Annotated in this window: 47 protein-coding genes, 2 tRNA genes and 1 pseudogene (1 of these 50 running past the window's edge); 29 read left to right on the forward strand and 21 right to left on the reverse strand. The window is 68.7% G+C overall.

From position 1 onward, the window contains the following. Nucleotides 1-448 precede the first annotated feature (448 nt). Nucleotides 449-709, reverse strand: a complete 261-nt coding sequence (locus PV762_RS02320; protein WP_421033411.1) for a hypothetical protein — start codon at nt 707-709, stop codon at nt 449-451. 168 nt (nt 710-877) lie between these two features. Next, on the reverse strand, nt 878-1,138 hold the full coding sequence (locus tag PV762_RS02325; RefSeq protein ID WP_421033412.1) for a hypothetical protein: 261 nt from the start codon (nt 1,136-1,138) through the stop codon (nt 878-880). Between the two features lie 199 nt (nt 1,139-1,337). On the opposite strand from PV762_RS02325, the gene nhaA reads away from it, so the two are divergent. After that, the gene (gene nhaA, locus PV762_RS02330) at nt 1,338-2,504 is read left to right on the forward strand and encodes a Na+/H+ antiporter NhaA (RefSeq protein WP_421033413.1); all 1,167 of its coding nucleotides are present in this window, start codon (nt 1,338-1,340) and stop codon (nt 2,502-2,504) included. Nucleotides 2,505-2,604: 100 nt separating this feature from the next. Here nhaA and PV762_RS02335 read toward each other — a convergent pair whose 3' ends face one another. Further along, the gene (locus tag PV762_RS02335) at nt 2,605-3,204 is read right to left on the reverse strand and encodes a TIGR00645 family protein (RefSeq protein WP_421033414.1); all 600 of its coding nucleotides are present in this window, start codon (nt 3,202-3,204) and stop codon (nt 2,605-2,607) included. A 173-nt stretch (nt 3,205-3,377) separates the two neighbouring features. Here PV762_RS02335 and acs point away from each other — a divergent pair, with 173 nt between their 5' ends. Next, entirely contained in the window at nt 3,378-5,348 is a 1,971-nt protein-coding gene (gene acs, locus PV762_RS02340) for an acetate--CoA ligase (protein ID WP_421033415.1), read from the forward strand. A gap of 336 nt (nt 5,349-5,684) precedes the next feature. After that, complete coding sequence (locus PV762_RS02345) at nt 5,685-6,212, forward strand: helix-turn-helix transcriptional regulator (RefSeq protein ID WP_421033416.1); 528 nt, start codon at nt 5,685-5,687, stop codon at nt 6,210-6,212. Between the two features lie 103 nt (nt 6,213-6,315). On the opposite strand, the gene PV762_RS02350 is transcribed toward PV762_RS02345, so the two are convergent. After that, entirely contained in the window at nt 6,316-6,627 is a 312-nt protein-coding gene (locus PV762_RS02350; RefSeq protein ID WP_421033417.1) for a c-type cytochrome, read from the reverse strand. 184 nt (nt 6,628-6,811) lie between these two features. Here PV762_RS02350 and PV762_RS02355 point away from each other — a divergent pair, with 184 nt between their 5' ends. After that, nucleotides 6,812-7,060, forward strand: a complete 249-nt coding sequence (locus PV762_RS02355; protein ID WP_421033418.1) for a TIGR04438 family Trp-rich protein — start codon at nt 6,812-6,814, stop codon at nt 7,058-7,060. 22 nt (nt 7,061-7,082) lie between these two features. Here the strand turns inward: PV762_RS02355 and ilvD are convergent, their stop codons facing one another. After that, the gene (gene ilvD / locus PV762_RS02360; RefSeq protein ID WP_421033419.1) at nt 7,083-8,816 is read right to left on the reverse strand and encodes a dihydroxy-acid dehydratase; all 1,734 of its coding nucleotides are present in this window, start codon (nt 8,814-8,816) and stop codon (nt 7,083-7,085) included. Nucleotides 8,817-8,919: 103 nt separating this feature from the next. Here ilvD and PV762_RS02365 point away from each other — a divergent pair, with 103 nt between their 5' ends. The 6 genes from PV762_RS02365 (at nt 8,920) to PV762_RS02390 (ending at nt 12,991) form a co-directional block, all read left to right on the forward strand. After that, nucleotides 8,920-9,819, forward strand: a complete 900-nt coding sequence (locus tag PV762_RS02365; protein WP_421033420.1) for a LysR family transcriptional regulator — start codon at nt 8,920-8,922, stop codon at nt 9,817-9,819. 146 nt (nt 9,820-9,965) lie between these two features. Then, complete coding sequence (locus tag PV762_RS02370) at nt 9,966-11,018, forward strand: tetratricopeptide repeat protein (protein ID WP_421033421.1); 1,053 nt, start codon at nt 9,966-9,968, stop codon at nt 11,016-11,018. A gap of 47 nt (nt 11,019-11,065) precedes the next feature. Then, a complete protein-coding gene (gene lgt, locus PV762_RS02375; protein ID WP_421033422.1) occupies nt 11,066-11,902 on the forward strand; it encodes a prolipoprotein diacylglyceryl transferase in 837 nt (278 codons plus the stop codon). A gap of 7 nt (nt 11,903-11,909) precedes the next feature. Continuing rightward, a complete protein-coding gene (gene dnaQ / locus PV762_RS02380) occupies nt 11,910-12,629 on the forward strand; it encodes a DNA polymerase III subunit epsilon (RefSeq protein ID WP_421033423.1) in 720 nt (239 codons plus the stop codon). A gap of 136 nt (nt 12,630-12,765) precedes the next feature. Then, nucleotides 12,766-12,840, forward strand: a tRNA-Val gene (locus tag PV762_RS02385). Between the two features lie 76 nt (nt 12,841-12,916). After that, nucleotides 12,917-12,991 (forward strand) — tRNA-Val (locus tag PV762_RS02390). A gap of 50 nt (nt 12,992-13,041) precedes the next feature. Here the strand turns inward: PV762_RS02390 and PV762_RS02395 are convergent. Further along, complete coding sequence (locus PV762_RS02395) at nt 13,042-13,269, reverse strand: hypothetical protein (RefSeq protein WP_421033424.1); 228 nt, start codon at nt 13,267-13,269, stop codon at nt 13,042-13,044. Nucleotides 13,270-13,397: 128 nt separating this feature from the next. Here PV762_RS02395 and PV762_RS02400 point away from each other — a divergent pair, with 128 nt between their 5' ends. Both PV762_RS02400 and PV762_RS02405 read left to right on the forward strand, forming a co-directional pair. Further along, nucleotides 13,398-14,246, forward strand: a complete 849-nt coding sequence (locus PV762_RS02400) for a DUF4743 domain-containing protein (RefSeq protein WP_421033425.1) — start codon at nt 13,398-13,400, stop codon at nt 14,244-14,246. A 50-nt stretch (nt 14,247-14,296) separates the two neighbouring features. Then, the gene (locus PV762_RS02405) at nt 14,297-15,403 is read left to right on the forward strand and encodes an NAD(P)/FAD-dependent oxidoreductase (RefSeq protein WP_421033426.1); all 1,107 of its coding nucleotides are present in this window, start codon (nt 14,297-14,299) and stop codon (nt 15,401-15,403) included. Nucleotides 15,404-15,511: 108 nt separating this feature from the next. Here PV762_RS02405 and PV762_RS02410 read toward each other — a convergent pair whose 3' ends face one another. Both PV762_RS02410 and PV762_RS02415 read right to left on the reverse strand, forming a co-directional pair. After that, on the reverse strand, nt 15,512-16,492 hold the full coding sequence (locus PV762_RS02410) for a Bug family tripartite tricarboxylate transporter substrate binding protein (protein ID WP_421033427.1): 981 nt from the start codon (nt 16,490-16,492) through the stop codon (nt 15,512-15,514). Then, the gene (locus PV762_RS02415) at nt 16,485-17,405 is read right to left on the reverse strand and encodes a LysR family transcriptional regulator (RefSeq protein ID WP_421033428.1); all 921 of its coding nucleotides are present in this window, start codon (nt 17,403-17,405) and stop codon (nt 16,485-16,487) included. Before PV762_RS02415 ends, PV762_RS02410 begins: the two co-directional genes overlap by 8 nt. Nucleotides 17,406-17,576: 171 nt before the next feature. Between PV762_RS02415 and PV762_RS02420 the strand changes: the two genes are divergently transcribed. The 3 genes from PV762_RS02420 to PV762_RS02430 are packed head-to-tail and all read left to right on the forward strand — an operon-like array spanning nt 17,577 to nt 21,422. Beyond that, a complete protein-coding gene (locus PV762_RS02420; protein WP_421033429.1) occupies nt 17,577-18,686 on the forward strand; it encodes a porin in 1,110 nt (369 codons plus the stop codon). Between the two features lie 37 nt (nt 18,687-18,723). Next, on the forward strand, nt 18,724-20,043 hold the full coding sequence (locus PV762_RS02425) for a PEP-CTERM sorting domain-containing protein (RefSeq protein WP_421033430.1): 1,320 nt from the start codon (nt 18,724-18,726) through the stop codon (nt 20,041-20,043). Continuing rightward, entirely contained in the window at nt 20,040-21,422 is a 1,383-nt protein-coding gene (locus tag PV762_RS02430) for a hypothetical protein (protein ID WP_421033431.1), read from the forward strand. The genes PV762_RS02425 and PV762_RS02430 overlap by 4 nt, the downstream gene beginning before the upstream one ends. 75 nt (nt 21,423-21,497) lie before the next feature. Here PV762_RS02430 and PV762_RS02435 read toward each other — a convergent pair whose 3' ends face one another. Then, nucleotides 21,498-22,622 (reverse strand): AIR synthase-related protein, encoded by a 1,125-nt coding sequence (locus PV762_RS02435; protein WP_421033432.1) that lies wholly within the window; start codon nt 22,620-22,622, stop codon nt 21,498-21,500. A gap of 93 nt (nt 22,623-22,715) precedes the next feature. Here PV762_RS02435 and dnaX point away from each other — a divergent pair, with 93 nt between their 5' ends. From dnaX to PV762_RS02455, 4 genes are all read left to right on the forward strand, one after another. Next, nucleotides 22,716-24,902 carry a DNA polymerase III subunit gamma/tau gene (gene dnaX / locus PV762_RS02440; RefSeq protein WP_421033433.1) on the forward strand — a complete coding sequence of 729 codons (2,187 nt, stop codon included), beginning with the start codon at nt 22,716-22,718 and terminating at the stop codon, nt 24,900-24,902. Nucleotides 24,903-25,052: 150 nt separating this feature from the next. After that, nucleotides 25,053-25,379: a YbaB/EbfC family nucleoid-associated protein gene (locus PV762_RS02445; protein ID WP_377153060.1), complete on the forward strand. Its 327-nt coding sequence runs from the start codon at nt 25,053-25,055 to the stop codon at nt 25,377-25,379. A 22-nt stretch (nt 25,380-25,401) separates the two neighbouring features. Then, nucleotides 25,402-25,989, forward strand: coding sequence for a recombination mediator RecR (recR, locus tag PV762_RS02450; protein ID WP_421033434.1), 588 nt, complete (start codon nt 25,402-25,404; stop codon nt 25,987-25,989). 67 nt (nt 25,990-26,056) lie between these two features. Continuing rightward, complete coding sequence (locus PV762_RS02455) at nt 26,057-26,446, forward strand: MAPEG family protein (protein ID WP_421033435.1); 390 nt, start codon at nt 26,057-26,059, stop codon at nt 26,444-26,446. A 36-nt stretch (nt 26,447-26,482) separates the two neighbouring features. Here PV762_RS02455 and PV762_RS02460 read toward each other — a convergent pair whose 3' ends face one another. Continuing rightward, nucleotides 26,483-28,180, reverse strand: coding sequence for a transglycosylase SLT domain-containing protein (locus PV762_RS02460; protein WP_421033436.1), 1,698 nt, complete (start codon nt 28,178-28,180; stop codon nt 26,483-26,485). A gap of 6 nt (nt 28,181-28,186) precedes the next feature. After that, the gene (gene gloB / locus PV762_RS02465) at nt 28,187-28,972 is read right to left on the reverse strand and encodes a hydroxyacylglutathione hydrolase (protein WP_421033437.1); all 786 of its coding nucleotides are present in this window, start codon (nt 28,970-28,972) and stop codon (nt 28,187-28,189) included. A gap of 26 nt (nt 28,973-28,998) precedes the next feature. On the opposite strand from gloB, the gene PV762_RS02470 reads away from it, so the two are divergent. From PV762_RS02470 to PV762_RS02485, 4 genes are all read left to right on the forward strand, one after another. After that, the gene (locus PV762_RS02470) at nt 28,999-29,961 is read left to right on the forward strand and encodes a class I SAM-dependent methyltransferase (RefSeq protein ID WP_421033438.1); all 963 of its coding nucleotides are present in this window, start codon (nt 28,999-29,001) and stop codon (nt 29,959-29,961) included. Between the two features lie 31 nt (nt 29,962-29,992). Continuing rightward, nucleotides 29,993-30,475, forward strand: a complete 483-nt coding sequence (gene rnhA, locus PV762_RS02475) for a ribonuclease HI (protein ID WP_421033439.1) — start codon at nt 29,993-29,995, stop codon at nt 30,473-30,475. A gap of 67 nt (nt 30,476-30,542) precedes the next feature. Further along, nucleotides 30,543-31,064: a deoxycytidylate deaminase gene (locus tag PV762_RS02480; RefSeq protein ID WP_421033440.1), complete on the forward strand. Its 522-nt coding sequence runs from the start codon at nt 30,543-30,545 to the stop codon at nt 31,062-31,064. Nucleotides 31,065-31,218: 154 nt separating this feature from the next. After that, nucleotides 31,219-31,545 carry a hypothetical protein gene (locus PV762_RS02485; protein ID WP_421033441.1) on the forward strand — a complete coding sequence of 109 codons (327 nt, stop codon included), beginning with the start codon at nt 31,219-31,221 and terminating at the stop codon, nt 31,543-31,545. Nucleotides 31,546-31,560: 15 nt separating this feature from the next. Here PV762_RS02485 and PV762_RS02490 read toward each other — a convergent pair whose 3' ends face one another. The 8 genes and pseudogenes from PV762_RS02490 to PV762_RS02525 form a co-directional block, all read right to left on the reverse strand. Then, nucleotides 31,561-31,734: a hypothetical protein gene (locus PV762_RS02490; protein WP_421033442.1), complete on the reverse strand. Its 174-nt coding sequence runs from the start codon at nt 31,732-31,734 to the stop codon at nt 31,561-31,563. A 27-nt stretch (nt 31,735-31,761) separates the two neighbouring features. Beyond that, nucleotides 31,762-32,715: a 2OG-Fe(II) oxygenase gene (locus PV762_RS02495; RefSeq protein ID WP_421033443.1), complete on the reverse strand. Its 954-nt coding sequence runs from the start codon at nt 32,713-32,715 to the stop codon at nt 31,762-31,764. A 595-nt stretch (nt 32,716-33,310) separates the two neighbouring features. Continuing rightward, nucleotides 33,311-34,669: pseudogene (locus PV762_RS02500) on the reverse strand (cytochrome-c peroxidase); the annotation flags it as partial. Next, nucleotides 34,666-36,957 carry a phosphoesterase gene (locus tag PV762_RS02505; protein WP_421033444.1) on the reverse strand — a complete coding sequence of 764 codons (2,292 nt, stop codon included), beginning with the start codon at nt 36,955-36,957 and terminating at the stop codon, nt 34,666-34,668. The pseudogene PV762_RS02500 and the gene PV762_RS02505, both read right to left, overlap by 4 nt. A gap of 276 nt (nt 36,958-37,233) precedes the next feature. Further along, a complete protein-coding gene (malG, locus tag PV762_RS02510) occupies nt 37,234-38,124 on the reverse strand; it encodes a maltose ABC transporter permease MalG (protein WP_421033445.1) in 891 nt (296 codons plus the stop codon). A gap of 31 nt (nt 38,125-38,155) precedes the next feature. After that, nucleotides 38,156-39,865 carry a maltose ABC transporter permease MalF gene (gene malF, locus PV762_RS02515; protein ID WP_421033446.1) on the reverse strand — a complete coding sequence of 570 codons (1,710 nt, stop codon included), beginning with the start codon at nt 39,863-39,865 and terminating at the stop codon, nt 38,156-38,158. After that, nucleotides 39,862-41,091 (reverse strand): maltose/maltodextrin ABC transporter substrate-binding protein MalE, encoded by a 1,230-nt coding sequence (gene malE, locus PV762_RS02520; protein WP_421033447.1) that lies wholly within the window; start codon nt 41,089-41,091, stop codon nt 39,862-39,864. The genes malF and malE overlap by 4 nt, the downstream gene beginning before the upstream one ends. Continuing rightward, nucleotides 41,088-42,188, reverse strand: coding sequence for an ABC transporter ATP-binding protein (locus PV762_RS02525; protein WP_421033448.1), 1,101 nt, complete (start codon nt 42,186-42,188; stop codon nt 41,088-41,090). The genes malE and PV762_RS02525 overlap by 4 nt, the downstream gene beginning before the upstream one ends. Nucleotides 42,189-42,362: 174 nt before the next feature. On the opposite strand from PV762_RS02525, the gene PV762_RS02530 reads away from it, so the two are divergent. The 6 genes from PV762_RS02530 to PV762_RS02555 all read left to right on the forward strand — a co-directional run bounded on the left by PV762_RS02530 (nt 42,363) and on the right by PV762_RS02555 (nt 52,562). Then, nucleotides 42,363-44,873 carry a glycogen/starch/alpha-glucan phosphorylase gene (locus PV762_RS02530; RefSeq protein WP_421033449.1) on the forward strand — a complete coding sequence of 837 codons (2,511 nt, stop codon included), beginning with the start codon at nt 42,363-42,365 and terminating at the stop codon, nt 44,871-44,873. Nucleotides 44,874-44,897: 24 nt separating this feature from the next. Then, nucleotides 44,898-46,772 carry a 1,4-alpha-glucan branching protein GlgB gene (glgB, locus tag PV762_RS02535; RefSeq protein ID WP_421033450.1) on the forward strand — a complete coding sequence of 625 codons (1,875 nt, stop codon included), beginning with the start codon at nt 44,898-44,900 and terminating at the stop codon, nt 46,770-46,772. Between the two features lie 105 nt (nt 46,773-46,877). Then, the gene (gene glgX, locus PV762_RS02540) at nt 46,878-49,049 is read left to right on the forward strand and encodes a glycogen debranching protein GlgX (RefSeq protein ID WP_421033451.1); all 2,172 of its coding nucleotides are present in this window, start codon (nt 46,878-46,880) and stop codon (nt 49,047-49,049) included. Nucleotides 49,050-49,080: 31 nt separating this feature from the next. Continuing rightward, nucleotides 49,081-50,604, forward strand: coding sequence for a 4-alpha-glucanotransferase (gene malQ, locus PV762_RS02545; RefSeq protein WP_421033452.1), 1,524 nt, complete (start codon nt 49,081-49,083; stop codon nt 50,602-50,604). A 176-nt stretch (nt 50,605-50,780) separates the two neighbouring features. Further along, nucleotides 50,781-51,983 (forward strand): cation:proton antiporter, encoded by a 1,203-nt coding sequence (locus PV762_RS02550; RefSeq protein WP_421033453.1) that lies wholly within the window; start codon nt 50,781-50,783, stop codon nt 51,981-51,983. 177 nt (nt 51,984-52,160) lie between these two features. Next, on the forward strand, nt 52,161-52,562 hold the full coding sequence (locus tag PV762_RS02555; RefSeq protein ID WP_421033454.1) for a VOC family protein: 402 nt from the start codon (nt 52,161-52,163) through the stop codon (nt 52,560-52,562). On the opposite strand, the gene PV762_RS02560 is transcribed toward PV762_RS02555, so the two are convergent. Together PV762_RS02560 and PV762_RS02565 are read right to left on the reverse strand one after the other, a co-directional pair. Then, the gene (locus PV762_RS02560) at nt 52,559-53,068 is read right to left on the reverse strand and encodes a hypothetical protein (protein ID WP_421033455.1); all 510 of its coding nucleotides are present in this window, start codon (nt 53,066-53,068) and stop codon (nt 52,559-52,561) included. The two genes, PV762_RS02555 and PV762_RS02560, sit on opposite strands and share 4 nt — an antisense overlap. A 117-nt stretch (nt 53,069-53,185) precedes the next feature. Beyond that, nucleotides 53,186-57,506 carry the 3' portion of an autotransporter-associated beta strand repeat-containing protein gene (locus tag PV762_RS02565; RefSeq protein WP_421033456.1) on the reverse strand. The gene runs 257 nt beyond the window's last position, so the window shows 4,321 of its 4,578 coding nt (coding positions 258-4,578); its start codon lies off the right edge, out of view — the gene reads right to left on this strand; its stop codon occupies nt 53,186-53,188.

Here is a 57,506-nt window from a genome sequence, read left to right on the forward strand (position 1 = left end):
CCGACTGCAAGCTCCCCAGCGAGCATCTTGTCGTGCTGTATCGGCTTCTCCCTCTGGTCCCAGCTGATTATGCCGAGCGCGTCGGTGCGTAGTTCCGCTAGGTTGAGGGGGTTGCGGCAGCTCGTAAACCCAGCCGCGCTGTCCTAGACAACCGCCGACTTCCTCCCTGAAGCGGTGACAGCTTCAAGGCGCTGGCTTGCCCAGCGCCTTTTCTTTTGCGAGCTTCCAGAATGCGTCGCTGATCGCTTCGTCTCGCGCGTCTTCGATGCGAAAAGCAACGTTCGATGGGGCCATTCCTCGCGCCATACAGCGGGCACACACGGCTTTCGATTTGTTCTTGTGTCACGGGACACCTCCATGGTTGTTGTGTCCCGTATTTATGGAACTGCAAGCGCTTAAGCCCATGAGAAAGGGGCCTTGCGGCCCCTTGGTGTCGAGCTTTGATCGACTACTTGCAGCGGGTCACTTGCGTCACCGGCTCTGTCTGACAGGTGATCGTCCGCGGTTGCTGGGTCTGGTTGATGGTGTTGCCTTGCTGCTGGTAGATCGCAGCGCGTTGGTTGGCGTTGTTGGTGACGCCGGTCAGAAAGATCATTGCCGCTTCGGCACGTCGTTGCTCAGCAGCGAAGCACTGTTGATCACCAGGGGCGCATGAACTTGCGCAAGCCGACAGCAGGGCAGCGAGCAGCAGCACAGACAGGTAGCGCATGGGGTTCCTCCTTGAATGTTATTGGGGACAACCAGCCTGTAGTCGTGGCCCCTTAGGGTCAAGAACTCCTTTGCTATGCTCGTTGAACAAGACGGGAGTGACGATGCCAGCGCCTGGTACCTCGGGACGCGCATCAGCGTCTGACGCCGACGTCCGGTCGCCCAGTCGTCAGCTGCCCGGCGCCGTGATGCCGCGCGGCTTGACCATGGTGCCCACCTCGTTGGCCAGGCGGCGGCGGTCCTCGTCGCTCATCGTGGCCGGCGTGCACTCCCGCTTGCCGAGCATCGAACCGGTGCGCTGTTCGCGTTCGCAGACCATCTTCTGCGCTGGCTCGGCCTGTGCGGTCTGCGTCGTCTGCGCGGTGACACCGTCGCTGGCGCAGGCGGCAAGCGCGAGCAGGGGAACGGCGGCGAACAACAGTCGGATCATGATGGGTCCCTGATGGCGGGTCCGGGTCTGTGCCTCGGACGGCTGATGAAGCCGGCGATGCTAGCAACGCCCATTTCGCGATAGCCTTGGGGAGAACGCGACCCACCCCCTTTCGAGGGAACGCGTGGCGCACCGGCGATGATGCCGTCTTCACGCGCCCCAGGCTTACCTCTGCATCCGCATTTCGGGAGGACTTTTCTTGACCCCAGGACTCAAACGATTCTTCGCCAGCGAATCGGCCGGCGGCATCGTGCTCGCCATCGCCGCGGTCGCCGCGCTGATCCTTTCCAACTCCCCGTGGCGGGAGCTCTATGCCGCCTTCACCCGCATCGAAGGCGAGGTCCGCATCGGCGGCGACTGGCTGGTGCTGGCCAAGCCGCTGCTGGTCTGGGTCAACGACCTGTGGATGGCCGTGTTCTTCTTCCTCGTCGGCCTGGAGATCAAGCGCGAGTTCGTCGGCGGCGAACTGTCAGACCGGTCGCAGGCCGTGCTGCCCATCGTCGCGGCCTTCGGCGGCATGGCCGTGCCGGCGTTGATCTACGCGGGCTTCAACCTCGGCGACCCCGTCGCGCTGCACGGCTGGGCCATTCCGGCGGCGACCGACATCGCGTTCGCCATCGGCATCGTGATGCTGCTGGGCAGCCGCGTGCCGGCTTCTCTGAAGGTCTTCCTCACCGCGGTCGCGATCATCGACGACCTCGGCGCCATCGTCGTCATCGCGCTCTTCTACACGAGCCAGCTGTCGCTCACGATGCTCGCCTGCGCCGCGGCCTGCCTGGTCGTGCTCTTCGCGCTGAACCGCGCGAAGGTCCGGCGCGCCGACGTCTACATCGTCGTGGGCCTGGTCCTGTGGACCTGCGTGCTGAAGTCCGGCGTGCACGCGACGCTGGCGGGCGTCGCCACGGCGCTCTTCATCCCGTCCGACAACGACGGCCACGGCCACTCGCCGTCCGAGGACCTCGAACACGCCCTGCATCCCTGGGTCGCGTTCCTGGTCCTGCCGATGTTCGCCTTCGCCAATGCGGGCGTGTCGCTGCTCGGGCTGCACGCGGGCGATCTGCTCCATCCGGTCTCGCTCGGCATCGCGTTCGGACTCGTGGTCGGCAAGGCGATCGGCGTGTTCGGCAGCTCCTGGCTGATGATCCGCGCCGGCCTGGCGCAGAAGCCGGGTGGCGCCGACTGGGTCCAGTTCTTCGGCGTCTGCGTGCTCTGCGGCATCGGCTTCACGATGAGCCTGTTCATCGGCGGGCTCGCGTTCGAGGGCCACGGCCCCGACTGGGAAACCCGCGTGAAACTCGGCGTGCTCGGCGGGTCCATCCTCTCAGGCATCGCGGGCACGCTGATCCTGCTGCGCAAGCGCGCTTGAGCTGATCGAACCGACCGCGCGCGGCGGAACGCAACGACAAAGGGGCCCGTGGGCCCCTTTGTCCGTTTCACGCCGACCGTCGATGACGGCCAACGGTCGCTCAGTGCTTGTCGGCGTGGTTGTGCGACAGCAGCTTGTCGGTATATGCGATCGCCAGCGCGGAAAGCAGGAAGGCCAGGTGGATGACGGTCTGCCAGATCAGCGTCTGCTCCTGCAGGTTCTGGACGTTGATGAAGGTCTTGAGCAGATGGATCGACGAGATGCCGATGATGGCGGTCGCCAGCTTGACCTTCAGCACCGAGGCGTTCACATGGTCGAGCCACTCCGGTTGGTCCGGGTGTCCTTCAAGGTGCAGGCGCGACACGAAAGTCTCGTAGCCGCCGACGATCACCATGATCAGGAGGTTGGAGATCATGACCACGTCGATCAGCGCCAGCACGGCCAGCATGATGATGGTCTCGTTGAGCTTGGGGACCGTGGCGTCGGCCTTGTAGCCGACGCTGTCGACCAGCAGCTTCAACGCTTCCTGGTTGCCGAAGGCGGCTTCGACCAGATGCACGAGTTCGGTCCAGAACTGGAAGACGTAGACGCCTTGCGCGACGATCAGGCCGAGATACAGCGGCAGCTGCAACCAGCGGCTGCCGAACATGATGGTGGCCATCGGGTTGCGGCGGGGCTTCGGCGTCGGGCTGTCGGTCATCGGGGTAAGTCCTTCAAGTCGTAACTGGCGGGAACCGCCAAACCGGGCGATTTTAGTGAGAGCATGAGCCGTGCTCTTCTACAAGAGTAAGCACATCGTCAGTGTGAAAGCGGAGAGTTCGGCCGAGTCTGAACCCGACTTCGAAGATCCCTGCCTGTACGGAGACATAGGCCATGAGTGACAAGATCAGCGACAAGATCTACAACCCCCCCGCATCCGCCGTCCAGGGTGCCCACGTGTCCGGAATGGCCGCCTATGAGGCGCTGTGCAAGGAAGCGGACAGCGACTACGAGGGCTTCTGGGCCCGCCAGGCGCGCGAGCTGCTGAGCTGGAAGCAGCCCTTCACGACGGTGCTGAACGCGTCCGACGCGCCTTTCTTCAAGTGGTTCGAGGACGGCAAGCTCAACGTCTCCTACAACTGCCTGGACAGACACGTCGACGCCGGCCGCGGCGACCGCGTCGCGATCATCTTCGAGGCCGACGACGGCACCGTGACCCGCGTCACCTACGCCGAGCTGCTCGCCAAGACCGCGCAGCTGGCCAACGCGCTGAAGGCGCGCGGCGTGAAGAAGGGCGACCGCGTCGTCATCTACATGCCGATGTCGGTCGAGGGCGTGGTCGCCATGCAGGCCTGCGCCCGCATCGGCGCGACGCACTCGGTGGTGTTCGGCGGCTTCTCGGCGCAATCGCTGCGCGACCGCGTCCAGGACGCCGGCGCCGTGATGATCCTGACCGCCGACGAGCAGGCCCGCGGCGGCAAGTCGCTGCCGCTGAAGTCCATCGTCGACGAGGCCCTCGCCGACAACAACTGCCCCACGATCAAGCACGTCATCGTCTACAAGCGCACAGGCGGCAACATCGCCTGGGTCGCCGGGCGCGACGAATGGCTGCACGACGCCGTCTCCGGGCTGGCCGCGAGCTGCGAGCCCGAATGGGTCGACGCCGAGCACCCGCTGTTCCTGCTCTACACCTCGGGCTCCACCGGCAAGCCCAAGGGCGTGCAGCACAGCACCGGCGGTTATCTGCTGCATGCCGCGCTGACCACGAAGTGGACCTTCGACCTGAAGGACTCCGACGTCTTCTGGTGCACCGCCGACATCGGCTGGGTGACCGGCCACACCTACATCACCTACGGCCCGCTCGCGCTCGGCGGCACCGAGGTCGTCTTCGAAGGCATCCCGACCTTCCCCGACGCCGGCCGCTTCTGGCAGATGATCGAGAAGCACAAGGTCACCATCTTCTACACGGCGCCGACGGCGATCCGCTCGCTGATCAAGGCCGCCGAGGCGAACGAGGCCGTGCACCCGAAGCGCTACGACCTCACGTCGCTGCGCATCCTGGGCTCGGTCGGCGAGCCGATCAACCCCGCCGCGTGGGAGTGGTACCACCAGCACGTCGGCGGCGGCCGCTGCCCCATCGTCGACACCTTCTGGCAGACGGAGACCGGCGGCCACATGATCACGCCGCTGCCGGGTGCCACGCCGCTGGTGCCGGGCTCGTGCACGCTGCCGTTCCCCGGCATCACCGCCGCCATCGTCGACGAGACCGGCAACGACGTGCCCAACGGGCAGGGCGGCATCCTGGTCGTCAAGAAGCCGTGGCCGTCGATGATCCGCACCATCTACGGCGATCCGGAGCGCTTCAAGAAGAGCTACTACCCGCCCGAGCTCAAGGGCTACTACCTGGCCGGCGACGGCGCCATCCGCGACGCCGAGACGGGCTACTTCACCATCACCGGCCGCATCGACGACGTGCTGAACGTGTCGGGCCACCGCATGGGCACGATGGAGATCGAGTCCGCGCTGGTGAGCTGCACCGAGCTCGTGGCCGAGGCCGCGGTCGTCGGCCGTCCGGACGACACCACCGGCGAGGCGATCTGCGCCTTCGTCGTGCTCAAGCGCCCGCGTCCGAGCGGCGACGAGGCCAAGGCCATCGCCAAGCAGCTGCGCGACTGGGTCGCCAAGGAGATCGGCCCGATCGCCAAGCCCAAGGACATCCGCTTCGGCGACAACCTGCCCAAGACCCGCAGCGGCAAGATCATGCGCCGCCTGCTGCGCTCGGTCGCGAAGGGGGAGAGCGTCACGCAGGACACCTCGACGCTGGAGAACCCGGCGATCCTGGAACAGCTCGGACAAGCCTATTGAGGATCCCGCGCGGTGCCGCGCGAGGGATGCGCGTGGCACCCGCGGCGGCATCGGTTCATCGGCTGTCTCTCCTCTGAAACACGGCCTGCTTCCCCCTTTTGGGGGGCGGTTTTTGCGCTTGCGCAAGTCGACAACCCGGTCGCCTTCCCGGAAGTGCGGGAGCGGCTGGCCTTCTCATGGCAACAGGCGACGCATGCCCACAAGTTCGGGTTGTGGAGCTTGTCCGCGCCTGGACGAAGAATGCCGGCTCCGTTCCTTCAGGAGCGGTGCCCGCGTTCACGGCGGCGCACGGGCGACACGGCGCGCCGGCTGCCGCCCTCATAGAAGGAGTCGTTTGTGGAATATTCGTTCACGCTCAAGTACCAGATGCCGCCGCAGGACTGCGACGAGGAGCCGTTGAAGCAGCGGCTGGCCTCGGTCGGCTGCAAGGACGCGCGGGTCGCCGTGGGCCTGCGCGGCAGGATGATGCTGAGCTTCGCCCGAGCCGCGGAGCGCGCCGACCAGGCCCTGCTGAGCGCCTTGCGCGACGTGCGCAAGGCCATCCCCGGCGCGCGGCTGATCGAGGCGGGGCCGGATATGGTCGGCCTGACCGACGTGGCGACGCTGGTGGGGGTGTCGCGCCAGAACATGCGCAAGCTGATGCTGACGCACCCGATGAGCTTCCCGTCGCCCATCCACGAGGGCAACTCATCCTCTGTCTGGCATCTGTGGGACGTGCTGCGCTGGATGCAGGGACGCGGCGGCTACAAGATCGACGAGGCCATCGTCGAGCTCGCAACCGTCGCCAAGGCCGTCAACCTCGCCCGCGAGAGCCGTCACCTGGACGAGCGGCGGCGCGAGGAGCTGTTCAAGCTCGTGGCCTGACACGTGGCCTGAATCGTGGCCTGAAAAACGAACAGGCCCCGAAGGGCCTGGTACGGGTGCAGGCCCCCGCAAGGCCTGCGCAGACGCTGGCGCCTGCCGACGGTCACTTCGTCGACAGGATCCACTTGGCGAGCGTCTCGGCCTCGGCCGGACTCACCTGCGTGTTGGCCGGCATCGGGACCGGGCCCCAGACGCCGGAACCGCCCTTGATGATCTTCTCGGCCAGCTTCTTCACGGCGTCCTTGTCGCTGGCGTACTTGGCGGCCACGTCCTTGTAGGCGGGGCCGACCAGCTTCTTGTCGACCGCATGGCAGGCCATGCAGTTCTTCTTCTGCGCCAGCTCGGGGCTGGCGAAGGCGCTGGTCGCGCTCAGCGAGGCGGCGAGGGCCGCGGAGATGAACAAGGCGTTTCTCATGGCATCCTTTCAGGTGGCGTCCGGCTTCCGATCGGCGTCACAATCGACGCCACAATCGCTGCCGCGACAGGCAGTGTCGCGACGCGGTCGACGCGGTCGACGAATGGGCCTGGGGAATCCGGGCTCGCGCGGATTGTAGTGGTGAGGGATGCGGCGCCAATGGGCGCTCACGAGGAGAACGACGATGTGGTTGATGGTGATCGGTGTCTTGTTGATTCTTCTCAAGCTGGGCGATGTCGGCCCGTTCGAAACGCTGAGCTGGTGGTGGGTCCTGTCGCCGTTCCCGGTGGCCGTCGTGTGGTGGGAATTCGCCGACAAGACGGGTTACACCAAGCGGCGGGAGATGGACAAGATGGATGCGAAGAAGGAAACGCGCCGACAGCGTCAGCTCGACGCCATCGGCATGGGCGACAAGACGCGCAAGAAGCGCTGAGCGCGCTTCAGGCGCTCTCCATTCACTCGAACTTGTCGAGCACCGCGCCGGAGCTCGCGCTCGACGCATTCTTAGCGAACTTCGCCAGGACGCCGCGCGTGTAGCGCGGTGCCGGTTGTTGCCAGGCGGCCTTGCGGCGTGCGAGTTCCGCATCGTCGACGTTGAGCTGCAGCAGCAGCTGCACGGCATCGATGGTGATCGAGTCGCCCTCCTGCACCAGCGCGATGGTGCCGCCCGCGTAGGCCTCAGGCGCGACATGGCCGACCACCATGCCCCAGGTGCCGCCCGAGAAGCGGCCGTCGGTGATCAGGCCGACGCTTTCGCCCAGGCCCTGGCCGATCAGCGCGCCGGTCGGCGCCAGCATCTCCGGCATGCCCGGACCGCCCTTGGGGCCCAGGTAGCGCAGCACCATCACGTCGCCGGCCTTGATCTGGTTGGCCATGATGGCCGCGAGCGCCGACTGCTCGTCGTCGAAGACGCGCGCCGGGCCGGTGATGACCGGGTTCTTGAGGCCGGTGATCTTGGCGACGCAGCCCTCGGGCGACAGGTTGCCCTTCAGGATGGCCAGGTGTCCCTGCGCGTAGATCGGATCGGCGACGGCGCGGACGACCTCCTGCGCCGGCGACAGGTCCGGCACGTCGGCCAGGTTCTCGGCGACGGTCTTGCCGGTGATCGTGATGCAGTCGCCGTGCAGCAGGCCGGCCTTCAGCAGCTGCTTCATCACGGCGGGGATGCCGCCGGCCTTGTGCAGGTCCACGGCCAGGAAACGGCCGCTGGGCTTGAGGTCGCACAGCACCGGGATCCTGGTGCGCATGCGCTCGAAATCGTCGATGGTCCAGTCCACCTCGGCCGCGTGCGCGATCGCCAGGAAGTGCAGCACCGCGTTGGTCGAGCCGCCGGTGGCCATGATCACCGCGACGGCGTTCTCGATGGCCTTCTTCGTCACGATGTCGCGCGGTTTGAGGTCGGCCTTGACGGCGGCGACCAGGTAGTCGGCGGCGCGCTTGGTGTTCTCGACGACCTCGTCCTCGACGTTGGACATGCTCGACGAATAGGGCAGCGACATGCCCAGCGCCTCGAAGGCCGAGCTCATCGTGTTGGCGGTGTACATGCCGCCGCAGGAGCCGCTGCCGGGGATCGCGCGCTTCTCGATCTGGCAGAAGTCCTCTTCGCTCATCTTGCCGGCGCTGAACTGGCCGACGGCCTCGAAGACGCTGACGATGTTGAGGTCCTGGCCCTTGTAGTGGCCCGGCTTGATGGTGCCGCCATAGATGTAGATCGCCGGCACGTTGGCGCGCAGCATGCCCATCATGCCGCCGGGCATGTTCTTGTCGCAGCCGCCGATGACCATCACGCCGTCCAGCCACTGGCCGCCGACGCAGGTCTCGACGCAGTCGGCGATGACCTCGCGCGAGACCAGCGAGTACTTCATGCCTTCGGTGCCCATGGCCATGCCGTCGGAGATCGTCGGCGTGCCGAAGAGCTGCGCGTTGGCGCCGGCGGCCTTCAGGCCGACGACGGCGGCATCGGCCAGCTTCTGCAGGCCGGAGTTGCACGGCGTGATCGTCGAGTGGCCGTTGGCCACGCCGATCATCGGCTTGCCGAAGTCGCCTTCCTGGTAGCCCATGCCGTAGTACATCGAGCGGTTGGGCGCGCGCGCGACGCCTTCGGTGATGTTCTTCGAGCGGCGGTTGGGCGCGTCGTCGTGGGGCGCCGCGGCGGCGCTGCTGGAGGCGTTCTTCTTCGGATCGGTCATGGTGTCGTCCTGGCGAGCGGGGCTTGGAGCGGCTGAGTATGCGTCTCGCGTTCCTGCGGGTCCAATATATAGTTGACGTCGTTTTGATTCATGCGATGTATCGATGATCGAGCTCCGTCCCTTGCGTCAGTTCCTGGTGCTGGCCGAGGAACTGCACTTCGGCCGCGCGGCGGAGCGGCTGCACATGACGCAGCCGCCGCTGAGCCTGGCCGTGCAGAAGCTGGAGGCGCAACTGGGCGTCCAGCTGCTGGAGCGTGGCCGGCGGACCGTCGCGCTGACGGCGGCCGGCGCCGCGCTCGTGGAGGCGTCGACGCGGCTGGTCGAACAGGCGGATCAGCTGCCCGCCCGCGTCCGCGCGGCGGCCAGCGGCGAGGCCGGCCGGCTGAGCCTGGGGTTCGTGTCGACCGTCGGGTACGGCGACATGCCGCGCTGGCTGCGGCTGTTCCGCGAAGCCTTGCCGGACGTGCAGCTCGCGCTGCGGGAGGCGACGCTCGATGTCCAGCTGCGCGGCTTCGAGACGGGCGAACTGGATGCCGGATTCGCGATCCACGCGCCGGGTGCCGAGCCGCCCGGCTTCGAATGCCTGACCGTGTCGACCGAGCCGCTGGTGCTCGCGCATGCCGAGGACTGGAGCTTGGCGCGCCGCCGCGGTCCGACGCTCGAGGACGTGCTGCGGGAGCCGCTGGTCGTGTTCCCGCGCGAGATCGCGCCGTCGCTCTTCGACGCCTTGCTGGGCTTCTACCGCGCGCACGGCGCGACGCCGCACATCGCGCAGGAGGCCATCCAGATGCAGACCATCGTCAACCTGGTGTCGGCGGGCATGGGCGTGGCCTGGGTGCCGCAGTCCGTCTGCGCGCTGCAGCGGCCGGGCGTGCGCTACCGGCCGTGGCCGTCGGCCCGCGTGCCCGCCTGCGACACCAGCCTGATCTGGCGCCGGGACGCCTCGCCGGTGGTGCGCCGCTTCGTCGACCATGTCCGCGGACAGGTGAAAGTCAAGGCGTGACCCCGCCTGGAACGGCCTCGAAGGGACAGGTCCGGCCTGCAGGTTGCCGAAGGTGAACACGAAGGTGAAGTTCCGTGTCCGGCAGGCAGGAGGCATGCACGCCCCGCGGACTTCTGCGACCATGCGCCGATGAAAGGACGAACCCCGTGACAGCCCCCCGCAACAACGACGATGACCGCCGCCGCGGCACCTGGCGACGCCTGATCGGGGCGATCTGCGTCATCACCGGGTTCTCGATGGTCCTGAGCGTGGCCTTCGCGACGCCGGCGCGGGCGGCCGTGCTGAAGGACGCCGAACTGCAGGCGCTGCTCGATGCGGGTCGTGCGGACGATCTGGAGAAGCTCGCCACGCAGCGCGTGAAGGCCGATCCGGACGATCCGCAGGCCGCGGCCGCGCTCGCACTGGCGCAACTGGACCTGGCCGACGGCGCGGTGCTGAAGCAGAACACGCAACGGCTGGAGCAATGCGTGCAGCGCACGCCGAACGAAGGCGCCTGCCACTACGCGCTGGCGCTGGCGCTGGTGATGCAGGCGCGGGGCGGCAGCAAGCTGAAGGCGCTGGGCTCGCTGGGTCGGGTGAGCGAGCTGGCGCAGCGCGCCATGACGCTGCTGCCGGATGCCCCCGAGCCGCGCAGCGCGCTGCAGCAGTACTACCTGGCGCTGCCGAGTTTCGTCGGCGGCGGGGAGTCGAAGGCGCGCGCGCTCGAGCAGGACGTGAAGGACCCGGCGCAGTTGAACCTGATGCGCGCGCGGGTGGCGGCGTCGAAGAAGGACTGGCCGGCGATGGAGAAGGCGCTGCGCGCCGTGAAGACGCAGCGGCCTGAGCTGCTGCTGGAGCTGCGCGTGCTGTGGAGCGACTACGGACGCAACCTGTTCTTCAGCGATCAGAAGGAGCGGGCGGTGCCGTGGTTCGAGGAGCTGCTCAAGAGCCAGCCCCACCAGGCGATGGGCGCGTATGGACTGGGTCGTGCCTACGACGCGCTGGGCCAGTACGACAAGGCGGTGGCCGCGTTCGAGCGGGCCCGCGGCATGACGGGCGCCGAACAGCTGGGTCTGGACCGGCGCCTGGGCAGCGCGCTGGCGGGCAAGGGCGACAAGGCGGGGGCGCGCGTCGCGCTGCAGCGCTGCATCGACAACCGTCGCGGCAGCCACGGCGACATGGAGGACTGCCGCAAGCAACTGGCCGCGCTGGGGAACTGACGGCCAGCTTTATGATTCGCGCCTTCTCGACGCGGTAAAGCTCCCTCATGTTGGTCCATCCCCAGTTCGACCCTGTCGCCATCAACATCTTCGGATGGCCGATCCATTGGTACGGGCTGATGTACCTGGCGGCGTTCGGCCTGTTCCTGTGGCTGGGCAACCGCATGGTCCGCAAGCCCTGGAACGCGGCGCGCGGCTGGACCCGGCGCGACATCGACGACCTGCTGTTCTACGGCGTGCTCGGCGTGGTGGTGGGCGGCCGGCTGGGTTACGTGCTCTTCTACAAGCCGGCCTACTACTTCAGCCACCCGGGCGAGATCCTGGCGGTGTGGCAGGGCGGCATGGCCTTCCACGGCGGCCTGCTGGGCGTGATCGTCGCGTTGGGCTTCTTCGCGTGGCGGCGCGGCTTCCACTTCCTCGAAGTCGGCGACATCGTGGCGCCGTGCGTCCCGACCGGCCTGGCCGCAGGGCGCCTGGGCAACTTCATCAATGGCGAGCTGTGGGGCCGTCCTGCCGATGCCGACCTGCCGTGGGCCATGGTCTTCCCTCAGGCGCACGATGCGGTGCTGACGCCGCGTCATCCCTCGCAGCTCTACCAGTTCCTGGGCGAGGGCGTGCTGCTGTTCATCGTGCTGTGGCTGTTCGCGCGCAAGCCGCGGCCGATGGCGGCGGTGTCGGGGCTGTTCCTGGCCGGCTACGGCGTGGCACGTTTCGTCGTCGAGTTCTTCCGCGAGCCCGACAGCTTCCTCACGCTGGACAAGCAGCCCCTGCACCTGAGCCAGGGCCAGTGGCTGAGCGCGCCGATGATCGTCGTCGGCCTCCTCATGATGCTGTGGGCCTACCGGCGCGCGGCACGACTGCAGGCGTCCCCCGCGACCCGTTGAGACCCCCATGCGTCAGATCTTCTTCGATACCGAAACCACCGGCCTGAATCCTGAATCGGGCGACCGCGTCGTCGACATCGGCTGCGTGGAGATGGTGAACCGTCAGTTGACGGGCCGCCATCTGCACTTTTACCTGAACCCCGAGCGCGACATGCCCGAGGAGGCGTTCCGCGTCCACGGGCTGAGCGCGGAGTTCCTGTCGGACAAGCCCAAGTTCGCGCAGATCGTCGACGAGTTCCTCGAGTTCATCCGCGACGCGGAGCTGATCGCGCACAACGCGGCCTTCGACGTCGGCTTCATCAACGCCGAGCTCAAGCGCTGCGGCAAGGCGCCGCTGCACGAGTGCGTGGAGAGCGTGCGCGACACGCTGCTGATGGCGCGGGACATGTTCCCGGGCAAGGCGAACTCGCTGGACGCGCTGTGCCGCCGGCTGGAGGTCGACAACAGCAACCGCGGCCTGCACGGCGCGGTGAAGGACGCGGAGCTGCTGGCGGAGGTCTTCATCCGCCTGACGCGGGGTCAGGACTCGCTGGTCATCGACGACAGCGCGTCCTCGTCGTCGGGGGAGGGCGGTCAGCTGGAAGTCGTGACCATCGACTTCAGTGCCTTCGACCTGCCGGTGATCGCCGCCACGGCCGAGGAACTGGCGTTGCACGACAAGGCGTTGGTGGACCTCGACAAGGCCAGCGGCGGCAAGCGCATCTGGCAGGTGCCGGCGGCCGCCTGAGAGACGAGAACTCAAAGAGTTCTTGAATCGGGTCAAATTCTCATGGCATAATCTTCGACTTTCCCGGACATCCAAAACCGCAGTGCAAGCAACGACACAAGCCGTTGTGCAAGCGGTGGTTGAGGACGACAAGACCGGGCGGTTAGCTCAGCGGTAGAGCACTGCCTTCACACGGCAGGGGTCGCAGGTTCGAACCCTGCACCGCCCACCAAAGTCTTCTGAAAAGGTGCTTTGGATTCTTGTTGAAAGTCGGAGAAAAGTTCGGCGATGAGCCCGGTCCAGATACCGGGCGGTTAGCTCAGCGGTAGAGCACTGCCTTCACACGGCAGGGGTCGCAGGTTCGAACCCTGCACCGCCCACCAGATCAACCCCGTCAACGCAAGTTGGCGGGGTTTTTTCTTTGGTGCCCATCTCAAGGATGGATGAACTTGATCATGCCGAACATGAGCGTGATTGAAGCGATTTGCCCACCAACGATCCAAAGGACCAGCGAGTTCCGCATCTGCGCCATCTCGCCTCGCCAGTCGGCGATGTCGCCGCGCAGCCCCGCGATCTCTTGCTTCAGCTCGGTGCGAAGCAGGCCAATCTCGCTTCGGACGCCAGCAAACTCTGATTTCAAATCCGTCAATTCCACTGTCATTGAGCGGCTCCTTGGCGTTGTGTACTGCGGGTTCGTGGATGGGTGAGCAACGATCATCCTGCGATCAAGGGGTCTCGTCTCTCGCGCATTTCAGTCATTGACGGGGGAGGCGAGGAGAGAATCAGCGCATGCCTTCGCTGCTGCCGCCATCGCTTGTCGCCGTCATTCCACGCTGTCTGCAACTCGCGAGCCAGCCGGTGCCGGACGGACTCATTCCGCTGAGATTGGGTGACATCACGATCGGTCGCGTGCATCCGATGCGGCAGGTCTTGCTAGGCGAACTCTGGCCTGAACTTGAGCGTCGTGATGCCGCGTTGTTCTGGAACGCGGAGGCGCTCGACGTCGAGGCCCGTTCCCAGCGCATCGGCGAGATTGCACTCGCGCTGAAGGAGCGCGGCGCCATCACCGGCTGGCGCGGCGAGCGCTACGCCTGCGAGCGCCCCGTCGAGGATCCCTGCGTCGAGCGCGGCGAGGTGCTGTTCCGCCTGGAGCGCGCCGCCTTCCGCTTCTTCGGGCTCATGAGCCGCGCGGTGCACATCAACGGTTTCCTGCCGGGCGCGCGGCTCGTGTGCGGTCGGCGCGCGCTGTCGAAGGCGACCGACCCGGGCAAGCTCGACAACCTCGCGGCCGGCGGTCTGACCGCGGATGAAGACCTGGTCGACTGCGCGCGCCGCGAGCTGCTCGAGGAGGCGGGCGCGCCGATGGCCATCAGCGCCGCGGTGCAGGCGCGCGGCGCGCTGCGCAGCACGCGCATGGAGGTCGAGGGACTGCACGACGAGGTCCTGCACGTGTTCAGCCTTCAACTGCCCGCCGGCTTCTCGCCGCGCAACGGCGACGGTGAGGTCAGCGAGTTCCTGACGCTGGATCTGGAGACCCTCGCGCAACGGCTAGCCGCCGGCGAGTTCAGCCACGACGCCGCCGCGGTGAGCGCCTTCGGGCTCCGGCATTCGCACGCGCTGGCGGACCTGCGCGCCTGATCGACCGCCGGGACCGGACGGCTCGGTCGAGGGTCGTCACAATCGCTCGCATGGAACAAGTCGATGCGGTGGTGATCGGGGCCGGCGTCGTCGGCCTCGCGGTCGGCCGGGCGCTGGCGATGCGCGGTCTGGAAACGCTGGTGCTCGAACGCGAGTTCGCCATCGGCACCGGCGTGAGTTCGCGCAACAGCGAGGTCATCCATGCCGGGCTCTATTACCCGGCGGGGTCGCTGAAGGCGCGCCTGTGCGTGCGCGGCAAACAGCTGCTCTACGCGCACTGCGAATCGCATGGCGTGCCGCATCGCCGTTGTGGAAAGCTCGTTGTCGCGACGTCGGCGGACCAATTGCCGGGCCTGCGCGCGCTGCAGGCAAAGGCCGCCGTCAATGGCGTCGACGATCTGCGCTGGCTCACGCGCGAGGAGGCCCTCGCGCTTGAACCCGAATTGCAATGCGAGGCCGCGCTGCTCTCGCCGTCGACCGGCATCGTCGACAGCCACGGGCTGATGCTCTCGCTGCAGGGCGATCTGGAGCGCCACGGCGGCGCGGTCGCCTTCGGGTCTGCAGTGACCGCAGTGCGTCGCGACGGCGAGTCGCACGTCGTCCATACCGCCGACATGACGCTCAGCGCCCGCATCGTCGTCAACGCGACCGGGCTTCACGCGCCGCTGCTCGCCGCCGCGATCGACGGCCTGCCCAGGCCGCCCACCGCGCGCTTCAGCAAGGGCTGCTACTTCGCGCTGCAGGGGCGGGCGCCGTTCTCGCGGCTCGTGTATCCGATGCCGCAGGACGCCTGGTTGGGCGTGCACCTGACCTTGGACCTCGGCGGCCAGGCCCGCTTCGGTCCGGATGCGCAGTGGCTGGACGTCGAGCGCCCCGAGGACATCGACTACGCCGTCGATCCTGCGCGCGCCGACGTTTTCTACGACGACGTGCGCCGCTACTGGCCGGCGTTGCCGGCCGGCGCGCTGCAGCCTGCGTACAGCGGCGTGAGGCCGAAGATCCACGCACAGCACGAGCCCGCGCCGGACTTCCGCATCGATGGCCCTGCCGAGCATGGCGTGCCGGGACTCGTGAACCTGATGGGCATGGAGTCGCCCGGCCTCACGAGTGCGCTGGCGATTGCCGAGGAGGTCATCGCACGCTGCGGTCTCGAGTGAGTTCGCGGTCGTTCAGGGACGGCAGTGCGTGAGGTTTCGGCGCTTGCCGCCGGGGCTCATGCACTGGCGGCCAAGCGCTGGGAGTCTGCAGGTGGAACAGGCCCCGGCTCAATCCGCCGGCACGCGCAGCGCGCGGTCCCGCTCTTTCGCGATGCGTGCGGCGAAGTCCGCCGCCGAGCCGCCTGTCGGCAGGTTGCTGACGTCGAGGATCTTGGAGCGGATCTCGGGCAGCCGCAGCGCTTCGTTGATGACGCCGTTGATCAGGCGCAACCGGTCTTCGGGCACGCCGCGCGGCGCGAAGAGACCGAAGGTGGAGACCAGGTTCGCGTCGGGAAATCCGAGTTCGGCCAGGGTCGGTACGTCGGGCAGCACCGGCAGCCGCACCGGCGAACCGATCGCCAGTGCTTTCAACCTGCCTTGTCGCACGAACTGCAACTGCTGGGACGCGACGTTCGAGGACAGCAGCTCGAACTGTCCGCCGATCGCGTCGGTCAACTGCTGGCCGCCGCCCTTGTAGGGCACGTGGATGATGTCGACGCGCGCGGCGGCGCGCACCTGCGCCAGCACCATGTGGCCGACCGTCGCGTTGCCCGACGTTGCCCAGCGCAGGCGGCCCGGCGCGCGACGTGCGGCGGCGATCATCGCGGCGAAGTCGTTCGGCTTGAACGACGGGTGCGCGAGCACGAGGACCGGCGTGTCCATGATGCTGACGACCGGTGCCACCTCGGGTGTCGGCACGGTGGTCGAGGCCGGCACGAACACCAGCGGCGAGATCGCGCAGTAGGCCAGCGTGTGGCCGTCGGGCGCGGCGCGCGCGAGCGATTCCAGCGCGGTCAGCCCGCCCGCGCCGGCCCGGTTCTCGACGACCACCGGCACCTTGAGCCGCGTGCCCATGTGCTGCGCGAGCGCGCGTGCGGTCTCATCGCTGACGCCGCCCGGCGGATAGGCGACGAGGAGGTGGATGGTCCGCGTGGGCCAGGCGTCGCTGACGACGGGCGGGTTGCCCGTCTGCGCCTGCGCCTGCGCCAGCGTCGCAACACCTGGCACCGCGACACCTGCGGCGGCATGAAGCAACGTGCGCCTACGCACCGCGGTGCTCCATCGCGATCCGGCGCGCCAGGGCGAGGAAGGTCGCGGTGGGGCCCTCCTGGTCATGCGAGCGATACGCGATCGTCAACGGTGCCTCCAGCCGCGCATGCTTCTCCAATGGCCGGAACACGATCGAATGCGCATGCACCCCGCGCATCGACGCCGGCACCACCGTGATGCCCGCGCCGGCCGCCACCAGGTTCAGGTTCATCATCATCCGGTCGACCTCGACGAAGCTGCGCGGCTTGACGCCGTCGCGATCGCACAGCGCCAGCAGGTTGGCGTACAGGCCGGGCGCGCCGGGGCGGCGGACGAGGATCAGGTCCTCGTCCTCGAGTTCCCCCAGCGGCACCGGCGTCGACGCCGCGCGCGGCACCGTCGCGAGCCGGTGGTCCAGCGGCAGCGCCAGCAGCGCCGGTTCGGTCAGCAGCGTCTCGAAGCTGACGCCTTCGGGTTGCGCCACCGGCACGCGCAGAAAGGCGCAGTGCAGCCGCGATTTGACGATCGACTCGATCAGCCCCGCGGCGTGGTTCTCGGTCATGGTCAACGCGATGCCCGGATGCTCGCCGCGACATTCGCGCAGCACCGCCGGCGTGAACGCGTGCGCCGCCGCCGAACTCGTGAACCCGATCGCCAGCAGCCCGTGCTGGCCGCCGGCCAGGCGGTCCATGCGGTCGCGCATGTCGTTGTAATCGCGCAGCAGCCGCTTCGCCTCGTCCAGGAACTGCCGGCCGCCGTCGGTCAGGCTCACGCCCTTCGGATGGCGGTGCAGCAGGGCGATGCCCAGCTCCTGCTCCAGCGTCTTGATCTGCTGGCTCAAGGGCGGCTGTTGCATGCCCAGCAACGCCGCGGCGCGCGTCATGTGGCCGGTCTCCGCGACCGTCACGAAATAGCGCAGATGTCGGAGGTCCATGTCTGCGTTGTCTCCAGGTCCTCGGGCTCGACGCGGCTTTCCTTTGCGGAAGCTACGTACGTCCCATATTCAAAACGTCTCGGACTCAGCGGATCAGTGTATTTGACGCTATGGAGGGCGGTCACTAAGGTCCGGCCCGGATACCTACAACAACCGACGGAGACAACGTTGATGAAGACGACACGACATTCGAGGGGCGTGCGCAACGCCTGGAACGCGCGCACGGCATTGGTTCTCGCCGCCGCTGCGGCATCGGCCGGCGCGGCGCACGCGCAGAGCGGCAGCAGCGTGCAGGTGTTCGGCCTGCTCGACATCGGCGTGCAGGCGCTGAAGGCCAGCGGCAGCGACACGCGCTACTTCGTGAACAGCGACGGCAACACCTCCAGCCGCTTCGGCGTGCGCGGGACCGAGGACCTGGGCGGCGGGCTCAAGGTCGGCTTCTGGCTGGAGTCGGCGGTCGCCGTCGACGACGGCACCAGCGGCGCGACCAGCACCAACAACAAGGACTCGGTGAGCGGCGGCCTGACCTGGGGCCGGCGCGCGACGGTGCAGATCTCGTCGGCCGACTGGGGCGAACTGCGCCTGGGTCGCGACTACGTGCCGTCCTTCGGCAACCTGACCACGTCCATGCATCCGTTCGGGACCAATGGCGTGGGCAGCTCGGGTCTGCTGTTCTACCCGGTGCCGGCCGGCGGCACGACCGCGCGCACCGGCGTGCGGGCGTCCAACGCCATCGGCTACTTCACGCCCTCGGGCCTCAACGGCTTCTACGGCCACGCCATGCTGGCGCTGGGCGAGCAGGGCGCGGGACCGACGCGCAAGGACGGCCAACTCACCGGCGTGCGCATCGGCTGGCGCAACGAGGTCTTCAACACCTCGGCGGCCATCTCCAAGACCCGCTACGCCACCGGCGACTACACGCAGAGCAACGTCGGCGTGGCCTACACCTGGGGCCCGGCCAAGCTGATGGCGCTGTGGGGCCGCAACGAGATCGGCATCAGCAGCACCACCGCCACCATGCTGGGCACGCAGTGGCAGGTCTGGCCGCAGGGCGAGATCCGTTTCGCCTACACCTGGCTGAAGGCCAAGAACGTCGCCAGCGACGCCAACCAGATCGCGATCGGCTACGTGCACGACCTGTCCAAGCGGACGGCGCTCTACACCAACCTGTCGAAGATCGACAACAAGGGCCGCGGCGTGCGCTTCAACGTGGGGCTCGCGACGACGCAGCCCGGCGGCGACAGCGGCGGCTTCGAGGCCGGCGTGCGCCACAACTTCTGACCTCGGCTTCAATCAGCAGCAACGAAGGAGCACGACCATGTCGATCACCATGCTCTCCCGACCCCGGAGCCGGACCCGCGCGGTCGTGCTCGCCTTCACCGCCCTGGCGGGCCATGCGGCGTTCGGGGCGTTCGGGGCGTTCGCGCCGACGCCCGCCCACGCCGAAGCGACGAAGATCCTCTTCGTCGGCAACAGCTACACCTTTGGACGCGTCGATCCGGTGATGAGCTACAACGCCGCCAACGTCCACGACCTCACGGCGGGGATGTATGCGAGCAACCCCGGCGGCGCCAACAGCTTCGAGCCTCATCCCTGGGGCGGCGTCGCCGGCATCTTCAAGCAGTTCACCGTGCAGGTCGGGCTGGACTACGAGGTCTCGATCTCGGCGCGCAACGCGGCCTCGCTGCGCGGGCAGTTCCTCAACACCAACAACGCCGGCTGGGACCTGCGCGGCAACATCGGCTCGCAGGCCTGGGACAAGGTGGTGCTGCAGGAGCAGAGCGACGAGCCGCTGACCAAACAGCCCGGGCTGGCGTCCAACCCGGCCTACTTCAACACCTACACCAACCTGGTCGAGAACTGGATCCACCAGGGCAACGCGCTGAGCTACCGCGAGCGCGACCTGATCGGCGGCACGAACGCGAAGTGCGCGGAGATCACCGGCGCGTCCACCGGCACCTGCTCGCTGCTGCGCCACGTGCCTGCGAACGTCAACGCCAATGCGGACGCCGATGTCTACCTCTACCAGACCTGGGCGAGGCCCAACCTGGTCAACGCGCCCAGCACGACGGTCACCGACGAGAACACCGGCGCGGTGACGCCGACGGGGCAGCCGGCGACTTCGTTCTATCCGACGCTGCAGGCGATGACCGACGATCTGAAGCAGGCCTACGCCGGCGCGGCCCTGATGGCGGGTGCGGACGGCTCGGGCGGCATCGCCGGCATCGCGCCGGTGGGCGAGGCCTTCATGCGCGCGATCGCTTCGGGCGTGGCGACGCCCGACATGTACGCGGCGACGGCGGCGACCGACGGGCTGCTCGACCTGTGGTTCGACGATGGCACCCATGCGAGCAAGTACGGCTCGTACCTGAGCGCGCTGACGCTGTTCGGCACGATCACCGGCCTGGACCCGGCCGTGCTGGGCCTGAACGAGATTGCCGCCCGCGACCTCGGCATCAGCGCGGCGCAGGCGCTGCTGCTGCAACGCGTGGCGAGCGACCAGCTCGGCTTCGCCGCGGCGGTGCCCGAGCCGGCCTCGATCGCGCTGGCGGGCCTGGGTTTGGGCTTGCTGGGAGTCCTGCGCCGCCGTCGCGGTCCGCCGCGGGGCAAGACGATGCTTGAAGGGAGACAAGGATGAAGATGAAGGCAATGATGACGCCTGCGGGCATCGCCGTAGCCATGGGCATCGGTGCACTGAGCCTCACGGCTTGCGCGCCGGTGGCCGTGGCGAAGAAGCCGAGCAGCACGATGGTCGACATCGCGGCCGAGACCGCGCCGGCGCCGACCGCGTGTCCGGCCGGCGTGGGCGAGGGCGCCAGCTGCCTGTCGGGCCAGGACAGCGCCGGCGCGCTCTACGTGATCGTGATGCCGAAACAGTGGAACGGCGACCTCGTGCTGCACGCGCACGGCGGTCCCTTCCTCGGCGCGCCGACCGTCAAGCGCGTGACGGAGGACGTCGAGCGCTGGACCATCATGCCGCGCCTGGGCTACGCCTTCGCGTCGTCGAGCTACCGCCAGGGCGGCGTCGCGGTCACCGCCGCGGCCGAGGACAACGAGCGCCTGCGGCGCCTGTTCATCGCCAAGGTCGCGAAGCCGAAACACGTCTACCTGCACGGCCAGTCCTGGGGCGCGAGCGTTGCGGCCAAGGGCGCGGAGCTGTTCGCCGACGGCAAGCCCTACGACGCGGTGCTGCTGACCTCGGGCGTGCTGGGCGGCGGGACGCGGAGCTACGACTTCCGGCTGGACCTGCGCGTCGTCTACCAATACCTCTGCCGCAACCACCCGCTGCCGAGCGAGCCGCAATACCCGCTCAACATCGGGCTGCCGGCAGACTCGCCGATGAAACAGGCCGACCTGGCGAAGCGCGTCGACGACTGTCTGGCCCTGAACAAACCGGCGGCGGAACGGTCGGCGGAACAGGCCGCGAAGATCAAGACCATCGTCGACGTGATCCACATCCCGGAGCGCAGCATCCAGGCGCATCTGAACTGGGCGACCTGGCACTTCCAGGACATCGTGCAGAAGCGCACCGGCGGCGCGAGCCCGTTCGGCAACGTCGGCGCGGTGTATGCCGGCTCCAGCGACGACGCGGCGCTGAACGCCGGCGTGCTGCGCTACAAGGCGGATCCGAAGGCGGTGGCGACCTTGTCCGCCGATGCGGACCTGGGCGGGAAGATTCCCGTGCCGGTGCTGACGGTGCACGCGATCCACGACCCGACGGCGATGGTCGAGCTGCAGGAGCGCTTCGGCCGCACGATGGCCGCGGCTGGCCGGGGTGATGCGTTGGTCCAGACCTTCACCGGCGACAAGGACCACAGCTATCTCAGCGACCCGACCTACGCGGCACTGATGGACGCGCTGACGACCTGGACCGCGCAAGGGAAGAAGCCCACGCCCGAGTCCATCGCCGCCGGCTGTGAGAAGGCGAAGGCGACGCTGGGTCAGACCTGCCGTTTCGAGCCGAAGTATCAGGTGAAGGCGATCGAGACGCGGGTGCCCAAGCGCGATCGACCCTGACGTCCCGAGCCCGATGAGGGCAACAACGACGAAGGGCGCCGCGGCGCCCTTCGTTCCGTTCAGACCTGACGCTGCTCAGCGCAGTTGCAGGTCGTCGTCCCCGAAGCGGATGTCCAGGGGCTCGATCAGCAGCTGCTTCTCGCCGTCCTCGACGCGGCCCGCGTCCCAGGCCTCGATGCCGCAGGACTTGGCGATCTCCACGACCTTCGCGGCCTGGTCCGCCTTCACGAAGATCGCGAACCCGGCGCCCATGTTCAGCGTCGAATAGGCCTCGCGGTCGTCCTGCTGCGCGTGGTCCTGGATGAACTTCAGCACCGGCGTCACCGGCGGCACCGTGTGGATGCGGTACGTGAACCTGGCTGGGTGACGCAGCAGCTTGCGCCAGCCGTGGCCCGTGATGTTGGCGCAGTAGTGCGGCGTGATGCCGGCCTTGTACAGCGCCTCGGTCACCGGCGAGTACAGGGCGGTCGGCGCCAGCAGCGCGTCGCCGTAGGTCAGACCCGGTTGGACTTCGGTCAGGTAACCCTGGGGCAGGCGCTCGGTCAGCTTGCGCGCCAGGCTCAGGCCGTTGGCGTGGATGCCCGACGAGGCCAGCAGCACGATCGCGTCGCCGGCGCCCAGCTTGTCGCCGACCGACAGGCGTTCCTTCGGATTGATCAGGCCGGTGCAGGACGCGGCCAGGTCGATGCGGCCGCCTTCGACGATGCCGGCCAGCGCCGGCGTCTCGCCGCCGCCCCAGGCGACCTGGCAGACGTCGCAGGCCTTCTTCCAGCCCGCCACCAGCGCCTGCGCGCGCTGCGCGTCGCCGAACCAGTCCGATCCGCCCGCGGCCCAGTAGGCCTGCACCACCAGCGGCGTCGCGCCGACGGTGATGAGGTCGTTCACCGCCATCGCGATCGTGTCCTGCGCGATGCCGTCGTAGTAGCTCTTGCCGGTCAGCGTGGCCATCTCGTCGGCCACCAGCGTCTTCGTGCCCAGGCACTCGACGATCGACGCGATGTAGAACGGACCCACGTCGACGACGTACGCCGATTCGCCGCGCGATGCCTTCACCTCGGTGAAGCCGTGGGCGCTCATGTGCACGGCGGTCGCGGCCGCGGCGCGCTGGGCGCTGATCTTCAGCGGGTCGATCAGGTCGTAGTTGACGCCGGCCTGTTCGTAGCTCAGCGTGCCGGAGGAGGGGTCGTGCGGGGTGCTCATGGGCGCGGATTATCGCCTCTCCTGACAAACCCGGACGCCGTCCGCCCGTCACGGGTCCGGGAGCGCGGAGCCGCCCCCGTAGAATGCCCCGCCATGAGTTACCAGGTCCTCGCACGCAAGTACCGCTCCCGCACGTTCGAGGAGCTGATGGGTCAGGAACACGTCGTCCAGGCCCTGGCCAACGCGCTGACGCAGCAGCGCCTGCACCACGCCTACCTGTTCACCGGCACGCGGGGCGTGGGCAAGACCTCGGTGTCGCGCATCCTGGCCAAGTCGCTGAACTGCGTCGGACCGGACGGCACCGGCGGCATCACCGCCCAGCCCTGCAACGTCTGCGACGCCTGCCGCGACATCGACGCCGGCCGCTTCGTCGATTACGTCGAGCTGGACGCCGCGTCCAACCGCGGCGTGGAAGAGATTTCCCAGCTGCTGGACCAGGCCGTCTACAAGCCGGTCATCGGGCGCTTCAAGGTCTACATGATCGACGAAGTGCACATGCTCTCGAACACCGCCTTCAACGCGATGCTGAAGACGCTGGAGGAGCCGCCCGAATACCTGAAGTTCGTGCTGGCGACCACCGATCCGCAGAAGGTGCCGGTGACGGTGCTGTCGCGCTGCCTGCAGTTCAATCTGCGGCCGATGTCGCCGCAGACGGTGCTGGAGCACCTGACGCGCGTGCTCTCCAACGAAAGCGTCCCGAACGAGCCCGGCGCGCTGCGCCTGCTGGCGCGCGCGGCGCGGGGCTCGATGCGCGACGCGCTGTCGCTGACCGACCAGGCGATCGCCTTCGGCTCCGGCCAGCTCCAGGAAGCCGGCGTGCGGCAGATGCTGGGCAGCGTCGACCGCGGCCATGTGCTGGGCATCCTGAACGCGCTGATCGCGGGCGACGGCGCCGCGCTGGTCGGCGCGTCGGACCGCTTGCGCGACATGGGGCTGTCGGCGGGCGGCACGCTCGAAGACCTGGCGGTCGCGCTGCAGCAGCTGGCCGTCGCGCAGGCCGCACCGGGCGCGCTCGATGCCGGCGATCCCGACCTCGCCGAGTTGCTGCCGCTGGCTGGTCAGTTGCCCGCGGACGAGGTCCAGCTGATGTACAGCATGGCGCTGCATGGGCGTCAGGAACTGCCGCTGGCGCCGGACGAGTACGCCGGGCTGACGATGGTGCTGCTGCGCATGATGGCGTTCCGGCCGAACGGGCAGGGCGCGCGTCAGCCGTCGGTGCCTGAAGGCGCGGCGCGGACCGCGCCGACGCCCGCCGTGAGTGCCGCGACCGCCGCCGGCGCCGCGCCGGTCGCGCGTCCGCAGTCCGCGCCGCAAGCCGCTGCGCCGCAAGCCGCTGCGTCACAAGCCGCTGCGCCAGAAGCCTCTGCGCCACAAGCCGCAGCGCCGGCGGTGGCCGAGCCCGTGCCGGCACCGGCGCCTGCCGTCCCGCGTGTGGCCGAGGCGGCCCCGCCTGAACCCGAACCTGAGCCTGCGGAAGCGCCCGCAGCGGCGCCGGTGGTCGCAGCGCCCGCGCCTGTCGTGGCTCCTGAACCTGCGCCCGTGCCGCCGGCGCAGGCTCCGCGTCCGTCCTCCGGCCCCTTGCGAGCGGCCCAGGCGGGCGCGCCGGCGACTCGTTTCAGCGAACGACTGCGCCCGCGTGGTGCGCCGCCGTCGGACGCGAAAGCCGATGCCGAGAACGACGAGCCGGAAGACCTGTCCCCGCCGCACGACGACGACGGCCCACCGCCCTGGATGGATGTGCCGCCGCCCTCTGACGAGGATGCTTCCGTGGGCATGTCCATGCCGGACATGGACGATCCGATGCCATCGTCCGCCGACTCGGGCGGCGGCGGTGGGAACGGCGGCGGGATCTACGTCTCGACCGCCATCGAGGAGGTCGAGCTCGTGCCCACGCTGCTGGGCGAGCGCTGGCATGCCGTCGTGCCGCAACTGGGCCTGAACGCGCTGTCGCGCGAGCTGGCGCTGCAGGCGGAATGCATCGGGATCGACGAGTCCGCGGATCCGCAGCTCTGGCGCTTCCGCGTCGAGCGCGAATCCCTGCGCCAGCCCGGCCTGCTGGAGAAGCTCCAGTCGGCCCTCGCGGCATTCGCCGGCAACCCGGTGCGGGTCGACGTGGAGGTCGGCCGAGCCTCCGATTCGCCGGCGCTGCGCGACACGCAGGCGACGCGCGCCCGTCAGCGGCAGGCCGAGTCCATCATCCTGGAGGATCCGGAAGTCCGGCAACTGCTCGCGCAGTTCAAGACGGCGCGGATCCTGCCGGGCTCGATCAAGCCGATCTGAGGATCCGCTCCAGCCGTTCTTCTGCCGTCCTCCGGCGCCAGCGCAGGCGCGCGCCGTGGGCGACAATCCCGCCCATCGCATCGACCTCCGGGTCATCTCCGGGTCGGCCTCGCGCCGGCCCATCGAATCTCTGAACAAGGAATCACGATCATGATGAAGGGTCAACTCGCAGGCCTGATGAAGCAGGCGCAGGCGATGCAGGACAACCTGAAGAAGGCGCAGGACGAGCTCGCCAACATCGAGGTCGAAGGCCAGTCCGGCGCCGGCCTGGTGAAGGTCACGATGACCTGCAAGCATGACGTCAAGCGCGTCGCCATCGATCCCAGCCTGCTGGCCGATGACAAGGACATGCTGGAGGACCTGGTCGCCGCCGCGTTCAACGACGCCGTGCGCCGCGCCGAGGAAGTCAGCTCGGAGAAGATGGGCAAGCTGACCGCCGGCATGCCCATGCCTCCCGGCATGAAGTTCCCGTTCTGATCCCCGTTCTGATCGGACCGCGGTGACCGCGCTCGAGCAATTGATCGAGGCCCTGCGGCGCCTGCCCGGCGTGGGCCAGAAGTCGGCCCAGCGCATGGCCTACCACCTGCTGCAGCACGACCGTGCCGGCGCCGACGCGTTGGCCCGTGCGCTGCAGTCGGCGGCCAGCAACGTGCGCCATTGCGAGCGTTGCCACACCTTCAGCGAAGCGCCGCTGTGCCCGATCTGCTCGGACCGCCACCGCGACGCGCGCCTGCTGTGCGTCGTCGAGTCGCCGGCCGACCAGGCCGCGATGGAACGCACGGCGTCCTACTTCGGCTACTACTTCGTGCTGCAGGGCCGCATCAGCCCGCTGGACGGCGTGTCGACGCGCGAGATCGGCGTGGACCAGCTGCTGGCGCGGGCGGCGGACGGCCAGGTGGAGGAGGTGATCCTCGCCACCAGCTTCACCGCCGAAGGCGAGGCGACCGCGCATGTGCTGGCCGAGGCGCTGCGCGCGCGCGGCCTGCGCAGCACGCGCCTGGCGCGCGGGGTGCCGGTGGGCAGCGAATTGGAGTACGTCGACCTGGGCACCATCGCGCACGCGCTGGTGGACCGGAGGTCGACCTGATCAGCGGCCGCCTGCGGGCGGCCGTTCCGCCATCCTCGACGACGCGCGGGAGCGCCCGGGAGAGTCCATGACCATCGCCAATTACTGCCTGATCGCCGTCTGCCTGATGCCGCTGCTGTGCGCGTGGATCGCCAAGTCGCGCGGCATGGGGAAGCGCCGTCGCGACGGGGGCTTCGACAACCATGATCCGCGCGGCTGGCTGAGCCGGCAGACCGGCTGGCAGGCGCGCGCCCACGCGGCGCAGCAGAACAGCTTCGAAGCGCTGCCGCTGTTCATCGCCGGCGTGCTGGCGGCGCAGCAGATGCAGCATGCGCAGGCGCGCATCGATCTGCTGGCGGTTGCCTTCGTCGTCACGCGCGTCGTCTACGTCGCGCTCTACATCGCCGATTGGCCGAACCTGCGCAGCCTCGCCTGGGCCGTGGTGGCGGGACTGTCGATCGCGCTGTTCTTCGGCTGAAGCAGTCTCGTACTTCCACCGTCGCTGGCCCTCCGATCAGCGCAGGGCCGTCTTCGTCGCCACCGTGCGGGCGCCTTTGCCCTCGCTGGCGGCGACCTTGGCGCTGCGTGTCTTCGCGCCGCCCTTGGCGGGCTTGTTCGCCGCGCTGGACGCGACCTTGGTGACCTTACCCGACGTCGCCGACTTCGCCGACTTCGTGCTCCTGGAGGAGGACTTCGACGTCGCCGACGACGGTTCCACCGCGGCCAGCTGCTGGCCTTCGCGCACATACGCGACCACCTGCTGCCCCGGCTTGAAGGTCGCCTTGGTGCTCACGCGGTTCCACTGCGCCAGCTGCGTCGTCCCGAGCCGATAGCGACGCGCGACGCTGGCCACCGTGTCGCCCTTGTTGGCCTTGAGCGTGACGCGGCGCATCGGCGGCACGTCCGGCGCGAAGCCGATGCTGGCGTTGTCCGCCAGATGCTCCGACACGTCGCGATCGCGTTCCGCCGTGCGCGGCACCAGCAGCGTCGAGCCCTTGGTCACGAGCATCCGGGCCGGGATGCGGTTGATCTCGCGCAGGCCGGTCTCGTTCATGCCGACCTGCCTGGCGGCGTCGGCGGGTTTCATCGTGCGGGGCACCACCCACGCCGTCCACGACGCCAACGGTCCGCGGTACTTCTCGAGGTTGGCGACGAAGGTGCTGGCGTTGTCGTAGGGCAGCAGCAGCTGGCCGCTGCTGGCCGCCAGGATGACCGGCTTGTTCATCGACGGGTTGAACTGGCGGAAGGTCTCCTCGTCCAGCTCGGCCAGTTGCGCGGCGCGCGCGACGTCCATGTCGCGGTCGATGTTGACCGAGAGGAAGTAGGGATGGTTCGCCACCGCCGGCAGCTCGATGCCGAAGGCCTCGGGGCGCATCAGGATGTTCTTCACCGCCTGCAGCTTGGGCAGGTAGTAGCGCGTCTCGTCGGGCATGCGCAGGCTGTCGTAGTCGATCGGCAGGCCGGCCTTCTGGTTGCGCGCGACCGCCTTGCTGACGTTGCCCTGGCCCCAGTTGTAGGCGGCCAGCGCCAGTTGCCAGTCGCCGTCGAACATCTTGTTCAGGCGCTGCAGGTAGTCCAGCGCCGCCTTGGTCGAGGCCAGCACATCGCGGCGGTCGTCGCGGAAGATGTTCTGCTTGAGGTCGAAGTCGCGGCCGGTGGCGGGCATGAACTGCCACATGCCGACCGCCTTCGCGCTGGACTGCGCGTCGTTGCGGAACGCGCTCTCGACGAAGGGCAGCAGCGCCAGTTCCATCGGCATGCCGCGCTTCTGGACCTCCTCGACCACATGGTAGAGATAGAGGCTGCCGCGGCCGGTCATACGCGCCACGTAGTCGGGCCGGCTGCTGTACCAGCCCTCGGCCTTGCGGACCAGGTCGTTGTCGAGCTCGGGCATCGCCATGCCGGCGCGCATCCGCGTCCACAGGTCGACGTGCGTCTTCGGGGCGTCGAGGTCGACCTTCTCGCCGGGATTGAGGTTGTCCTCGAGCAGCACGTCGAGCTTCTCTTCCGGCGCCGTGGCGGCGCGCGCCACCGGCGTGGCCGGCGAGGGCACGGCGGAGGCGGCGGCCTCGACGGCCTGCACCGTCTGCTGCGCGACGGCCCGGGCTTCCTGGTTGTCGGCTTGCGGCTTGTTCGTCGCGCAGGCGGCCAGCACCAGCGGCAGCAGCGCGGCGATCAGGGTCAGGCGGGTCGGGTTCGGGTGTCGGTGCATCGGGATTCAGCGGAATTCGTTCTTCCATGAGCGCAGCGCGGCCAGGACAGAGACCGGCTGCGAGGTGACGCTCGGATCGCGGTGCTGGGCGGCGGCGCGGACGTCGGCGTGCTCGCAGCGCAGGAAGGGGTTGATCTGGAGCTCCACGGCGATGGTGGAGGGCAGGGTGGGCAGCGACGTCTCGCGCCGGGCCAGACACCAGGCCTCGTGGCGCGCGACCGCCTCGTTCCGGGGCTCGACTGTGCGAGCAAATCGCAGATTCGACAAGGTGTACTCGTGCGCACAGCAGACACGGGTTTCCCCGGGGAGCGCCGCCAGCTTGGACAGCGAGTCGAACATCTGCGCCGGGGTGCCCTCGAAGAGCCGGCCGCAGCCGGCCGAGAACAGCGTGTCGCCGCAGAACAGGATCGGTGTGCCGCCGTCGGTGGGATGCTTCAGCACGAAAGCGATGTGACCGGCGGTATGTCCGGGGACGTCCAGCACGTCGAAGGTCTGGCCCAGCACCTCGAAGCGGTCGCCTTCGCCCAGCGGCTCGACGTCCACCGGCATGACTTCGCCAGCGGGCCCCCAGACCTTGGCGCCAGGCGCCAGCAGAGGCAGCAATTCCCGCACCCCGCCGACATGATCGGCATGATGATGGGTCACTAGAATGCCTCGCAGGTCCAGCCCGAGCGAGCGCAGCGCGTCCTTCACCGGTGCGGCGTCGCCCGGATCGACCACGAGCGCCGACCGGCCGTCATGCAGCAGCCAGAGATAGTTGTCTGAGAAGGCGGGAACGGCGACCAGGTTCATGCAGGCAAGGGGATCAGGTCCCAGCGATGAAGACTCCGGGCCAGGACAACGACATCAGCGACGACAGCGACGAGAAGCCGCCGATTGTAGAGGCGCACGTCCGGCCGGACGCCGCCGCGGCGGCGTTCGCGCACTGGTTGCGCACGCCTGCGGGTCGCTACCTGCTCGCGTGGGAACAGCGCTTCATCGATGCCGCGGTGATCGACTGGTTCGGGTATCACGCGCTGCAGCTCGGCTTCCCGCAGCTGCACGGCCTGCGCACCAACCGCATGACCAACCGCTGGCTGGCGTTGAACCACCATCCCCTGGAGGATGGCGTCGCCGGCCCGCCGCGGCAGGGGATGGGCGCGCATCCGCTGGAATACCAGCCCGAGCCGCAGGCCGAACTGGCGCCAGGTTTGAACGGCGCGGGCCGCGCGGCGGTCTATTGCGAGTTCGATGCCTTGCCGTTTGAAGCCAACAGCCTGGACCTGGTGCTGCTGCCGCACACGCTGGAACAGGCCGCCGATCCGCACCGCTGCCTGCGCGAGGTCGAGCGGGTGCTGCGGCCCGAAGGGCGGGTCGTGATCCTCGGCATGAACCCGGCCAGCCTCTGGGCGGTGAGGCAGAATCTGGCCCGCGTCAATGGCCGCATGCTGGGCCGTCCGCCGCGGCTCTACCTGCCTGAGGAGCGCGAGTACCTGGGTTACTGGCGGCTGCGCGACTGGTTGCGGCTGTTGTCGTTCGAGGTCGAGCGCGCGCAGTTCGGCTGCTACCGGCCGCCGCTGCTGAGCGATGCCTGGCTGGCGCGCTGGCAGTGGATCGAGAAGCCGGGCGGCAAGTGGTGGACGGTGCTGGGCGCGCTGTACGGCGTCATCGCGGTCAAGCGCGTGCACGGCATGCGGCTGATCGGCATGGCGCGCGGCAGGAAGCGCGCCGCCAAGACTGCTCCGGCGGTGGCGGCGGTCCATCATCACCATCATCATCGCGACGACGTCGAGGTCGATTGATCCGACGTTCCCTGTTCCTTCCAGACTGCTCATGACCGATACCTCCGCTTCTCCTGCTCCCGCCGCGCCGAAGATCGCCAAGCCGCCCGTCGTCATCTACACCGACGGCGCCTGCAAGGGCAATCCGGGTCCGGGCGGCTGGGGGGCGTGGCTCAAGAGCGGCGACCACGAGAAGGAGCTGTTCGGCGGCGAGCGCAACACCACGAACAACCGCATGGAGCTGACGGCGGTGATAGAAGCGCTGACCTCGCTCAAGCGCAGCTGCAACATCGTGATCTACACCGACAGCGAATACGTGCGCAAGGGCATGACCGAATGGATCTCCGGCTGGCAGCGCCGCGGCTGGAAGACGGCAGACGGCAAGCCGGTGAAGAACGCCGACCTGTGGCAGCGCCTGGACGCGCTGCGCAAGCTGCACACGGTGGACTGGCGCTGGGTCAAGGGGCACGCCGGCGATCCGGGCAACGAGCGCGCGGATGCTCTGGCGAACAGGGGGGTGTCGGTGGCGAAGTGAGTGGGGGCTTGATGCCACCCCCTCCACTACACTTCTCCGCCTTCCTGACCCTTCGTGTTCCCTCGTCATGGACAACCAACCGCTGATCGACTGGCATTCGATGTTCATGGGCGTGGCCCTGCTGGCCAGCGCCCGTTCCAAGGACAGCCGCAAGCGCAACGGCGCCTGCATCGCGAGCCCGGACTACAAGATCGTCGGCGTGGGCTACAACGGCCTGCCGCGCGGCTGCGACGACCACGACCCCGCCTACTGGTCCGACGACGACGCTGATCCGGCCAACTCGCGCCACAGCTACATCGTCCATGCCGAGGTCAACGCGATCCTCAACTGCGTCGTGCTGCCGCTGACCGGCAGCACCATCTACACGACCCAATACCCGTGCCCGCGCTGCGTCCAGTCCATCATCCAGGTCGGCATCCAGCGCGTGGTCTATCTGGAGAAGAAGGACCACCAGATCGGCCTGAACACGGCCTCGGCCAAGATGCTGACCGACGCACGCGTCGACGTGCTCGCGCTCAACGAGCTCGACGTCCCGGCCGCCGTCTGGTGCACCGACCTGTCGGGCTTCATCGCCAAGCCGCGGCCTTGAGCCTGGCGAGCCTGGCGAGTCGGGCGAGTCCGACGGGCGGCAGGTGAGGGCGTCGGAACGCGTCGGCGGGTGATCCGTTGAACTGGGCTGGAAATGCCCCGCTTTTCCCGCTCAAGTTTCTGGCGGCTCGATTCATGATCCCTCCCACGCCGACATGAATCGTTCCGAGGCCGCCATGCACACCACCGCCATCCCGCCGCACCTGATGCCTGAAACCGCCCACGCGCCGTGGGGACTGGTGCCGGATCTGGGCTTGACGGTGGCCGGCTCGGCCGGCATGGACGAGCTGTACGCGCTGCAGGACCTGATGGCCGGACAAGGCCTGACCCTGCAACCGACCCGCATGCTGTACGACCGCCTCTACGCGCTGGAGCGCCTCAACACCGCGTACGCACGCGGCGACGCGCAACTGCAGGCGGCGGCGCAGGCGCTGTTCGACGCCTACCAGCGTCGCGGCGAATGGATCGGCCTGGTGCACTGAGCCGACGTCCCGTTTCTACAGCTCCCTTTCCAAATCGAAGGCGCCCGCGAGGCGCCTTTGTCGTTTTTGGCCGCTGGACGCCACCGCGCAGCCGCTGCTGGCGAAGATCGACAAGGTCAGCGCGAAGTGGAATGCGCTGGCGAAGCAGCTGAATGAGCCGGTGATGCGAAGGCTGCGGGCGGCGCGCAAGACCTGACTCTGCGCAGCGGGGCACAGCTACGCGCTGACGAACTCCCGCTCCCGCATCCACTTCGTCGCCACCCACTTCTCACCGCGCGTGACCGCGCTGCTGGCGTGCAGCGAGGCGTGGTCCAGTTCGCCGCGTGAGTTGACGTACTCGAAGTAGACGGCGTTGCCGCGTTGGGGCGAGACCGCCCAACCCGCTGCCGGGAACACCGTCTCGCCGCCGCCGGGAACGTCGTTGAGGTAAGTGACCAGCGTGCTCACCCGCTGCCCGCCCCGCGCGATCGACGCCTGATTCGCCGGATTCGACGGCACCAGGAAGTCGTAGTGCGGGGCGCTGCCGGCACCCTCGGGGTAATGCAGGATCTGCAGCCCTTCGCCGTGCGATACCGGCAGGTTCATGATCTCCGCGATGCGCCGATCCAGGCGCGCGATCAGCGACGTCTCGGCCGGGCGGAAGAACATGCCGAGGCTGCTGCGCAAGCCGCTCACGACATCGCGCCCGGTGCGCGGATCGACGAGCGTCGACGGCCTCAGACGGCCGCGCGCCAGGGCGATGACCTCCTCGCATTCGTCGGCGCTGAAGACGCCGTTGAGCACCGCCAGCATCGGCCGTTCCGCGCGGGCGGCCACGCGCACGACGCGGTCGTCCGTCGCGATCGAGGTGCCCGGCCGGAAGCGCGGCGTTTCGTACCGGTAGGGAGGAACGCCGTCGATGGCCGATGGCATCGGCATTCCCGTCGACATCCCCATCGGTGCCGGCATCCCCATCGGCGTCGAAGCAGGCGTGAGTTCGACCTGATCGATCGGCATCGCGCGCTCGCCGCGCCGCGCGCGCACGAACGCATCGACGATGGCCTGCGCGGCTTCGGCCGCGATGTCGCGCTCCTGCAGCGCGCCGCGCAGATCGCCCGGCGCCACGCCGTTGTCCAGATGCTGGCGGACCCAGTCCCCCAGCGCGGCAGGAAAACGAACGACAGTCGTCATCACGGTGTCCGCCTCAGAGCAGGTCCACGGCGACCCAGCCGGTCTCCGTCTGCTTGAACGTTTCCTGCAGCTGCGTGCGGCCCGCGCCGCGGATCACCTGCGCGACGACGGGGAAGACCTTCTGCAGTTCGGCGTCGCCGGTCCACGGCGCGGCCTTCACCTGGTAGGTGTAGCTCACGACTGCGTGCCGGTCCTTGCCTTCGCCCCCGATCTCCCAGCGCACCACCTTGTCCAGGCTCAGCTTGGCCGCGCAGAAATCGCCGCGCGTCTCCTTGGCGCCGTCGGCCCTGGGTTGCTCACGCGTCACGTAGAACCGCCTGCCGGTCTCCGTCAGCGCGTAGCGACGGACCTTCATGTGATGCGAGACCTCGTTGTCGTCCTTGACGTCGACCTCGGCCACCGTCGATTTCGCGAGGCCGAGCCGCTCCAGCACCGGCAATTGCAGCGCGTTGCGCGCGCCGGCGTCGATCTCGCGCTGGGTCAGGTCGATCGGCCACTCGCGCTTGGCCAGGCACAGGTCGCCGCGCTTGGCGAGGTAGTCCCTCATACCCGGCGCGAAGTCATTGGCGACCGACTCGGCTGAAGCGGTGGCACCGCAGGCGCCCGCCGCGGGCGCGGTCGCCGGCACCGTGTCCTTGTCGTTGAGCGTGTTCAGGAAGCAGATCAGGTCGGCGATGTCCTGCTCCGACATCGGCGGCTTGCTGTGGGCCGCGCGGCCGTCCAGCGGCATCTGCGTGTCGATGTTGCCGAGGAACCGCTTGGGCAGGTCGTCGAACTTGCTGACCTTGCCGCCGACGTACTGCGTGGTGATCAGGCCGTAGGTCGGGAAGTCGGCGTCGGGCGTCGCCTTGGGCGTGCCGCCCACGGTCGGATACCAGAGCTCGGGCATCGTGTCGCGCGTGTTGTAGAAGCGGATCGTCTGCTCCAGCGAATGGAAGATCCCGTTGTGGAAGAAGCTGCGGCGCGTGGCGACGTTGCGCAGCGTCGGCGACTTGAACATGCCGCAGAAGGTGTTGCCCTTCACCGGCGCGTGGTCGGTGCGCAGCGGGCCGCACAGGCCGATGTCCGCGTAGCTCGCGTCCGCGTTGGCCGGGATCGCCGCGTTGCGCGGCGCGCCGATGGCCTCGTAGGAGAAGTCCGTGAAGATCGCCGTGCTGCCGTTCAGCCCGGCGCCCTGGTAGTGGCACGAGGCGCAGTTGCCGCCGTTGGGATCGGCGAAGACCTTCAGGCCGCGCGCCTCGGCCGCGGTGAGCACGCCGCCGATCTTGTTGCCGATGTAGAGGTCGAACTTGCTCGAGTAGGGATGGAAGCTCACGTCCTCCAGCTGGAAGGCCTGCAGCGCCTTGCCGGCCGCGGCGAAGGCCTGGTCCGCGTTGTCGAAGATCGTCGCGCCGAACGCCTGCCGGAACTGCTCGGCATACGGGCCGGCCTGCAGCTTCTTCACGACGTCGGCCGCGCTGGCGTTGGCCATCTCGTTGGGGTCCAGCAGCGGCAGCCCCGCCTGCTCGGCGAGCGTCGCCGCGCGACCGTCCCAGGCGAAGCCGCCGCCGGGGCCAGGCACGCTGACGCCGTCGGGGTTGTCGAGCAGGTCCGCGTAGGGCGGCGTCGCGTCCTTGTAGCGCAGCGAGGGCACGGCGCGCAGGCCGGCGTTCTTCAGCTCGGGACCGCCGAGCTGCACCGACAGGTCGTTGGGCGGGCCGTAGGCGTTCTTCGGATCGTGGCAGGTGGCGCAGGCCATGCGACCGGAGCCCGACAGCGTCGCGTCGAAGAACATCTTCTGACCGACCTGGGCGATCGGACTCAGCGGCATGACGGGATTCAGCGCGGTGCCGGCGGAGGAGGCCGCCTCCGCGCCGGATGTGGCGGCATCGATGTCGGCCTTGCCGGACGGGCCGCAAGCGGCCAGCAGCAGGCCAAGTCCGATGGGCACGCCGGCGCGGAGGACGGCGCTCACTTCTTCAGCGCCCAGACGCTGGTCTGGACCGTGTCGGCGCCGATCTGCGCGGCCGTGTTCACGTCGGCCGACTGCTTCTGCGCGTAGTTGGCCGGGGCCTTCCACGCATGGTTGATCGCGCGCACCGAGTCGAAGTGGGTGTCGGCGCTGCCGGCGTATTCAGGCAGGTTGAGGATGTTGGCCGCGATGAACTTCTCGGTGTACTTCGAGCGGTTCATGTACGACGCATCCACCGCCGGGTCGGCCAGCTGGAACATGTCCTGCAGCGTGCGGACGAATGAGAAGTGGCTGTAGGCATCGCCGTCGGACACGCCCTTGGGCGCGTCGGCCTGGTTGGTCAGGATGCCGAAGATGCTCTCGCCGTGGCCGCGGTTGCCCTTGGTGTAGTTGTTGACGGAGCTGTCGACCGTGACCGCGCCGGTCTTGGCGTCGACGACCGCCGGCTTGGACACCGCGCTGTTGGACACGTTCCAGCCGCAGCACGAGTTGAAGCCCGAGGTGGCGCTGCCTTCGTCGAACATCAGCACGATGGCGACGCGCTTGGCGGGGTTCTTCCACAGCGCGGAGGCCTGGATCTTCTTCACCAGCGCGTCGACGTAGTTGTCGCCGCGCGTGATGATGTTGGCCGCCGAGCTCTGCGCCACGTTGTTGGCGACGCTGCCGCAGTCGCTGGCCGTGGCGGTGCTGCCGTTGGCCAGCTTGCCGATGACGCTGATGCCGTGCATGTCGTCGCACTGGTCGGGGACCAGGAAGTTCAGCGTGCCGACCTTGCCGCTCGCCAGGTCGGTGCCGAGCTGGTCGATGTCGTAGTTGGCCGGCATGGCGTAGGCGGAGCTGCTCTTGAGGTTGGCGTCCCACTGGCCGCCGCCCATGGTGCGGTTGCTGTACTTGAACTCCGGCGCGCTGCGGACGTTCTGGTAGGCCATGCCCGGATGGTGCTTGGTCTTGTACAGGCCGGCAGGCATGGGCAGCGTCAGGCCGGCGTTGCCGACGGCCGCGGTGTTGCCGTTGAGTGTGCCGGGCGCGTAGACGTTGTCGGTCGCGGTGACGGCGGCGTCGGCCACGGAGTCGGTGCGGAAGTCCTGGCCCGGGTTCATCGACTCGCTGTAGGTGCGCCAGGTCATGCCGGCGGCCGTGATCGCGTTGAACAGATTGGGCTTGCCGACGATGTTGTGGTTGACCGCGGCGGTCTGCGTGCAGCTGGCCGCGAACGGCGAGCTCGCCAGACCGGCTTGGGACTTGTCGGGCAGCGGCAGATCCTGGACCGCGTTGGCGCCGGTCGCGTCGCAGTTCCACTGGCTGTCGTCGGTGATGCCAAAGTCGTCGGCGCCGCCGAGGGCGGTGTAGTTCGGCTCGGACGGGTTGCCAGTGGCGTAGTAGCTGGTCAGCTGGTTGCCGGCGGCGAGCAGCGCGTTGATCTTGGGCGCCCACGGCGAGCCCTTGATCGACAGCGTGGCCTTGTTCTCCAGCATCACGATGAAGATGTGGTCGTAGCGCGGCACGCCTTCGAGCTCGAACGCGGCCTGCTGCGATTGCGCGAAGGTGATCTTGGCGCGCGCGTCGGTGCCGGTGGGCGCGGTGGCGGTGCTCACGTTGGCGGCGCCGGCCAGGCGCGGATCGCCGCCCGGGGTCGCGAGCGCGTCGGGGTACAGGTCGCCGCGGTCCAGCTTGGTGATCGCGTAGGTGAAGCGGTTGTCCAGGGCCTTGGACTCGGCCAGCATGGCGGTCTGCTCGGCGCCGGTGACGGTGTTCACGTCGGCCAGCACGTTGGCCAGGGACACGCCGATGCGGGTGGCGACGGTCTGCTTCTCGACGGCGTAGCTGGTGCCGTTGGCTTCGACCAGGCGCTGCACTTCCGACGACAGCGGGCTGATGACGACGTTGCCGGCCTGCTCGATGACCTGGTCCAGCGACGCGCGCAGCACGTCGCGGCTGGCGACCTTGGCGCCGGTGGACAGGGTGGCGTCGGTGCCGATGTCGGCGATCAGCGCGGCGTTGGCCGGCATCGTGAGCGAGAAGTGGCCCTTGGCGTCAGTGACGACGGCGTTCTCGGTGGTGTCGCAGACGCCGTTGGCGTTGGTGTCGACGCAGACCTTGGCGCCGACGTAGTAGGCCGGATCGATCTTCGGATCGGTGGCGCTGCCCGGCGTGAAGCTGGTGGCGGTGACGACGCCGTTGATCGTGACGCTGGGCGATTGCGTGTCGTTGTCGGAGCCGCAGGCGGCCATGATGGCGGCGGCAACGAGCGTGAGCGAGACGTTCAGCGCGGCGGATTTGCTGTGTCGCATGGGAGTCCTGGAGTGGTGGCGTTGGCTGTGCTCGAAGGTCCCGGAAGGGCACCGCTCGAAACGCCGCGCACTCTAGAAATCACGCATGACGGATCCGTGTCATCACACGTCAAGGCCGCGTGAGGGCCCTTGCGCCGCAAGGGCTGGCTCGTTTCGCAAAGTTAGGTGAAGCGATGCGCACGCCTGGAACGGGCCGCGATGCGCACGGGGCTTGGCGCAGTCCCAACGCGTTGCGCTGCGCCGCGACGCGCTGTTCCGCAGCGCCGTTCGAGGACCTCAGCCCTTCACCCCACCCGCCGTCAGCCCCGACACGATCCACCGCTGCGCCAGCAGGAACACCGCCGTGATCGGCAGGCCCGAGAGCACGGCCGCGGCCGCGAAGTCGCCCCAGAGGAAGCGCTGGTCGTGCAGGAAGTATTTCGACCCGACCGCCAGCGTGAGGTTGGACTCCTCGCGCAGCAGCACCGATGCGACCGGGTATTCGATGATGCAGCCGATGAAGGCCAGCACGAACACCACCATCAGGATGGGCACCGCCATCGGCAGCAGCACCAGCCGGAAGGCCTGCCAATGCGACGCGCCGTCGACCTTGGCGTTCTCCTCGATCTCCACGGGGATGGTCTCGAAGTAGCCCTTGATGGTCCAGATGTGCGTCGCCACGCCGCCCAGATACGCGACGATCACGCCCGCATGGGTCTCGATGCCCAGCCACGGCACGAAGGTGCCGATGGTCTCGAAGATCGCGTAGATCGCCACCAGCGCCAGCACCGCCGGGAACATCTGCAGCAGCAGCATGCTGTTCAGGATGCTGGCCTTGAATGGGAACTTCAGCCGCGCGAAACCGTAGGCCGCCGTCGTCGAGATCGCCACGATCAGCACCGCCGAGATCGTCGCCACCTTGATCGAATTCCACAGCCAGGTCAGCACCGGGAAGGGCGGCTGCACCAGTGAGCCGTCCGCCGCCTGGTAGGGGATGCCCAGCGCCAGCTGCCAGTGCTCCAGGCTGATCGTCGTCGGGATCAGGCTGCCGGTGGCGAAGTTGCCCGGCCGCAGCGAGATCGACACCACCGCCAGCAGCGGGAACAGCGTGATCGCCAGGAAGCCCCACAGCAGCACATGCGCGGCGACGACGCGCCAGCCCGCCTGTTTGCCTCGAACGATGGCCATGTCGTGTCCTTGTCCTTCGATGCCGTCCGCCTCAGCGGTTGGCGTTGCGCATCAGGCGCAGGTTGAGCAGCGACATGCCCGCCACCAGGATGAAGATCAGCGTCGAGATCGCCGCAGCCAGGCCGAAGTCCGTGCCCGAGTCGCGGAAGGCGATGCGGTAGGTGTAGCTGACCAGGATGTCGGTCTGCCCCGCGGGGATCTTGGTGGACAGGTAGTCCGGCCGCCCGTCGGTCAGCAGCGCGATCAGCACGAAGTTGTTGAAGTTGAACGCGAAGGCCGAGACCAGCAGCGGCGACAGCGGCTTGATGATCAGCGGCGCCGTGATCTTGAAGAAGTTGGTCAGCGGCCCCGCGCCCGCCAGCGCCGAGGCCTCGTACAGGTCCGAGGGGATCGCCTTCAGCAGCCCCGTGCACAGGATCATCACGTACGGATAACCCAGCCACACGTTGACGATCAGCAGCATCGTGCGCGCCAGCGACGGGTCCGCGAACCACGCCGGCCGCACGCCGAAGAGCGCGTCCAGGATCGCGTTGATCTCGCCGAAGTTCTGGTTGAACAGGCCCTTGAACACGAGGATGGAGATGAAGCCCGGTACCGCGTACGGCAGGAACAGCAGCGTGCGGTAGGTCGTGCGGTAGCGCAGGTCCTCCCAGTTCAGCAGCACCGCCAGCATCATGCCGATCGCCGTCGCGAAGACCACCGTCAGCAGCGAGAACACCACCGTCCATCCGAAGATCGACAGGAAGGGGCCGCGGAACTCCGCGTCGAACAGCATGCGCTTGTAGTTCTGCGCCCCGACCATCACCTTGTAGCCGGGCGCGAGGTGGGTGCCCGCCGCCGCGCCCTGGCCTTCGTAGTAGCCGGTGCTCGCGTCGGGACGGAAGAGCGCGCCGTCGGCGACGCGCTTCAGGGCGCCGTCGGCCTGCTCCTCGAAGTGCGGGCGGATCGGGCCGAACTCGCGCAGGCCGAGGTAGCGCAGCGTCGAGGCGTCGCCCGTGCCGCCCGTCTCGCCTGTGCCGCCGGTGGCCGCGGTGCCGCCGCTCTCGCCCGGCAGCCGCAAGCGCAGCTGCGCCAGCGCCTGGCGGTGTTCCACCAGTTCCTTCAGCGTGAGCGGGAGGCCCAGCGTCGCGTCCGCCGGCCCGGTCGCCTGCATCGCGACGTCGACCGGCTTCGTGCCCTGGCGCAGCGCCAGCGGCGGCGACGCGAACTGCGCCATGCCGTTGGCCGGATCGCGCAGCACCACGCGGAACTCGCCGCCGGCGCCGTGCACGCGGTAGTCGCGCACGGACTCCAGCACCGTGTCGTGCTGGTCGAGCAGGAACTCGCGCACGCGCTCCTGGCTGAGCAGATGGGCGGACGAGTAGTTGGTGAAGCCGATCTGCGTCGTGTACGCGAGCGGGAACGCGATGAACAGCAGCATCCCGGCCACGCCGGGGAAGAGGTAGCGGTAGGCGAAGCCCGCCTTGGAGAGGTAGACCGCGAAGCCCGCGCCGAAGAGCAGCAGCACGCCGAGCGCCCAGCTCGTCAGTCCGGCCGCGTACAGCATGAAGACGAGGTAGAGCGACGCCAGCGCGATCACGGCCATCGTCGGCCAGTACAGCGCCTTGGCGAGCCGGTCCAGCGCGCCGGGCGCCTGGCGCGTGTAGGGCTCGGAGAGCGGCGAGCCGGGCAGGGCGGCGAGTGATGCGGATGAGCCGGAGGAGGCGCCGGCCCCCGAGGTCGAGGCGGTCGTGGCGTTCATTGCTTGAGCAGCATCCGGCCCGACGCGCCGTCCAGCGCGTCCTTGGGGCTTTGCAGGCCGTTGGTGATCGCCTCCAGCGCCGCGTCCATCGCGGTCCAGAAACGTCCCACCTCGGGGATGTTGGGAATGGCCTCGCCGGCGCGGGCGTTCTCCATGCTGGCGCGGATCAGCGGGTTCACCGACAGCTGCTGGTAGAAGGCCTTGTTGGCCGGCACGCCGATGGGCACGTCGGCGTCGAGCACCTGCAGCGAGGCGGGCCGCATCAGGTGGTGCTCGATGAACTCGCGCGCGAGGTCCTTGTTCTTCGAGGGCGCCGAGATCATGCAGCCCAGCACGCCGACGAAGGGCTTGGACGGCTTGCCCGCCACCACCGCCGGGATGGGCGCGACGCCGATCTCGATGCCGGCCTTGCGCGCGTTGTCCCAGGCCCAGGGGCCGGAGATCATCATCGCGACCTCGCCGCGGGCGAAGCCCGATTCCATCTCGGCGTAGCGCGCGCCGCGCGGCATCACGCCTTCGACGATCAGGCGCTCCAGCATCCGGCCCGCGGCCAGCGCGCCGTCGTTGTTGACGTCCACTTTCCGTGCGTCGAATTCGCCCTGCGCGTCACGTCCGAAGATCACGCCGCCGGCGCCGGCGAACATCGGCCAGGTGAAGAAGCTCTTGTTGTAATCCCACAGGATCGCGTGCTTGCCGCGCCGGCGCAGGTCTTTGTCGAGCGCGATCAGCGCGTCCCAGGTCGCGGGCGGCTTGGACACCAGCGCCTTGTTGTAGATCAGGCCGGTGGTCTCGATCGCGATCGGGTAGCCCCACAGGCGGCCCTGGTAGCGGAAGGCCTGCCAGGCGGCGGGCTCGACCTCGTCGTAGAGCGTCTTGCGTGGCTGCACGGGTGTCAGCAGTCCGGCCTTGGCCCACTCGCCGACGCGGTCGTGCGGCCAGCAGAAGACGTCCGGTCCCTTGCCGGCGCCGGCGGCCTGCGTGTACTTCTCGGGCGCGTCGACCGGATGCTCGACGACGACCTTCACGCCGGACTCGCGCTCGAACGCGTCGCCGACCTTCTGCAATCCGTTGTAGGCCTTGTCGCCGTTGATCCAGACGAGCAGCTTGGGCGGCGTCTGCGCCGCAACCTTCCCGCAGCCGCCGAGCAGCGCGATGGCGGCCGCCGCCGCGAACGCGCCGCGGGTCAGCGCCGAGCGCGTGGCCGCGCGCTTCAAGGAAGTCTTCATTCCGCCGCTCCGAGCCGCTTGAATGCCAGGCCCTGAGCGTCGAAGAGGTAGCAGAGGTCCGGCGGCAGATGCAGCTGCAGCGTGTCGCCGGCGCGCACGCGCGTCCTGCCGTCGAACTCGCAGGTCAGCGCGTCCTCGACGCCCGGGTAGGCGCAGTACGCATGCGTCACGCCGCCCAGCAACTCGACGAAGGTGACGGTGCTGGCGATCAGGTTGGCGTCGCCGCCGACCTCGAAGTGTTCCGGCCGCAGGCCCAGCGTGACCTTGTCGCCGGCCTTGGCGCGCGAGGCGTCGACGCGCGTGCGGATCATCGCGCCGTCGGCGAGTCGCACGGTCGCGTGATCGGCGCTCGCGGTCACGACGTCGGCCTCGATGAAGTTCATCTTCGGGCTGCCGATGAAGCCGGCGACGAAGAGGTTGTCCGGATGCTCGTAGAGTTCCAGCGGCGTGCCGACCTGCTCGATCGAACCGGCGCTCAGCACGACGATGCGGTCCGCCAGCGTCATCGCCTCGACCTGGTCGTGGGTGACGTAGACCATCGTGGTCTTCAAGTCCTCATGCAGCTTCGCGAACTCGTAGCGCATGCGCACGCGCAGCGCCGCGTCGAGGTTGGACAGGGGCTCGTCGAAGAGGAAGACCTCGGGCTTGCGCACGATCGCGCGGCCGATCGCGACGCGCTGGCGCTGGCCGCCGGACAGGTCCTTGGGCTTGCGCTCCAGCAGGTGCTCGATGTGCAGGATGCGCGCGGCGTAGCGCACCGAGCGGTCGATCTCGTCCTTGGGCACCTTCGCCAGCTTCAACCCGAACGCCATGTTGTCGTACAGGTTCATGTGAGGATAGAGCGCGTAGCTCTGGAACACCATCGCGATGCCGCGCTCGGCGGGCGGCACGTCGTTGACCAGCCGGCCGCCGATGCGCAGCTCGCCGCCGGTGATGTCCTCCAGGCCCGCGATCGTGCGCAGCAGCGTCGACTTGCCGCAGCCCGACGGACCCACGAAGACCATGAATTCACCGTCCCGGATCTCCAGGTCGATGCCATGCAGGATCTTGGTCTCGCCATAGGCCTTGGCCACGGCTTGCAGCTTCACATCCGCCACGGGGTGTCTCCTTGTTTGTAGAGAATATACATGTCTGATTGACGATTCACAACGCGACATCCCCGGATGCGAGCGCATCGAATCGCTATAAATCAATGACTTGGCATCAAACTCGGGATAACCCGATGTAGTGAAACTACAGAAATTACAGAGGCTTGAGGGATACTTCGTTTCATGATGACCGCCTCCCCCGACCAGGTCGCCGCCTTCGAGCAGGCGCTGCGACGTGAACGCCCCCTGGCCAGCCCCGCTGCTGCGGTCGCCGCCGCGATCGCCTCGGCCGCCGCCACCGGGCCCGCCGGTGCTTCGGCTGCCGACCTGCACGCGATGATGCGCGCCGCCGCGGGCGCCTGCCGCGAGGTGCTGGACCGGCGTTGGGCCGCGACCCAGGCGACCGACGCCGCCCGCGGCGCGTCGGCGGGCGTGCGCCGCGTGCATTACCTGTCGATGGAATTCCTGATGGGCCGGGCGCTGGGCAACGCGCTCGCGGCGCTGAAGCTGGAGGCGCCCCTGCGTGCCGCATTTTCGGCGCAGGCCGGTGAGGGGCAGTCCTTGTCCGACGTGCTGGAGCGCGAGAGCGACGCGGCGCTGGGCAACGGCGGCCTTGGCCGGTTGGCGGCCTGTTTCCTCGATTCCTTCGCGGAGCTCGGCCTGCCGTCCTTCGGCTACGGGCTCCGTTATCAATACGGCATGTTCGCCCAGGGCATCCGGGACGGCCGCCAGGTCGAGTCGCCCGACGACTGGATGGCGCTGGGCAATCCCTGGGAGGTGCCGCGTCCCGAGTGCCGCTATCCGGTGGGCTTCGGCGGGCATGTCGAGGTCGATGCGCGCGGGGCGCGCCGCTGGTGGCCGACCGACCACCTGATCGCGCAGGCCTATGACTTCATCGTGCCGGCGCATCACAGCGAGCGCGTGTCGACGCTGCGGCAATGGCACGCGCAGGCCGCCGCGCCCATCGACTTCGCCGCCTTCTGCCGCGGCGACCACCACGGCGCCGCCGCCCATCGCGTCGCGGCGGATGCGCTCAACTGGGTGCTCTATCCCGACGACAGCACCGAGGCCGGCCGCCGGCTCCGACTGAAGCAGGAGTTCTTCCTGGTCAGCGCCTCCATGCAGGACCTGATCGCGCGTCACCTGCGCGAGACCGGTTCGCTCGCGGGCCTGGGCCGCGCCAACGCCATCCACCTGAACGACACGCATCCGGCGCTCGCGCCCGCCGAGCTGATGCGGCTGCTGCTCGACGACCACGCCCTGGGCTGGGACGAGGCCTGGGCGATCACCCGCGAGGCGGTCAGCTACACCAACCACACGCTGATGCCGGAGGCGCTGGAGACCTGGCCGGTCCGGCTGTTCGAGCAGCTGCTGCCGCGCCACCTCGAGATCGTCTACGAGATCAACCACCGTTTCCTCGAAAGCGTGAAGCAGCGCTTCCCCGACGACGTCGACCTGCTGCGCCGCGTGTCGCTGATCGACGAGGGCGACAGCCGCGGCAACGAGCGCCGCGTGCGCATGGCCGCGCTGAGCATCGTGGTCTCGCACCGCGTCAACGGCGTGGCGGCGCTGCACTCGGACCTGATGGTGAAGACCATCTTCGCGGACTACGCGCGGATCTTCCCCGGCCGTTTCCACAACGTCACCAACGGCGTGACGCCGCGCCGCTGGCTGCAGCAGGCGAATCCGGGCCTGTCGACGCTGCTGGACGATCGCATCGGGACCGGCTGGCGCCGGCGCCTGGACGAGCTGGAACAGCTCCGCCCGCTGGCCGCCGACGTCGGGCTCGGCGAGCAACTGCGCGCCGTGAAGCGGGAGAACAAGGAACGCCTGGCGGAGCGCGTCCGGCGCGAGCTCGGCGTGACGATCCACGTCGACAGCCTCTTCGACGTCCAGATCAAGCGCATCCACGAATACAAGCGCCAGCTGCTGAACCTGCTGCACGTCATCAGCCGTTATCAGGCGATCGTCGCGAACCCGACGGCGGACTGGGTGCCGCGCACCGTGGTGATCGCGGGCAAGGCCGCATCGGCTTACGTGGCGGCGAAGTCCATCATCGAACTGGCGCACGACGTCGCCCGCGTCATCGACGCGGATCCGCGCGTCGGCGACAAGCTCAAGCTGGTCTTCCTGCCCAACTACGGCGTCTCGCTGGCCGAGGTCGTGATCCCGGCCGCCGATCTGTCCGAGCAGATCTCCACCGCCGGCACCGAGGCGTCGGGCACGGGGAACATGAAATTCGCGCTCAACGGCGCCCTGACGATCGGCACCTGGGACGGCGCCAACATCGAGATGGCGCAGGCCTTCGGCGAGCGCAACATGTTCACCTTCGGCCTGAAGACCGAGAAGGTCGAGGCGCTCAAGCGCGCGGGCTACGAGCCGCGCCGCGTCGTCGAGCAGAACCCGGCGCTGTTCGACGTCATCGACGCGATCGCGCGCGGAGACTTCTCGCAGGGCGATCCGGGCCGTTACCGCACGCTGATCGACAAGCTGCTCGGCGAAGACCAGTACCTGCTGATGGCCGACTTCGCCGACTACCTGCGCGCGCAGCGCGAGGTCGACGACCTGTTCCGCGACCCGGCGGCCTGGCACCAGCGCGTCGCGCTGAACATCGCCGGCATGGGGATGTTCTCCTCGGACCGGACGATCGAGGAGTACGTCGAGCGCGTCTGGTCGGTGAAGAGCCTGGACTGACCCCGGGACCGCGAGCTGCCTCCGATGACGACGTTGCTGCCCGATGCCGACCTCGCGCTGCTCGCGCGCGGCGGGCATCCGCGTCCGTGGTTGTGGCTGGGCGCGCATCCCGTCGAGGTCGACGGCGAGCCGGGTGTCCGTTTCGCGGTGTGGGCGCCCCGGGCGTCGCGTGTCGCCGTGGTCGGCGACTTCAACGGCTGGTCCGGCGCCGCGCATCCGATGCGTCGCCGCGATGAACACGAGGCCGGTATCTGGGAAGGCTTCGTGCCCGGCGCATCGCGCGGCCAGTTCTACAAGTACGAGGTCACCGGTCCCGATGGCGCCGTGCTGCCGCTGAAGGCCGATCCGTATGCATTCCGGGCCCAGCTGCGCCCGGACAACGCGAGCATCGTCGAAGGACTGCCCGCCGCGCATCCGTTGCCGGAAGGCCGCGCAGCGCTCAACCGCCGGGATGCCCCGATCAGCGTGTACGAGGTGCATGCCATGTCGTGGCGCCCGGATGCGGGCTGGGATGCCCTCGCGCGCGAGTTGCCGGGGTACGCGGCCGGTCTCGGCTTCACGCATGTGCAGCTGATGCCGATCACCGAATTCCCCTTCGACGGCTCGTGGGGCTACCAGACGCTGGGCCTGCATGCGCCGACCGCGCGGCTGGGAGCGCCCGACGGCCTGCATCGCTTCGTCGACGCCTGCCACGCGGCGGGGTTGGGCGTGCTGCTCGATTTCGTCCCGGCGCATTTCCCCGAGGATCCGCACGGTCTCGCGACGTTCGACGGCACGGCGCTCTACGAATATGCCGATCCGCGCGAGGGCTGGCATCGCGACTGGCACACGCTGATCTACGACTTCGGCAAGCCGCAGGTGCGGCAGTTCCTGTGCGGCGCGGCGCTGTTCTGGGCCGAGCGCTACGGCATCGACGGCCTGCGCGTCGACGCGGTCGCCTCGATGCTGTACCGGGACTACTCGCGCCCGCCCGGCGAGTGGATTCCCAACATCCACGGCGGCACCGAGAACCTCGAAGCCATCGCGCTGTTCAAGCGTCTCAACGAGGTGCTCGGCTGCGAGGCGCCTGGCGTGATCACGATCGCCGAGGAGTCGACCGCCTTCCCGCTCGTGTCCGCGCCGACCTCGGTCGGCGGCCTGGGCTTCCATTACAAGTGGAACATGGGCTGGATGAACGACACGCTGCATTACATGCGCGAGTTGCCTATCCACCGCTCGTGGCATCACGAGAAGATGAGCTTCGGCCTCGTCTATGCGTTCAGCGAGAACTTCCAGCTGCCGCTCTCGCACGACGAGGTGGTGCATGGGAAGGGATCGCTGCTGCGCAAGATGCCGGGCGAGGAGGCCGAGCGCTTCGCGCAACTGCGCGCGTACTTCGGCTTCATGTGGGCGCATCCGGGCAAGAAGCTGCTGTTCATGGGCCAGGAGTTCGCGCAGCGCGACGAGTGGAACTTCGAGCGCGCGCTGCCCTGGGAGCTGCTCGACGATCCGCGCCATGCCGGCGTTCAGCGGCTCATCGGCGACCTCAACCGCCTGTATCGCGACCGGCCCGCCTTGCATCGGCTTGACGGCGAGCGTGACGGCTTCGAGTGGCTGGTCAAGGATGACCTGCAGCATTCGGTCTTCGCCTGGATCCGCCGAGCCGGCGAGGGGGAAGCGCGCGCCGGCGTCGTCGCGGTCAGCAACTTCACGCCCGTCGCGCGCGTCGGATACCGGCTGCCGGTGCCGCACGGCGGTCCGTGGCGCCTGGTGCTGAACACCGATGCGGCGATCTACGGCGGCAGCGATGTCGCCATCGCGCCACCGGATGCGGCGCACCTGCTCACGGCGCCGGACGACGATCCCGCCATCGTCTTGACGCTGCCGCCGTTGGCGACGATCTTCCTGGTGCCGGCCTGAGCCGGCGACGACCTCGACCCTTCTCCGACACTTCCTCCCGCGACGTTTCGAATGAGCGCTCCTTCCGATCTGTCCGCATCACTGGCTCCAACATGTGCCACGTCGATGGCTCGTGGCCGCCATGAACCGCTGGGCGCCACCGTCCGCGACGGCGGCGTCAACTTCGCCGTGTTCTCCGCCCATGCGACGCGCGTCGAGGTCTGCCTGTACGACGAGGCCGGCACGACCGAGCTCGCGCGCCATGCGTTGCACGGCCCGGTCGATGGTCTCTGGACCGGCTTCCTCTGTGGCGTTCAGGCGGGACAGCACTACGGCCTGCGCGCGCACGGCCCGCACGCACCGCGCGAGGGACATCGCTTCAATGCGGCCAAGCTGCTGCTGGATCCGTATGCGCGCGAGATCATCGGCGAGTTTCGCAACCTGCCCGAGGATCACGGGTATCCCTTCGGCCACCCGGAGGGCCCTTTCGCGCTGGACGAGCGCGACAACGGCGCGACCGCGCTGAAGGCGCGTGTCGCCGCGCCGCTCTCGGGTCCTGGCCCGCGCGCCAGCGCGCCGCGACATGCGCCGCAGGACGTGGTGCTGTACGAAGTCCATGTGAAGGGGTTCTCGATGCGCCATCCGGAGATCCCGGAGGCGTTGCGCGGCAGCTATGCGGCGCTCGCGCATCCGGCGGCGATCGCGCACTTCAGGCGGCTCGGCGTGACCACGCTGTCGCTGCTGCCGGTGCAGTTCGCCGTCGACGAACCGCATCTCTTCGGCACAGGCCTGCGCAACTACTGGGGCTACAACACGCTGGGCTTCTTCGCGCCCGATCCCCGGCTGGCCTGCGCCGCCGTGCGCCACGATCCGACCGCCGTCGTCGCCGAGTTCCGCGCGATGGTCCAGACACTGCACGAGGCCGGACTCGAAGTCGTCCTCGACGTCGTCTACAACCACACCCCCGAAGGCAACGAGTGGGGCCCGACGCTGTCGCTGCGCGGGCTCGACCAGAAGAGCTACTACCGGCTGCAGGCCGACGATCCCTCGCGGATGGAGAACCTCACCGCCTGCGGCAACACCGTCAACGTCGAGCATCCGCGCGTGACGCAGCTGGTGCTGGACTCGCTGCGCTTCTGGGTCGGCGAGATGGGCGTGGACGGCTTCCGCTTCGACCTCGCGCCGGTGCTCGGACGCACGGCCGCGGGACACGATCCTCAAGCGGCGTTCTACACGGCGCTGCGCCAGGATCCGCTGCTCTCGCAGGTCCACCTGATCGCGGAGCCCTGGGACGCCGGTCGGGACGGTTATCAGCTCGGACGTTTCCCCGGCCGCTTCATGGAGTGGAACGACAAGTTCCGCGACGGCGCGCGCGGGTTCTGGCTCGGTCACGGGCCGGACGGCAAGGCCGTCACGCGCGGCGAGTTCGCGCGGCGCTTCGGCGCGTCCAGCGATGTCTTCCATCCGCCGGGACCGTGCGGTGAGCCGGGGCAGCGCTCGCCGCTCGCCTCGATCAACTTCCTGGCCGTGCACGACGGCTACACGCTGAACGACCTCGTCAGCTATGCCCGCAAGCACAACGAGGCCAACGGCGAAGACAACCGCGATGGCCGCGACGGCGAGCTCTGCGGCAACTTCGGCGTCGAGGGTCCGACCGACGACCCCGCCATCCGCGACGCCCGCGAGCGCGCGCGCCGCGCGATGCTCGCGACGCTGCTGCTGTCGCAGGGCACGCCGATGCTGTACTCGGGCGACGAGTTCGGCAACAGCCAGGGCGGCAACAACAACGCGTACTGCCAGGACAACGAGATCGGCTGGCTCGATTGGCCCGCCGCCGACGATGCGCTGATCGCGTTCACCGGCGAACTGGCGCGGTTGCGGCGGTCGCATCCGATGCTGCGCCATGCCGAGTGGTTCCCCTTGCCCGGCTGCGCGCCTGAAGCTGGATGTGCTGGCTCGGCTGAATCCGCTGGACCGGCCGGATCGCCGCAGCGCACCAGCGCGCTGCGCTGGTTCCATCCCGACGGCCACGAGATGCGCGAGCACGACTGGAGCGACGATCGACAATTCGCGTTGAGCGCGCTGCTGAGCGACTCCCGCGAACAGCTGCTGCTGATCGTCCATCCCGGCGCGACGCCGACCCGCGTCGCTTTGCCCGCGGCAGGCGAGGGCGCCTCGCCCTGGCGGCTGCTGATCGACAGCAGCGGCGAACTCGCCCCGGCGACCTTGAGCGACGATGCGCTCGTCGCGCCGGCGCGCAGCCTGCTGCTGTGCATCGCAGCGCCCCTGCTTTCCTGATACTTCCGATACTGACCCCTCGAGCGACACCATGACGATCGACCTCAACAAGCGCCAATCCGGCGTGCTGCTGCACATCACCTCGCTGCCCGGCCCGAACGGCGCCGGCGACTTCGGCCCCGAGGCCTTCCACTTCGTCGACTGGCTGCAGTCGGCCGGCCAGGCCATCTGGCAATGGCTGCCGAGCACGCCGATCGGTCCCGGCGAGAGCCCGTACCAGGGCGTGTCGGCCTTCGCCGGCAATCCGTGGATGGTGGCGTTCGAGCCGCTGGTGGCGAAGGGCTGGCTCGCCGCGCCGGTGCTGCCGGACGGCGGCTTCGATGCGAAGCGCGTCGACTACGGCCGCGTGATCCCGTGGCGCGAGCAGCAGCTGCGCGCCGCCTCGGCGGGCTTCTTCGCGAAGGCGTCGGCCGCGGACCGCGCCAGCTACGAGCTGTGGTGCGAGTCCCAGCGCGACTGGTTGCCGGACTACGCGCTCTTCATGGCCGTCCGCTCGTCGCGCCATGGCCAGGCCTGGTGGGAATGGCCGCGCGACCTGGCCGGCCGCGACCCGCGCGCGCTGGTCGCCGCGCGCGAGCAGTACGCTGATGAGGTCGGCTTCTGGCAGTTCGTGCAATGGAATTTCGACGTCCAGGTCGGCGCGCTGAAGACCTACGCGAACGCGCGCGGTGTACACATCATGGGCGACCTGCCGATCTTCGTCGCACACGACAGCGCCGACTGCTGGGCCCGCCCCGACCTGTACGAGTTCGACGAGAACTTCCAGACGACCGTTGTCGCCGGCGTGCCCCCGGACGCGATGGCGGCCACCGGCCAGCGCTGGGGCAATCCGATGTACCGCTGGGACAAGATGGCCCACGAGCACTTCGCGTGGTGGACCGCGCGCGTAAAACGCATGCTGAGCTCGGCGGACGTGTTCCGCATCGACCACTTCCGCGGCTTCGCCGCCTATTACGAGATCCCCGCCGACAGCCCCGACGCCACGCGCGGCGTCTGGAAGACCGGTCCCGGCAAGGCGCTGTTCGACGCGATCGCCAAGTCGCTGGGCACGCTGCCCATCGTGGCCGAGGACCTCGGCTTCATCACGCCCGACGTCCATGAGCTGCGCAACGCGCTCGATTACCCGGGCATGAAGATCCTGCAGTTCGGCTTCGGCGGCGACGGCGGGCACGAGTTCCTGCCGCACAACTGGCCGCGCGCGGCCGTCTGCTACACCGGCACGCATGACAACGACACGGTCCGCGGCTGGTGGAACCAGGCCAGCGCCCATGAGCGCGCCTACGCCGCCGCCTACCTGCCCGCCGGCGACGACGACATCCACTGGGCCATGATCCGCGGCTGCGCGAACTCGGTGGCCAACGTCGCGATCTACCCGCTACAGGACGTGCTCGGCCTGGGCAGCGAACACCGCATGAACGTGCCCGGCGTCCTCGGCGGCAACTGGGAGTGGCGCTTCACCTGGGACATGGTCGGCGCCGAGCCGGGCCGCGTGCTCGGCCTGATCGCCGCGACCAGCGGGAGAGCCCCTATTGCCGGCGCCGGGCTGCCGGAGTGAAATGCTCTGAAACCGCTTTCACAATAGCTGGGCCGCCCTGGATGGCGGTCTAGGGGAAAGCGAGGGCGGTGGTTGCGGAGGCGCTTCCTCCACAATCGGAACCACCGAGAGACAACGTTGTCATCGAACCGTCGGGCGCCAGCGCACCGTGCGGCGGACAGCGAACGGAGCCGCCCATGAGCACGACCGAAATCTTCCTGATCGCCATGGCGATCATCTTCACCGTCCCCTACCTGGTCTGGCGATTGGGGGGCACGGACTACTTCGCCCCGCTGGTCGTGGTGCAGATCATCACCGGCATCCTGCTCGGGCCGGGCGTGCTGGGCCGGGCCTTCCCCGAGTACTACCAGTTCGTCTTCAACCCCTCGGTGGTGCAGTCGCTCAACGGCGTGGCCTGGTGGGCGGTGATGATCTTCGTGTGGATCGCCGGCATCGAACTCGACCTGAAGAAGGCCTGGGCGCATCGTGTCGAGAGCGGCATCACGGCCGGACTCGCCCTGGGCGTGCCCATGGTGTTCGGATCGGCGGCGGCTGTGGTGCTGCTGGGGATGGGCTCGCAATGGATGGGCCCGCAGGCGCACACGTGGCAGTTCATCGTCGGTGTCGGCATGGCCTGCGCGGTGACGGCGCTACCCATCCTCATCCTGCTGATGGAGAAGCTGGAGATCCTGCGCCAGCCGATCGGCCAGCGCATCCTCCGTTACGCCAGCCTGGACGACATCCTGATCTGGGGCGTGCTGGCGGTGATCCTGATGGACTGGTCGCGGGTCGGCAAGCAGGTGATGTTCCTGGCCGCGTTCGCGGTGGCGACGGTGCTGTTCCGAGGGCTGATGCGCGCCATCCCCGCGCGGGACCGCTGGTACGTGGGCCTGATCTGGCTGGCGATCATCGCGTTCGGCGCCGACTGGTCCGGCCTGCACTACATGGTCGGGGCCTTCCTGGCCGGCGTCGTGATGGACGCCGAATGGTTCGAGCAGCAGCAGATGGATGCGCTGCGCCATCATGTGCTGCTGGTGATCATGCCGGTCTTCTTCCTCAGCACGGGCCTGCGCACGCAATGGGGACTGGAGGGCGGCATGGTGTTCGCCGCGGCGGCGCTGCTGCTGGCGGCATCGGTCAGCGGCAAGCTGCTGGGCACGCACGTGGCCGGGCGCATCCTCCGGTGGGGCCCCGGCGAGGCCGGCATCATCGGCTGGCTGCTGCAGACCAAGGCGCTGATCATGATCATCTTCGCCAACGTGCTGCTGGACAAACAGATCATCACCAACGAGACCTTCACCGCGCTGCTGCTGATGGCGGTGGGCTCGACGATGCTGACGGTGCCCGTGGTGGCGCCACGCCTGGCGCGGATCAAGGAACTGGTGTTCCGCGCCAGTTGAATGCTGGCTGAACGCCGGTTGGCGCGAGTTGGCGCCGGCTGACGCCTGCCGAAGGTGGCGCCTCCACAGGTGGTCGATAAGGTGACCGCGCACGTGCTGCGCGATCCGGCGCTGCTCGGACACCCGCCGAGGGCCGGCCAGGCAGAATCCGGCCATGTCGGATGACGGGAGCCTGCCTTGATCGATCACCTCGACCACCTGGTCCTCACCACCGCCCATGAGGCGGACTGCATCCGTTTTTATACCGAGGTGCTCGGCATGCGGCTCGAGCGCTTCGTCGGCGGGACGCCGCCGGTCGCGCGCCAGGCCTTCCTCTTCGGCGCGCAGAAGATCAACCTCCATGTCAAGGGCCGGGAGTTCGAGCCCAAGGCCCACGTGCCGATGCCAGGTGCGCTGGACCTCTGCTTCATCGCGTCGGTGCCGCTGGAACAGGTGATCGAGCGCCTGGACACGCTGCAGGTGGCCATCATCGAAGGACCGGTGATGCGCACGGGCGCGACCGGGAAGATCCGCTCGGTCTACGTGCGCGATCCCGACCTCAACCTGATCGAGATCTCGGAGCTCGCGGACGCGGTTTAGCGGGTCAGCATCGCCGCGTGAGCCAGGGTGGGCATGTGCGACAGCATCGAGGTCGACGGCACCATCGCCGCCTGGGCGGCGGCGCTCACGACCACCGCGGCCGTCGCCGACCATGGCAGGCCGACGCGGGCCTCGGACAGCAGGCGCGACGGCACGTCCATCACGTGAGCGACGATGCTGAGGGACTCGTCCGCGCGGGCGAGTTCGATCTCCTGCGCCGACATGCCCACGAACACATGCGCGAAGCCCTGCTCGATGGCGTCGAGCGCAGCTTCCGTGGCGCGACGCCAGCGCTTCACCGCGGCGACATCGGCCCGGGAGGCGGACTCGGGCACCGCCCAGCGCGGATCGCCGCCCGTCACCGCGCGCGCGGCGTTGAACGCGTCCACCACGCCGGCGGGGCCGCCGAGCCGGGCGTCGAGCACCTGCATGGCGATCACGCCAGCCAGCGCGCGCTGGTGATAGGGGACCATGACTCGTTCCAGGATGACTTCGTAGCGACGCATGACGGTTCCTCGGTGCTGGGCTGCTGAATGGGGAAGATGAGAATACTGTATGCAAATACAGTATTCAATCTCCGAGTGGCGGACAGCTGCCAACGCCTGGCAGCAGCCCGCCGCCAGTCAGAACTGCCAGTCGCCTTGCACGCGCGCGCCGTCGTCGCGACTGGCGCCGGTCTCCTGATGGTCCACATGGACGGACAGCGTCATGCGCGGACGCGGCAGCACGATCAGGCCGAGGTCGACCAGGGCACCGGTCCCGGCGCCCGAGGCGGCGCTCGTGCTGAAGCCCTGCGCGCCGGGCAGGCTGACGCGCCGGTTCACGGTGGCAGGGCCTCCGAGGTGCTGCAGGGCCACCGTCCCCTGCAGACGCCACGCTGAACCCAGCGCGAACTGCGCTTCGGTGTTGCCGTGGAAACCGACCATGCCGAAACTGCGGGCGTCGCGGGTGGCGCCGCCGCTCAACGCGATGGTGTCGTCGCCCGATTCCTTGAACCCGCCTGTCCAGGTCACGGTGTGTCCCAGCTGCAGGAACGGCTCGATCTGGCCGAAGGGCAGGCGACCTGGCAGTCCGACTTCGAGGAAGCCGTCGGCGTGATGGGCGCGCTCGCTCGCCTTCAACGACGAGACGGCCTTGCCGATGACGACCTCGCGTCGGGTGTCGACGTTCGTTTGCCCGTAGGTCAGCGCGCCGCGCAGGTTGAAGCCATGCCAGGCGGCCGCGCCATACGCTACCACCGACGCGGAATGCACGTCGGCGCGGTCCTGCTCCTGGCCGGGAGTGCTCAAGATCTGACGACCGGTGCCGACCGCGATGCCGAGTCGAATCTCGCGCGCGTGCAGCAAGTCGATGCCGGCGAGCAGTCCGTCGTCGTCGGCGCGGGTCGTGGCGACCTGGTCACCCGCCAGCGTGCCGTGAGACTGATAGGCGGTCACCCACAACCGCGCGCCGTCGTCGAATTCGCCGCGGGGGATCTGGACGTCTCGCAGGTGACGGCCCAGTGCGGTCCGTTGCTGTGACGCGACCAGGGCCGGAGCGTTGGCAGCGCCTGCCTGCAAGCCGCCTGCAAGGGCTTCCAGTGCCGCGCCCACCTCGTTGCGCGGCAGCTTGACCAACTGGTCCGCCGCCGGTGTCGAGGCCCCCTGGGAGTCGATCGAGCCGGCCACCGCGCCCTGGTTCGGCGTCTGCGCGAGGTCCTGGAACTGGACCGCATTGCGCTCCATCACCAGGGTGAGATCCTTGGCGCCCGGCTCCAGCTTGGGCGAAAGGAAGGCCAGGTTCGAGTCCACCGAAGCGTATTGGCCGACGGTCTGTCCAGCCTGCAGGAGATCGATGCGCGATCCCTTCGACCAGTCTCCGGCCTTGGCGTCGATATGGAGCACCGCGCCATCCACGGCCGCCTGTCCGTCAACGATCATGACGGGCATGCGTGCGGTCGGGTCCAGCGACGCCTTGACCTGCGCACCGGGATCGAGGTGCAGGTCCCCCTGCACATGCAGCGGTGCGGCGCCCGTGGTGAGTTGCAGCGTGGCATCCGGCGCCAGCGCGGCATTGCCGGCGATGGTGCCGTTGCCTTGCAGTCTCGCGCCGGCGGCGACATCGACATTGCCCTGCAACATGGCACTGCCGGCCGCCGCGGCGCCGACGGTCAGCCCGCCGCTGCGCACGCTGATGCCGCCGGCGCTTTGCGCGCCTTCGAGCGTCAGGTCGCCGGCGCCGGATTTCACCAGTTGTCCCGTGCCGCTCAAGCGGTTGTCCAGCAGCGCGTCGCGCGGCACGTCGAGCGAGAGCGTGGCGTTGTTGACGACCGCGCCGCTACCCAGCTGGTCCACCGTCGCACGCAGCGTCCCGGCGTCGATGCGCAGCGGACCGCTCCCGGTGTTGGTGCCGTCCAGCGTCAAAGTGCCGGCTCCGCCTTTCACGAACGTGCCGCTGCCCGACAGGCTGTTGTGGAGCGCACCATCCACCGCCTGATCGACGATCAGCGTGGCGTCGTTTCGAATGGCGCCGGTGCCGAAGCTGTCGGCGGAGCCCGTCAGCGTCCCACCGTTGACGGTCGTGCCGCCAGCGTAGCTGTTGGCGCCGCTCAGCGTCACCGAGCCCGGGCCCTGCTTAATCAGCGAGCCGCTGCCGGAAACGGGATTGCTCATCGTGCCGTCGGTCGCTTGATCGAGGACCAGCGTCGCGTCATTGCGAATGCCGCCGCTTCCAAGGCTGCCGGTCGTACCGACCAGCGTCCCGCCGCTGATCGTCGTGCCGCCGGCGTAGGTGTTGGGACCGGAGAGCGTCACCGAGCCGGAGCCCTGCTTGACCAGCGTGCCGGTGCCAGAGACGGGATTGCCCAGCGTGCCGTCGGTCGCCTGATCGAGGACGAGCGTGGCATCGTTGCGGATGCCGCCGCTTCCAAGGCTGCCGGTCGTCCCGACCAGCGTTCCGCCGCCGATCGTCGTGCCGCCGGCGTAGGTGTTGGGGCCGGAGAGCGTCACCGAGCCGGAGCCCTGCTTGACCAGCGTGCCGATGCCGGAGACGGGATTGCTCATCGTGCCGTCGGTGGACTGATCGAGGACCAGCGTGGCATCGTTGCGGATGCCGCCGCTGCCGAAGCTGTCGGTCGAGCCCACGAGCGCACCTGCGTTGATCGTCGTGCCGCCGGCGTAGGTGTTGGGGCCGGAGAGCGTCACCGAGCCGGAGCCCTGCTTGACCAGCGCGCCGCTGCCGGAGACCGGATTGCCCAGCGTGCCGTCGGTCGGCTGATCGAGGACGAGCGTGGCATCGTTGCGGATGCCGCCGCCGCCGAAGCTGCCTGTCGAGCCGATGAGCGTTCCGCCGCTGACCGTCGTGCCGCCGGCGTAGCTGTTGGTGCCGCTCAGTGTCTGTGTGCCCGCGCCGGTTTTCACCACTGCGCCGCTGCCGGCGATGGCGCCCGCGAAAGCGTGATCGCCGACGGTGTCCAGCGTCAAGGTCTGCCCGCCGAGCTGGATGGCGTTGGTGGCGGCGTTGCCGTCGAGGCCGCCCAGGCGCTGCGGCCGGCCCGCGTTCGCAAGGTCCAGGCCGGTGTCCTCGCCAGAGAACGTGATGATGCTGCCGTCGGGCAGGGTGCCGCCGGCCAGCGCCAGCGTGCCGTTGATCAGCCGCGTGTTGCCGCCAAAACTGTTGTCCTGGCTGGAGAGGGAAATGACGCCGCCCAGGCCTGCGTCGACCGCCAGGCCGCCGGCGCCGCCGATCCTCGCGGACAGATCACGGGCTGCGCCGTTGGCGTCCGCCGGAGCAGACAGCGTCAGCTCCTGGCCGGCCAGGACATCGACGCTCAGCAACCGGCCAGTCAGGTAGAGACCATCGTGGCTAGAACCGGGCGACAGACCGTAGCGCGTCGCCGTCGTGGCCACACGCTGGCCATTCTGGAGAACCTCCCCATCCGTGGTGGCTCCGACGAGTTGACCGTCGCCTCCCGCCAGACCAAGGCGGGAGGTGTCACCGATGACCTGCCCGCCGGGCGCCGCGCGAGCCAGCAGGAACGATACGCCGTCGTCACGCGTCATCAGGGAGCCCATCGAATCCGCGGTCTTGGCGCTGTGCAGGTCCGCGTCCACCAGCACCGTGCCGGTCCCCGACAGATCCAGGGTCCGGTTGATCTGCAGCGGATGCAGCGTGGACAGCTCATCCGCTGTCGCCGGTGTGAAGCGCACCAGCCCGCCGTTCATCTGCAGCGCGCCGAGCGATCCCGCTTGCTGGTGGGCGAGCAACTGGCCGCCGGTGTCCAGTCGCAGCGTGACGACGGACAGCGACTCCGCTCCCGGTCCGGACATCGAGAGGCTGGCGTTGGACAGGGCCAAGGTGCCCGTGAAGGCTGAGGCGCCAGCGGGCGCGGTGCTTCTGGTGAGTCGGTGCTGCGTGTCGCCGAGATCGACAGCCACGAGGCCATCTCCGCCGATGTGGCGCAGTTGCGTGTCGGTGGAAAGGGCCAGCGCAATCTGGCCGTCGCCGCTGACCGTGACGGCCCCGGCGCCCAGTTGCTGCTGGTCGGTGGCGGCCACGCGCCCGTTCAGGACATCGAGTCCGCCCGACGCACCCAGGGTCTGTCGAAGCGTCAGTTGCCCCGCGCCTGTCTTCTCGACACGACCCGTGCCGGAGACGATATTGAGCCAGTCCGCGTTGATCGACTGGTCGATACGCAGGAGGGCATTGTCGAGAATGCCGCCGCTTCCGAAGCTGGAGGCGGCGCCGACCAGCGTGCCGGCGTTGATCGTCGTGCCCCCGGCGTAGGTGCCGGTGCCGTTCAAGATCAATGAGCCAGCGCCTTGCTTGGTCAGGGAGCCGCTACCGGAGATGCTGGCGTTCAACACGCCATCCGCGACTTGACTCAAGACCAGCGAGGCGTCGTCGACGATCATGCCCACACCGAAGCTGTTGGAAGAACCGACGACGGTGCCCGCGCTGATGGTC

The organism is Mitsuaria sp. CC2, assembly GCF_048957715.1.
Classification (GTDB): Bacteria; Pseudomonadota; Gammaproteobacteria; order Burkholderiales; family Burkholderiaceae_C; genus Roseateles.

Bases quoted from the DNA above. Each gene is read 5' to 3' on its own strand.
- PV762_RS02320 (WP_421033411.1), bottom strand. From the start codon at position 709: ATGCGCTACCTGTCTGTGCTGCTGCTCGCTGCCCTGCTGTCGGCTTGC.
- PV762_RS02325 (WP_421033412.1), bottom strand. From the start codon at position 1,138: ATGATCCGACTGTTGTTCGCCGCCGTTCCCCTGCTCGCGCTTGCCGCC.
- PV762_RS02335 (WP_421033414.1), bottom strand. From the start codon at position 3,204: ATGACCGACAGCCCGACGCCGAAGCCCCGCCGCAACCCGATGGCCACC.
- acs (WP_421033415.1), top strand. From the start codon at position 3,378: ATGAGTGACAAGATCAGCGACAAGATCTACAACCCCCCCGCATCCGCC.
- PV762_RS02350 (WP_421033417.1), bottom strand. From the start codon at position 6,627: ATGAGAAACGCCTTGTTCATCTCCGCGGCCCTCGCCGCCTCGCTGAGC.
- PV762_RS02355 (WP_421033418.1), top strand. From the start codon at position 6,812: ATGTGGTTGATGGTGATCGGTGTCTTGTTGATTCTTCTCAAGCTGGGC.
- ilvD (WP_421033419.1), bottom strand. From the start codon at position 8,816: ATGACCGATCCGAAGAAGAACGCCTCCAGCAGCGCCGCCGCGGCGCCC.
- PV762_RS02365 (WP_421033420.1), top strand. From the start codon at position 8,920: ATGATCGAGCTCCGTCCCTTGCGTCAGTTCCTGGTGCTGGCCGAGGAA.
- lgt (WP_421033422.1), top strand. From the start codon at position 11,066: ATGTTGGTCCATCCCCAGTTCGACCCTGTCGCCATCAACATCTTCGGA.
- dnaQ (WP_421033423.1), top strand. From the start codon at position 11,910: ATGCGTCAGATCTTCTTCGATACCGAAACCACCGGCCTGAATCCTGAA.
- PV762_RS02395 (WP_421033424.1), bottom strand. From the start codon at position 13,269: ATGACAGTGGAATTGACGGATTTGAAATCAGAGTTTGCTGGCGTCCGA.
- PV762_RS02400 (WP_421033425.1), top strand. From the start codon at position 13,398: ATGCCTTCGCTGCTGCCGCCATCGCTTGTCGCCGTCATTCCACGCTGT.
- PV762_RS02405 (WP_421033426.1), top strand. From the start codon at position 14,297: ATGGAACAAGTCGATGCGGTGGTGATCGGGGCCGGCGTCGTCGGCCTC.
- PV762_RS02415 (WP_421033428.1), bottom strand. From the start codon at position 17,405: ATGGACCTCCGACATCTGCGCTATTTCGTGACGGTCGCGGAGACCGGC.
- PV762_RS02420 (WP_421033429.1), top strand. From the start codon at position 17,577: ATGAAGACGACACGACATTCGAGGGGCGTGCGCAACGCCTGGAACGCG.
- PV762_RS02425 (WP_421033430.1), top strand. From the start codon at position 18,724: ATGTCGATCACCATGCTCTCCCGACCCCGGAGCCGGACCCGCGCGGTC.
- PV762_RS02430 (WP_421033431.1), top strand. From the start codon at position 20,040: ATGAAGATGAAGGCAATGATGACGCCTGCGGGCATCGCCGTAGCCATG.
- PV762_RS02435 (WP_421033432.1), bottom strand. From the start codon at position 22,622: ATGAGCACCCCGCACGACCCCTCCTCCGGCACGCTGAGCTACGAACAG.
- dnaX (WP_421033433.1), top strand. From the start codon at position 22,716: ATGAGTTACCAGGTCCTCGCACGCAAGTACCGCTCCCGCACGTTCGAG.
- PV762_RS02445 (WP_377153060.1), top strand. From the start codon at position 25,053: ATGATGAAGGGTCAACTCGCAGGCCTGATGAAGCAGGCGCAGGCGATG.
- PV762_RS02455 (WP_421033435.1), top strand. From the start codon at position 26,057: ATGACCATCGCCAATTACTGCCTGATCGCCGTCTGCCTGATGCCGCTG.
- PV762_RS02460 (WP_421033436.1), bottom strand. From the start codon at position 28,180: ATGCACCGACACCCGAACCCGACCCGCCTGACCCTGATCGCCGCGCTG.
- gloB (WP_421033437.1), bottom strand. From the start codon at position 28,972: ATGAACCTGGTCGCCGTTCCCGCCTTCTCAGACAACTATCTCTGGCTG.
- PV762_RS02470 (WP_421033438.1), top strand. From the start codon at position 28,999: ATGAAGACTCCGGGCCAGGACAACGACATCAGCGACGACAGCGACGAG.
- rnhA (WP_421033439.1), top strand. From the start codon at position 29,993: ATGACCGATACCTCCGCTTCTCCTGCTCCCGCCGCGCCGAAGATCGCC.
- PV762_RS02480 (WP_421033440.1), top strand. From the start codon at position 30,543: ATGGACAACCAACCGCTGATCGACTGGCATTCGATGTTCATGGGCGTG.
- PV762_RS02485 (WP_421033441.1), top strand. From the start codon at position 31,219: ATGAATCGTTCCGAGGCCGCCATGCACACCACCGCCATCCCGCCGCAC.
- PV762_RS02495 (WP_421033443.1), bottom strand. From the start codon at position 32,715: ATGACGACTGTCGTTCGTTTTCCTGCCGCGCTGGGGGACTGGGTCCGC.
- PV762_RS02505 (WP_421033444.1), bottom strand. From the start codon at position 36,957: ATGCGACACAGCAAATCCGCCGCGCTGAACGTCTCGCTCACGCTCGTT.
- malG (WP_421033445.1), bottom strand. From the start codon at position 38,124: ATGGCCATCGTTCGAGGCAAACAGGCGGGCTGGCGCGTCGTCGCCGCG.
- malF (WP_421033446.1), bottom strand. From the start codon at position 39,865: ATGAACGCCACGACCGCCTCGACCTCGGGGGCCGGCGCCTCCTCCGGC.
- malE (WP_421033447.1), bottom strand. From the start codon at position 41,091: ATGAAGACTTCCTTGAAGCGCGCGGCCACGCGCTCGGCGCTGACCCGC.
- PV762_RS02530 (WP_421033449.1), top strand. From the start codon at position 42,363: ATGATGACCGCCTCCCCCGACCAGGTCGCCGCCTTCGAGCAGGCGCTG.
- glgB (WP_421033450.1), top strand. From the start codon at position 44,898: ATGACGACGTTGCTGCCCGATGCCGACCTCGCGCTGCTCGCGCGCGGC.
- glgX (WP_421033451.1), top strand. From the start codon at position 46,878: ATGGCTCGTGGCCGCCATGAACCGCTGGGCGCCACCGTCCGCGACGGC.
- malQ (WP_421033452.1), top strand. From the start codon at position 49,081: ATGACGATCGACCTCAACAAGCGCCAATCCGGCGTGCTGCTGCACATC.
- PV762_RS02550 (WP_421033453.1), top strand. From the start codon at position 50,781: ATGAGCACGACCGAAATCTTCCTGATCGCCATGGCGATCATCTTCACC.
- PV762_RS02560 (WP_421033455.1), bottom strand. From the start codon at position 53,068: ATGCGTCGCTACGAAGTCATCCTGGAACGAGTCATGGTCCCCTATCAC.